Below are 57,671 nucleotides of genomic sequence, written 5' to 3'. Positions count from 1 at the left end.
CCCTTGCCAGGCACCGCGGCGCCTGATTCGCGGGCACGCCCGCTCCCACAGGGGATCTGCGTCTCTCTATTTACCGAGCAAACCCATGAGACTGTCCCGCTTCTTCATCGACGCCCCCCTGAGCCTTGGCGAGCACGACCTGCCCGAGGCCCAGGCCCATTACATTGGCCGCGTGCTGCGCATGGCCCCCGGCGACGCCGTGCAGCTGTTCGATGGCAGCGGCCAGGAATACCGTGGTCAGTTGCTCGAGGTGGGCAAGAAAACTGTCCGCGTCAGCCTTGACCAGGCCTTTGCCGGCCAGGCCGATTCACCGCTGCATGTGCACCTGGGCCAGGGCCTCTCCCGTGGCGAGCGCATGGACTGGGCGATCCAGAAGGCAACCGAACTTGGCGCCAACGAAATCACCCCGATCGTCAGCGAACGCTGCGAAGTGCGCCTGAAAGACGAACGCGCCGACAAGCGCCTGGCCCACTGGCGCCAAGTGGCGATCAGCGCCTGTGAACAATGCGGGCGTTCTACCTTGCCAGTCATTCACCCACCCGTGCCCCTGGCGGAATGGTTGAGCAGCACCAAGGCTGACCTGAAGCTGGTCCTGCACCCGGTGGCCGAGCCGCTCACCAGCCATGAAAAGCCCGCAACACTGGCCTTCGTGATCGGCCCCGAAGGCGGCCTTAGCGAGGCCGAAGTCGAGCAGGCCAAAGCCGCCGGCTTCCACGCAGCACGCCTTGGCCCGCGCGTGCTGCGCACCGAGACCGCGCCGGTGGTGGCGCTGTCGGTGGCACAGCAGTTGTGGGGCGATTTTTAACTAGCGCACGTAGAACGACACCGCCACGAAGTGCATCAGGCTGCCAGCGATCACGAACAGGTGCCAGATGCCATGCCAATGGCGGAAACGGCTGTCGAAGGCGAAGAAAATGATGCCGACGGTGTAGAACACGCCGCCGGCAGCCAGCCAAGCGAAGCCGGCAGTGCCCAGCGAGTTCAGCAGTGGTTTGACTGCAACCAGCACGATCCAGCCCATCACTGCGTAGATGATGATCGACAGGATACGCGCCTCGGAGCGCGGCTTGATCTCTTGCAACATGCCGATGATCGCCAGCCCCCAGACCACGCCGAACAGGCTCCATCCCCAAGGGCCGCGCAGGCTGACCAGGCAAAACGGCGTGTAGCTGCCGGCAATCAGCAGATAGATCGACAGGTGGTCGAGCTTGCGCATGATCACTTTCGCCCGCCCACGGGTGCTGTGGTACAGGGTTGAGATGCTGTACAGCAACAGCAGCGTGCCGCCGTAGATGGAGAAGCTGACGATCTTCCACGGGTCGCCTTGCAGGCCCGCGACCACGATCAGCCAGATGGCACCAATAGCAGCGAGGACGGCACCGACCAGGTGGGTCCAGGCGTTGAAGCGTTCACCGTAATACATGCAAACACAGACCTCCTGAGGTGGGCTGGGTTCCTGTTGTGATGTTGATGACCCCTTCGCGGGTAAACCCGCTCCTACAACTGAGCGCGCAGCCATTGTAGGAGCGGGTTTACCCGCGAAGAGGCCCTGCGCCTCACATCCTAACCAAGGTCAGGTTGCAGATCCGCGTCACGCACCAGCCTTTCCAAGGCGACCAGGTCCGGTACCCGCGCCACCTGCTCACCCACCTGCACCGCCGCCAGCTCCAACCTGCCCAGCGCCACATCCACGTAGTTCAGCTGGCTGTCGAGCTTGCACGAGCGCGGAATGTCCTGCAGCAACAGCGCCAGGTACCGCAAGCCGGTATCGCCCAAAGCATTGAGCACCACCACGCGAGCCCGCTCCCCGCACGGCGTCTCACCACCGCACGCGGCCTCGAAACCGATCAACGGCAGGCGTTGCTGACGCCAGTCAATCCACCCCAGGTGCCAGGCGGGGTCGCCATGCTGGCACACCAGGTTACGCTGCCCGCTCAACTCGGCCACCGCCACGTTGGGCAACACCAGCGTGCGGTCACCCAACGGTAGCAACAGCCCGGTCAGGCTGCTGCGCTGGCCGGAAATCAGTTCAAGCATGGGCCTGGCTCCAATGGGCGATGCTCTGCAACAGCAGCGACTCCTGGTACGGCTTGCCCAGGTATTCGTTGACGCCGATGGCCATGGCGCGGTCCCGGTGCTTCTGCCCGGTACGCGAGGTGATCATGATGATCGGCAAGTCTTTCAACCGTGCGTCACGGCGGATGCGTGTGGCCACCTCGAAGCCGTCCATGCGCGGCATTTCGATGTCCAGCAACAACACGTCGGGCCGGTGCTCTTCCAGCAGGGCCATGGCATCGACGCCATCCTTGGCCGTGAGCACGCTCATGCCGTGGCGCTCCAGCAGGCGGCTGGTAACCTTGCGTACGGTTACCGAATCGTCCACCACCATCACCAGCAAGGCACGGCGCGGTGCCGGGCCAAGCAACTGGCGTTGGCTACCGCCTCCGGGCAGGCGGGCCAGCCGTCGCTGCTGGCCGCGCAGCTGGCCCAGCAGGTCAAGAATCAGTACCACCCGGCCATCGCCCAGCAGTGTCGCCCCCGATAACCCGGCAACCGCGGCAAACTGCGGCCCCAGGCTTTTCACCACGATCTCACGGCTGGGCGACAGGTTGTCGGCCTGGATGGCGAACGACTGCTCCTTGGAATGCACCAGCAGCACCGGCAACGGCACACTTTGCCCCAGCAGCGCCGGGCGCGGCAGGCCTTGCAGCAACTCGCCCAGGTAGCGCAGCTCGTATTCGTGGCCGGCATAGACATAGCGCGGCGAGTCCAGCTGGTAGCACGCCGCAAGCTCGGCAGGTGGGACGCGGACGATGCCCTCGATGGTATTGAGCGGAATGGCGTATTGCTCTTCGCCCAGGTGCACCATCAGCGCACGGTTGATCGACACGGTGAACGGCAGGCGGATCAGGAAACGCGCCCCCTTGCCCGGCGCCGACTCGATACTCATCGAGCCACCCAGTTGCTTGACCTCCTCGTGCACCACATCCATGCCCAGCCCGCGCCCGGAAATCTGGGTAATCTTTTCGGCGGTGGAAAAGCCTGGCCGCAGGATGAACTGCAGGATTTCGTGGTCACTCAACTGCGCCTGCGGGTCCAATAGGCCGCGCTTGATGGCCTTGCGCCGCACCGCTTCCAGTGGCACGCCAGCACCATCATCCGTCATTTCGATGACGATATCGGCGCCCTCATGCAGCAAATTCAGGTGAATGGTGCCCTGCTCCGGCTTGCCGGCGGCCAGGCGCATTGCGCGGCTTTCCAGGCCGTGGTCAACGGCGTTGCGCAGCATATGCTCCAGCGGCGCCACCATACGTTCCAGCACGCTGCGGTCCAGTTCGCCCTCGGCATTGCCAACCACCAGTTCCACCTGCTTGCCCAGCTCGCTGGCCACCTGCCGCACCACGCGCTGCAAGCGCGGCACCAGGCGCTCGAACGGCACCATCAGGGTGGCAGTCAGGCCCTCCTGCAACTGGCTGTTCACCCGCGCCTGCTGTTGCAGCAGGCTGTAGGCCTCCTGAGCACGCTGAGCCAGGGTTTCCTTCAGGTCCAGCAGGTCCGAGGCAGACTCGAAGAGGGCCCGTGACAGCTGCTGCAGCTGGGAGTGGCGGTCCATTTCCAGCGGGTCAAAGTCGTCATAGGCATCGCCTTCGAACTGCTGCCGGCTGGAGATTCGCCCCTGGGTCTCGACATCCAGACGCAGCAACTGATCACGCATGCGCTCGAGTGTGGTTTCCATCTCGTTGAGGGCGAACTGCGCGTCGTTGACCTGCTGCTCGATGCGCCCCCGGATGATCGAGTGCTCGCCGGCCAGGTTACCCAGGTCGTCGAGCAGCTCGGCGTCGACCTTGACCATGTCACCCGGTGCCCGCTCTGGTGCTGCTGCCGGAACTTCGGCGGTTGCAGCTTCTGGCGGCCCCTGGCCTGCGGCAGTGTCTGTCAGTGCGGCGCTGCTGAAGTTGCGAATGTAGTCGATCAGCGCCGTGGCGGCATGCAGCGGCTGCCCCAGGCGCACAGCGTCAAGCATATGCGCCAGCCGGTCGTGGCAGTTCTGCAGCAGTGCGAACAGTGGCGCGCTTGGCGGCAATCTACCCGCAGCCAACAGCTCGTAGAGGAACTCCAGTTCGTGGGCCAGATCGCCGATCGGGGTGATTTCGACCATGCGCGCCACGCCTTTGAGGGTGTGCAGGTCGCGCATCAGGTTGTCCACCTCGACGCTGCTGCGCGGGTCGGCCTGCCAGCGCGCCAGCGCCGCCGCGGCGCTCTCGACGATGTCCGAGCTTTCTTCCAGGAACACTTCCAGCAGCTCTTCGCCGGGGCTTTCCGGCGCCTCGGCAAGCGGCTCTGCCACCTGCGGCTGCAACGGCGGGTGCGGCAGCCCCAAGGTATCGGCCAGGTCCATGTCCGGGTGCAGCGGTGTGACCGTATCGATGCCCACCAGGCCGGTGGCATCCGGCGCCAGGGCCTGGTCCAGCAGGTTGCGCAGGCTGTCGACCAGCTCCGGGCGCGGTGGAATATCCTGCCCGGCCGCCACTTCGTCCAGCATGTCCAGCAAGGCCTCATGGGCCCGCTGCGCCTGGCTGAAGAAGCGGGAATCGGCAGGCAGGCTGCCCTCCTCCACCGCGCCATACAGGTCCAGCAACGCCTCGCACACCTCATCCATCTGCCACAGGTCGGCCAGGTGCGCGGCGTGCCCCAAGGTGGTCATCTGGTCGAGCAGGTTATCCAGTGCGTCACGCTGGGCGGGCTGTTGCTGCCAGCGCGACAACAACGTCTCTGCATCGAGCAGAATGTCCATGGCCTGCGCCAGGAAGCTGGCGACCAACTGCGGATCACGCTTGCTGCGGCCGGCAGGGTGCGAGTCTTCATGCAGACTGGCCAGGCGGCCGTCCACGGCCTGGCCCACCTGCTCGATCAGTTCCGCGGCGCCGGGAATGGCGGCCAGCGGTGTGCTATCGAGTTGCGCCAAGCCCAGATGGAACAACGACCGCGCAGCTTCCAGCCACTCCATCTCGGCCATTTGCAGTGGCAGTTGATGACCCTTGTATTCACGGGCCAGGCGGTCGAAGGCGGTGGCCAGTTCGGCGACAGGCATCACACCGGCCATGGCGGCACTGCCTTTGAGCGTGTGCAAGGCACGCTGCAAGTCATCACTGACCGGCGTGTCGTGGCCGCCGGCGCTTTGCAGATAAACCTCAAGGCTGGCCAGATGGCCCTGCGCCTCGGTACGAAAAATGCCCAGCAACTGCGGATCGAGGCCATCGACACCGGCAGCCGCCGGGGCATCGTTTTCGGCCAGGCTGTGCAGGTGCCCGGCCAATTGCTCGATTTCAGTCAGTTGCGGCAACTGGCCGGCGGCAAAGTCGGCCAGCAAGTCAGGCAGGTGAACGAACACCTGCTGCAGCGCTACAACCCCTTCCGGGGTGAGCACGCTGCGGCCCTCGAGCACCCGGTTCAGCAGGTGTTCGGCGCCCCAGGCCAGTTCAGCCACCGCCTCGGCATGCACCATGCGGCCACTGCCTTTGAGTGTATGCAGCGCGCGACGCACTTCGCCCAGCGCCTCGCGCTGCTGGTTGTCGACACGCCAGCGTAGCCAGTGGCGCTCGATTTCCGGCAGCAGCTCGCCCGCTTCATCAAGGAACACCTCGCGAAGCTCGTCATCGATGCCGTCGCCACTGCCGTCCAGGTCTGCGCTGGCCCCAACTACCGCGCACTGCACACCCAGCGCCGCCAAGCTGGCCCGCGCCATCTCGATAAAGGGTTGGCCATCGGCCAGCGGGTCGGCCGCCCGCCATTGCAGGTAGCATTCGGCAGCGCTCAGCGCCTCAGCCAAGTGCGTCAGCTCATCAACCGGCGGCTCTTCCTCCAGGTGCTGCAACCAACGCTGCACATAGCTTGCGCAGCCGACAAACAGCTCGGCCACGGCGGGCAGCATCAACATGGCCAGTGCCCCGCGGATCTGCTGCAACAGCCCCGGCAAGGGTTGCAGGCGTTGCCGGGGCCAGTCGGACTCCAGGTAATCGCCGATCAGATCCTTGGCCTGCTGCAACACGTTCAGCGCTTCATGCAGCACCAGCTGGCGTATCTCCGCCAGGTCCGAGCCTGGCAGGCTGCCTTGGCCGCTTTCCTCCAAAGGGCCGACCATGCCGTTCAGGGAGGCCTCCACGTACAGCAGGGCCCCCGCCACGTCCATCAACACCGCGTCGTCCACCGCCCGCTCGCCCTGAGCCAATGCCTGCAACGCCAACACCTGGTCGATGATCACCCGCCGCGGTTGCTGAAAGCCCAGTACCGCCAGGGTATCAGCCACGTGGCGCAACGGTGCCAGCAGCGCATCGAGCTGCTCGCTGTGCTGACGGTCGCCGCGGCCGTACTGGTCCAGGCGCTCCTTGATGCGCATCAAGTCGTCGCACAGTGCAGTCACCACCGAACGCAGCGCATCGCGCCCTGACCCGGCCTGCAGCTGGTCACGCCAGTTGCCCAGCGACAGGTCGAGGTTGGCAAGGTCATCGTCACCCGCAAAGCGTTGGGCGGCACCGGTCATCAGGCTGGCCTGGGCCAGCGGTTCCTCCCCACGGCAGGCACGCAGCTGGTTGAGCAACGGCAGCATGACCAGTGGCAGGTCGTGGCGGGCACCGCGCAACCGCTCCAGGTACGAGGGCAACTGCTCCAGGCCGCGGAACAATGCGCCCAGGCAATCACCCCGGGGGCTGACCTGGCCGTCGGCCAATGCCTTGGCGAACAGCTCCAGCTCCTCGGCCAGGCGCGTGGCGCCGCGCAGTTCGAGCATGCGCAGGCAGCCGTGCACCTGGTGCAGGTTATCGACCACAAAAGCCATCATCGACAGGTCACCCGTCTCGCCGGCAAAGCGCTCCAGCGCCTGCCGTGCCTGGCCCAGGCAATCGAGGATGGCGGCCTTGGTCCAGGCCAGCGCCACTGTTTCGTGACGCTCGGGGCTTACTGCAGAAGCCATGGTCACTATTCCTTAACGCGGCTCGGTCGGTGGTGGCAGGGTGAAACCGGACACCGAACGGCGCATCTCGCTGGCCATGCGGGCCAAGTGGCGGATGCTGTCGGCGGTGGCACCGGAGCCGGCAGAGGTTTGCGCGGTAATCTGCTGGATCACCGCCATGGTGTGGGAGATCTGCCCGGCCGACGAGGTCTGCAACTGGGCAGCGTCGGAGATGCTGTGGATAAGGTCGGCGAGGTTCTGCGATACCCCTTCGATCTCAGCCAGCGCCACCCCGGCATCCTGGGCCAGGCGTGCACCACGCACCACTTCGGCGGTGGTCTGCTCCATGGAGATCACCGCTTCGTTGGTATCGGCCTGGATGGTACGCACCAGCGCCTCGATCTGGCGGGTGGCAGACGATGAGCGCTCAGCCAGGCGCTGCACCTCGTCGGCAACCACGGCAAATCCGCGGCCGGCCTCACCGGCCAGCGAGGCCTGGATAGCGGCGTTCAGGGCAAGAATGTTGGTCTGGTCGGCAATGTCGTCGATCAGGCTGACGATGTCGCCGATTTCCTGGGAGGACTCGCCCAGACGCTTGATCCGCTTGGCGGTGTCCTGGATCTGCTCGCGAATGTTGTCCATGCCGTTGATGGTGTTGTGCACCACCTCGTTGCCCTTGTTGGCGATAGCCACCGAACGCTCGGCCACCTTGGCCGATTCGTAAGCATGCGCCGAAACCCGATCGATCGACTCGACCATGTCGCCCACCGCCTCGGACGCCTCGCTGATCTGTGCAGCCTGGTGCTCGGAGGCCTTGGCCAGCTGCCGCGCAGTGTTCTGCGTGTCCTGCACGGCGGCAGCGACCTGCATTGCACTGTGGTTGATGGTGGCGACCAGGTCGCGCAACTGGTCCACGGAATAGTTGATCGAGTCGGCAATGGCGCCGGTAAAATCTTCAGTCACCGATACGGTCACCGTCAGGTCGCCATCTGCCAGCTCTTCGATTTCGTCGAGCAGGCGCATGATGGCCTGCTGGTTGCGTTCGTTCTTTTCTGCGGTCTCGCGCAGTTGGCGGTTGGTGGTGCGCACCATGACCAGGCCGATGAGGATGATCGAGGCCAGCGCCAGCAGCCCCAGGGCATAGCCGCCAACGGTGTCGAGGGTGCGCCCGCCAGCCAGGTTCTCGAAACCGTTCGCCAGGTGCGACGCTTCGTCGAGCAGGGTTTGCGAAAGGCTGAAGATGTTGCCCGCAGCCTCCCGCACACGGAACAGTTCGGGCGAGGTTTCGAGGATTTCATCCACCGAACCGGCAACGAACTGGAACAACTCGGCGATTTCGGCCAGCCGCGCACGCGCGTCGGCGTCCTCGACGCGGGTTATCTGGATTGTCGCATTGCCATTGAGCATGCCCTCCAGCACCTGGCCAAAGCGCCCGGCGTCACGGCCGAAGGCATCGGCCGCCTGGGCGGCGCTGTCGTCACCGGCCAGCACGGTGTTGACCGAGCCAAGGATACGTTCGGCCAGCAACAGCTGGCGCTGGGCCACCGCAACCTGATTGGCCGGGGCACCGCTCTGCAGCAGTATCTCGACCACTTTTTCGTATTCCACCTGCAACTGCGGCACGGTCTCGGCCAGGGTCGCTGCCACCTGGTGCAGCGACAGCACGGTCTGCTCGCTGGCCAGGATGATGTCGGTGTTCTTGCGCAGGTTTTCCCAGTCGCGGCGTACCGATTCCATCTCGTCACGCACCGAAGGTGGCGCAGGCGGCAGGCCAGTGGACTTGTCACCCTGGCGCAGGTAGCCCCAGCGTCGTTCGAAATCATTGCGTGCATCCGACAGCAGCTTGAAAGCCAGGGCCTTGCCGGTGGCCGCCTCGGTGGCGTTCTTGGCGATACGCTGCGACAGCACGCGCAGCTCGCCGGCATGGCCGATGTACTGCTTGTCGTAGTTGGATTGGGTATTCAGGTAAGCAAAGTTGGCGAACAGCAAGATGATCGAAAGGATCAGGATCAGGAACAGCACGGTGATCTGCGCGATGCTGCGGGTACGTGGGCTCACGGTGGTGGCAGTGACGGGGGTGGCAGGCTTGTTCACGTTCGCAGGTCCTATAACGCCACATCGAGAAAGCCTGGCGCCTGGGCCAAGGCAAAGGGGCTGAAGATCGCCCAGTTACGTTCACGCGGAAAATACCCCTGCACAAAGCGCGCAGCGGCAAGGATCAGAGGCTGCGGCGGCGACAGCTGCAGGCTGTCGAGGGCAAAGTGCTGAAGGCCCAGCACCTCGTCGACCAGCAAGCCGACGAACAGGTCGTCGTGATCCAGCACCAGCACTCGCCGCTGCTTGCCCGGTGCCGCGTGGCCCAGGCCGAAGAAGCAGCTCAGGTCCATCACCGGCAACAGCCGGCCACGCAGGTTGGCCACCCCGCACACCCACGGCTGCACGCCGGGGACGCGGCTACTGCGCGGTTCGCGCAGCACCTCGGCCACTTCGCCCATGGGCGCGACGAACCACTGCCCGGCAATGCGAAAGCCAATGCCGCTCCACTGCTGCACGCGGTTGTCCTGCGGCGGCTGGTCGGCGACCAGCAGGCGGCAGCGCCGGTCGATGTCCAGCAATAACTCAAAGGCGGTCAGCGACGCGCCTTGCGGGCGGGTGGTCAAGCCCCCAGCACTTCTTTGAGCTTGGCGATCAGCGCCTCCTCTTCCACCGGTTTGGTCAGGAAGTCACGGGCACCCTGGCGCGTGGCCCAGATACGGTCGGTTTCCTGGTCCTTGGTGGTTACCACGATCACTGGAATAGCGCTGGTGTCCGGGTCCTTGCTGAGCTGGCGGGTGGCCTGGAAGCCGTTCATGCCAGGCATGACAATGTCCATCAGCACCGCGTCGGGCTTGTCCTGCCGGGCCAGGGCCACGCCGTCGGCACCGTTGCTGGCCTTGAGCACCTGGTAGCCGTGCTTTTCCAGCCATTCGGTCAATCTGTACATCTCTGTCGGCGAGTCGTCGACAATCAGAACTCGGGCCATGCTGTTTCCCCATCAGGAAAGTAGGACCGCGCCATGGCGGGGCTCGGTCAGGGTGCGTGTTGTTGAGGTGTGGCGAACCCGGGCACATGGGCGCGGATCGCATCGAGCAGTTCTTCCTTGCTGAACGGTTTGGTCAGGAACTGATCGGAACCGACCACCCGGCCGCGGGCCTTGTCGAACAGCCCATCGCGGGACGACAGTAGGATAACCGGGGTGTCCTTGAAGGCACTGTTGTGCTTGATTACCGCGCAGGTCTGGTAGCCATCTAGGCGTGGCATCAGCACATCGACAAAAATGATGCTGGGCTGATGGTCGACGATCTTGGCCAGGGCATCGAAGCCATCGCTGGCGGTGATTACCTCGCAGCCCGCTTCACCGAGCAACATCTGCGCGGTGCGGCGGATCGTGCGGGAATCGTCGATCACCATCACCTTCAGGGGTTGTTCCATAGACGCCTACCAATAGGATTGAAGCCGCAAGTTGCAAGCGGCAAGCGGCAAGAAAGCAGCTCGGCGCATGGATGCTCTTTTCTTGAGGCTTGTAGCTCAAGGCTTGCAGCTGCATTTTTAGCACACTCCGGGTGGCCATTCCATCTGCCGCGCCCCTTGACCGGCGGCGCTCCCGGCGCCACCCTGAGCCACTTTTCTTTCGATCCACCGCGGCCACCTGCCGCCAAGAGGACCCCCCATGAGCGTTCGCCTCGGCATTGTAATGGACCCCATCGCGTCCATCTCCTACAAGAAGGACAGCTCGCTGGCCATGCTGCTGGCCGCCCAGGCACGCGGCTGGAGCTTGTTCTACATGGAACAGCAAGACCTGTACCAGGGCGAAGGCAAGGCCCGCGCCCGCATGCGCCCGCTGACGGTGTTTGCCGACCCTGCACGCTGGTTCGAACTGGGCGAGGAGCAGGACAGCCCGCTGGCCGAGCTGGACGTGATCCTGATGCGCAAGGACCCGCCCTTCGACATGGAGTTCGTCTATAGCACTTACCTGCTGGAACAAGCCGAGAACGACGGCGTACTGGTGGTAAACCGCCCGCAAAGCCTGCGCGACTGCAACGAGAAGATGTTCGCCACGCTGTTCCCGCAATGCACCACCCCGACCCTGGTCAGCCGCCGCCCGGACATCCTTCGCGAATTCACCGCCAAGCATGCCGACGTGATCCTCAAGCCACTGGATGGCATGGGTGGTACGTCGATCTTCCGTCACCGGGCGGGCGACCCCAACCTGTCGGTGATCCTGGAAACCCTGACCGCACTGGGCACCCAGCAGATCATGGCCCAAGCCTACCTGCCGGCAATCAAGGACGGCGACAAGCGCATCCTGATGATCGATGGCGAGCCAGTGGACTATTGCCTGGCACGCATTCCGGCCAGCGGCGAAACCCGTGGCAACCTGGCCGCGGGCGGGCGTGGCGAAGCCCGCCCACTGACCGAGCGCGACCGCTGGATCGCCGCCCAGGTCGGCCCGACGCTGCGCGAGAAGGGCCTGCTGTTCGTTGGCCTGGACGTGATCGGCGACTACCTCACCGAAATCAACGTCACCAGCCCCACCTGTATCCGCGAGATCGATGCCGCCTACAACACCGATATCGGTGGCAAGCTGATGGATGCCATTGATCGCAAGCTCAAAGCACGCTGACAGCCAACGCGAAGTAAAGCCGTAGAGTGGGGTATGATGCCGGTCCTATTCGACTGAGCTGCTGCCCCGCCCTGCGGTTGCTGGATACCTGATGACGCTGCCCGCTGACGTCCCTGCCGACCTGCTGCCTCCCCGTGTTCGCCCTGCGGACCGGCTTGGCTTCACCCTGTTCCTGGCTGCGCTGGTGCACCTGGCGCTGATCCTTGGCGTCGGCTTCACCGTGGTCAAGCCTGCCGAGATCCGCCACACCATGGACATCACCCTGGCCACCTTCAAGAGCGAGAAACCGCCCGAGAAGGCTGACTTCCAGGCCCAGGACAACCAGCAAGGCAGCGGCACCCTGGACAAGAAAGCGGTGCCCAAGACCACCGAGCTGGCGCCGTTCCAGGACAGCAAGATCAACAAAATCACCCCACCGCCTGCGGCCAGGCCCGAGGTGGTACCCCCCCCTACCCCGAAAAAGTCGGCGGTGGTGACTACTGCGCCCAAGCCGCACAAGGTCGAACCCAAACCCAAGGAAAGCAAAGCACAGCCCAAGCCAGCCACACCGACGCCGGACTTCGACAGCTCGCAGTTGTCCAGCCAGATCGCCAGCCTGGAAGCGGAGCTGTCCAACGAACAGCAGATGTACGCCAAGCGCCCGCGCATCCATCGCCTGAACGCCGCGTCGACCATGCGCGACAAGGGCGCCTGGTACAAGGAAGAGTGGCGCAAGAAGGTCGAGCGCGTGGGTAACCTGAACTACCCCGATGAAGCACGCCGACAGCAGATCTACGGCAATTTGCGCATGATGGTGTCGATCAACCGCGATGGCTCGCTGTACGAGGTGCTGGTGCTGGAATCGTCCGGGCAGCCCGTGCTGGATCAGGCGGCGCAGCGCATCGTGCGGCTGGCCGCGCCTTTTGCACCGTTTACCGGTGATCTGGCCGAGTTCGACCGGCTGGAGATCATCCGCACCTGGCGCTTTGCCCGTGGGGACCGTTTGTCCAGTAATTGAGTTCAGCCTTGGTGTAGGGCTTTCGGTGCGTGCTAGCGCGGATATCGAGCGCCGCGCGGGCGGCGCTCGATCTCAAAAGCGCCAAAAACCTCAAGCCAAGCGCCAACCTGACGACACAAATCCGCACCTTGTCAGTCTCGCCACCTGGCGCCACACTATCCCCCATGAAAACCCTCGCACCCAGCTACCTCAAGCACCAGTTCCTGATCGCCATGCCGCACATGGCCGATCCGAACTTCGCCCAGACCCTCACGTATATCGTCGAGCACAATGAGCATGGCGCCATGGGCCTGGTGGTCAACCGACCACAGGAACTGAGCCTGGCCGACATCCTCGAGCAGCTGCGCCCGGACGAAACGCCGCCGGCCAGCACCTTGCAGGTGCCGATCTACCAGGGTGGCCCGGTACAAACCGACCGCGGCTTCGTGCTGCACAGCAGCGAGTGCAGTTTCCAGGCCAGCGTTGCGCTGGAAGGGCTGTCGCTGACCACGTCACAGGACATATTGCTGGCTATCGCCGCCGGTGTGGGGCCGAAACAGAGCCTGATCACCTTGGGCTATGCCGGTTGGGAAGCGGGCCAACTGGAAGCGGAACTGGCCGACAACGCCTGGCTGAACTGCCCGTTCGACCCGGAAATCGTCTTCGGCATGGCCAGCGACCTGCGCCTTGAGGCTGCGGCCGCCAGCCTGGGGATCAACCTGCACCTGCTGACCAGCCAGGCGGGCCACGCCTGATGGCTGAACTACGCCTGCTGCTGGGCTTCGACTATGGCAGCAAACAGATCGGCGTGGCCGTCGGCCAGGTGATTACCGGCCAGGCCCGCGAACTGTGCACCCTGAAGGCGCAGAACGGCGTACCGGACTGGGCCCAGGTGGAAAAGCTGATTGCCGAATGGAAGCCAGATGCCATTGTCGTCGGCCTGCCGCTGAACATGGACGGTACGCCCAGCGAGATGAGCGCCCGCGCCGAAAAGTTCGCCCGCCGCCTGAACGGCCGCTTCAACCTGCCCGTGCACACGCACGACGAGCGCCTGACCACCTTCGAGGCCAAAGGCGAGCGCATGGCCCGTGGCGGCCAGCGTGGCAGCTACCGCGACAATCCGGTCGATGCCATTGCCGCTGCCTTGCTGCTGCAAGGCTGGCTGGAGGCCAATACCTGATCATCTTTGCCGCCGGGTCCACCCGGCGCACCCTTCCAAGGAGCCCGCAATGAGCCTACCCAATCCCGCCGAGCTGATCCGGCAGATGGCTGTCGACCTTCGTGCCCACCTGGCGCGCCGGGCAATCACCGAGCCCCGTTACATCGGTATCCGCACCGGCGGCGTCTGGGTTGCCCAGGCCCTGCAGGATGCCATGGGCGACACCAGCCCAATGGGCACCCTGGACGTGTCGTTCTACCGCGACGACTTCAGCCAGAACGGCCTGCACCCACAAGTGCGCCCGTCCGAGTTGCCGTTCGAAGTCGAAGGCCAGCACCTGGTGCTGGTGGATGACGTGCTGATGAGCGGTCGTACCATCCGCGCGGCGCTCAACGAACTGTTCGATTACGGCCGCCCGGCCAGCGTCACCCTGGTCTGCCTGCTGGACCTGGATGCCGGCGAACTGCCGATTCGCCCGAACGTGCTCGGCGCCACCCTGTCGCTGGGCGCCCATGAACGGGTAAAATTGACCGGACCCGCACCGCTCGCCCTCGAGCGCCAGGACCTCGCCTCCGCTTCCGCCCTTTAAGAGTCCCCCGCGATGACGCCAATCGACGCCAAGCGCCCGCTGCAGCTCAATGATCAGGGCCAGCTGCGCCACTTCCTCTCGCTTGACGGTTTGCCTCGCGAACTGCTCACCGAGATCCTCGACACCGCCGACTCCTTCCTGGAAGTCGGTGCCCGGGCTGTGAAAAAAGTCCCGTTGCTGCGCGGCAAGACTGTGTGCAACGTGTTCTTCGAGAACTCGACCCGTACCCGTACCACCTTCGAACTGGCAGCCCAGCGCCTGTCGGCCGACGTGATCAGCCTGAACGTGTCGACCTCCTCGACCAGCAAGGGCGAAACCCTGTTCGACACCCTGCGCAACCTCGAAGCCATGGCCGCCGACATGTTCGTCGTACGCCACTCCGACTCCGGCGCCGCGCACTTCATCGCCGAGCACGTGTGCCCGGAAGTGGCCGTGATCAACGGCGGTGACGGCCGCCACGCGCACCCGACCCAGGGCATGCTCGACATGCTCACCATCCGCCGTCACAAAGGCAGCTTCGAAAACCTGTCCGTGGCGATCGTCGGCGACATCCTGCACTCGCGTGTGGCCCGTTCCGACATGCTCGCGCTCAAAGCGCTGGGTTGCCCGGACATCCGCGTGATCGGGCCGAAAACCCTGATCCCGATCGGTATCGAGCAGTACGGCGTAAAGGTCTACACCGACCTCGCCGAAGGCCTGAAAGACGTCGACGTGGTGATCATGCTGCGCCTGCAGCGTGAGCGCATGGCCGGTGGCCTGCTGCCCAGTGAAGGCGAGTTCTACCGCCTGTTCGGCCTGACGACCGCGCGCCTGGCCGGGGCCAAGCCTGACGCCATCGTCATGCACCCGGGCCCGATCAACCGTGGCGTAGAAATCGAGTCGGCGGTTGCCGATGGCAAGCACTCGGTGATCCTCAACCAGGTCACCTACGGTATCGCCGTGCGCATGGCCGTGCTGTCCATGGCCATGAGCGGGCAGAACGCGCAACGTCAATTGGACCAGGAGAACGCCCAGTGACCATCAGTATTCTTGGCGCCCGGGTGATCGACCCCAACAGCGGCCTGGACCAGGTCACCGACCTGCACCTGGACGGCGGCCGCATTGTCGCCATCGGCGCCGCACCGGCCGGCTTCAACGCCAGCCGCACGATCCAGGCTGATGGCCTGGTCGCTGCGCCCGGCCTGGTCGACCTGGGCGTGTCCCTGCGCGAGCCGGGTTACAGCCGCAAAGGCAACATCGCCAGTGAAACCCGCGCTGCCGTTGCCGGCGGTGTCACCAGCCTGTGCTGCCCGCCACAGACCAAGCCGGTGCTGGACACCTCGGCGGTAGCCGAACTTATTCTTGACCGCGCCCGTGAAGCCGCCAACAGCAAGGTCTACCCGGTCGGCGCCCTGACCAAGGGCCTGGAGGGCGAGCAACTGGCCGAACTGGTGGCCCTGCGTGACACCGGTTGCGTAGCGTTTGGCAACGGCCTGAAGGAAATCCCCAACAACCGTACCCTGGCCCGTGCCCTGGAGTATGCCGCCACCTTCGACCTGACGGTGGTGTTCCACTCCCAGGACCGCGACCTGGCCCAGGGCGGCCTGGCCCACGAAGGTGCCATGGCCAGCTTCCTCGGCCTGCCGGGCATCCCGGAGAGCGCCGAAACCGTGGCCCTGGCGCGCAACCTGCTGCTGGTGGAACAGAGCGGCGTGCGTGCGCACTTCAGCCAGATCACCAGCGCCCGTGGCGCGCGGCTGATCGCCCAGGCCCAGGCCTTGGGCCTACCTGTGACCGCCGATGTAGCGCTGTACCAGCTGATCCTCACGGACGAGTCGCTGCGCGAGTTCTCCAGCCTGTACCACGTGCAGCCGCCGCTGCGCACCGCTGCCGACCGTGACGGATTGCGCGAGGCGGTGAAGTCGGGGGTGATCCAGGCCATCTCCAGCCACCACCAGCCGCACGAGCGCGACGCCAAGCTGGCCCCGTTCGGCGCCACCGAGCCGGGTATCAGCAGCGTCGAGTTGCTGCTGCCACTGGCCATGACCCTGGTGCAAGACGGCCTGCTCGACCTGCCGACCTTGCTGGCCCGCCTGAGCAGCGGCCCGGCTGCCGCCCTGCGCCTGCCGGCTGGGGAGCTGAAAGTGGGTGGCGCGGCCGACCTGGTGCTGTTCGACCCGCAAGCGTCCACCGTTGCTGGCGAACAATGGTTCTCCCGTGGCGAGAACTGCCCGTTCATCGGCCACTGCCTGCCAGGTGCGGTGCGTTATACCTTGGTCGATGGGCACATCTGCCACGAGGCCTGAGTAACGCCTGTGGGAGCGGCCTTGTGTCGCGATAGGGCCGCAAAGCGGCCCCAGCAATCTATGCATGATGCCGAGATCCTGGGGCCGCTGCGCGGCCCTTTCGCGACACAAGGCCGCTCCCACATTGACCGCGTACAACCTTGAGCCTGCACCTACCATTCATCCCCCCCGGTTGAAATCCTTCCCCCCACCCCCATATGAGTCTGCATCAGGCACTTTCGCCCCGCTGCGTGGAGACTCTCCCCTTGACCACAATCGTTTCTGTCCGCCGTAACGGCAAAGTCGTCATGGGCGGCGACGGCCAGGTATCCCTTGGCAACACCGTGATGAAAGGCAACGCCAAGAAGGTGCGCCGCCTGTACCACGGCCAGGTCATCGCGGGCTTCGCCGGCGCCACTGCCGACGCCTTCACCCTGTTCGAGCGCTTTGAAGGTCAGCTGGAAAAACACCAGGGTCACCTGGTACGCGCCGCCGTCGAGCTGGCCAAGGAATGGCGTACCGACCGCTCCCTGAGCCGCTTGGAAGCCATGCTGGCCGTGGCCAACAAGGATGCATCCCTGATCATCACCGGCAACGGTGACGTGGTCGAACCCGAAGATGGCCTGATCGCCATGGGTTCCGGCGGCGCCTATGCCCAGGCCGCAGCCCGTGCCCTGCTGAACAAGACCGACCTCTCGGCCCGCGAAATCGCCGAGACCGCCCTGAACATCGCCGGCGACATCTGCGTGTTCACCAACCACAACCTGACCATCGAGGAGCAGGACCTGGCCGACTGATTCAGCTGTTCTGGCGCCCCTTCCCGGTGAAGGGGCTTTTCCACGCTGACTCACCTGCCCAAGGACCGTATTGATCATGTCCATGACCCCCCGCGAGATCGTCCACGAACTCAACCGCCACATCATCGGCCAGGACGACGCCAAGCGCGCCGTGGCCATTGCCCTGCGCAACCGCTGGCGGCGCATGCAGCTCCCAGCCGAGCTGCGTGCCGAAGTCACCCCCAAGAACATCCTGATGATCGGCCCTACCGGAGTCGGCAAGACCGAAATCGCCCGCCGGCTGGCCAAACTGGCCAACGCGCCGTTCCTCAAGGTCGAAGCCACCAAGTTCACCGAAGTGGGCTACGTGGGCCGCGACGTCGAGTCGATCATCCGTGACCTGGCCGATGCCGCGTTGAAGATGCTGCGCGAGCAGGAAATCATCCGCGTGCGCCACCGCGCTGAAGACGCCGCCGAAGACCGCATCCTCGACGCCCTGCTGCCCCAGGCACGCGTCACCAGCTTCAGCGAAGAAGCCGCGCAGACCAGCAGCGACTCCAACACCCGCCAGCTGTTCCGCAAGCGCCTGCGCGAAGGCCAGCTGGACGACAAGGAAATCGAGATTGAAGTGGCCGATGCCGTCGGTGTCGAAATTGCTGCGCCGCCCGGCATGGAAGAAATGACCAACCAGCTGCAGAGCCTGTTTGCCAACATGGGCAAGGGCAAGCGCAAAGCGCGCAAGCTGAAGGTGAAAGAAGCGCTGAAGATGGTTCGCGATGAAGAAGCGAGCCGCCTGGTCAACGAGGAAGAACTCAAGGCCAAGGCCCTGGAAGCGGTCGAACAGCACGGCATCGTGTTCATCGACGAAATCGACAAGGTTGCCAAGCGCGGCAACGTTGGCGGCGCCGATGTGTCCCGTGAAGGCGTGCAGCGCGACCTGCTGCCGCTGATCGAAGGCTGCACCGTCAACACCAAGCTGGGCATGGTCAAGACCGATCACATTCTGTTCATTGCCTCGGGTGCATTCCACCTGAGCAAGCCGAGCGACCTGGTGCCCGAGCTGCAAGGCCGCCTGCCGATTCGTGTCGAGCTGAAGGCGCTGACCCCGGAAGACTTCGAGCGTATCCTGCAGGAGCCGCACGCGTCGCTGACCGAGCAGTACCAGGCATTGCTGAAGACCGAAGGCCTGAACATCGAGTTCCTCGCCGACGGCATCAAGCGCCTGGCCGAGATTGCCTACCAGGTCAACGAGAAGACCGAAAACATCGGTGCCCGCCGCCTGCACACCCTGCTCGAGCGTTTGCTCGAAGAAGTGTCGTTCAGTGCGGGCGACCTGGCCAGCACCCATGACGAAGCGCCGATCCAGATCGACGCGGCGTATGTGAACAGCCACCTGGGTGAGCTGGCACAGAACGAAGACCTGTCGCGTTACATCCTGTAAGACCGGTTTCGACAGTTTCGCGGGCAAGCCCGCTCCTGCACATGTCACCCCATCCCTTGGGCCTGTGGTGATCCGTGCAGGGGCGGGCTTGCCCGCGAAGAGGCCCTTGAATCCCTCCCCCATAAGCTGGAAGCTGTGCTTCATCAGCTCCCGAGAGATTCTGCCCATGGCCCGCCTGCCTACCGCCATCAACCTGCACAAAGCCTCCAAAACCCTCAGCCTCACCTACGCGCCCGGCGAGGTCTACCACCTGCCCGCCGAGTTCCTGCGCGTGCACTCTCCCTCCGCCGAGGTCCAGGGCCACGGCAACCCCATCCTGCAGTTCGGCAAGATCAACGTCGGCCTCAGTGGCCTGGAACCTGCCGGCCAATATGCACTGAAACTGACCTTCGACGACGGCCATGACAGCGGCTTGTTCACCTGGGAATACCTTGAGCAACTGTGCCTGCGCCAGGAACAACTGTGGGCGGAATACCTCGACGAGTTGCACAAGGCCGGCAAATCTCGCGACCCAGCCGAATCTGTGGTCAAGCTCATGCTCTAGCGCAAGGCCTGAGGGGTTTAGAGCGCATTTTCTAAATTCATCTGTTTGAATGACTTGCAGACAGCCCAGTGAAGGGCTGTCTTGCGCATTACACGAAAGTCGGGTAACCAATGGGTGTGGCAAGTTCCCTGCATCACTTTGCAGGTCGTCAGCACCCACGCAGCACCGCTGTTCCTTATCACTGGTCACCCGAGTAGCAGTACCGGGCTCAGGGCTGTGCACCCACCACAGCAACCGGTACTCGTCTCAGGACAACGGAGCGTCGTAGATGAGTAACAAGAACAACGATGAGCTGCAGCGGCAGGCCTCGGAAAACACCCTGGGGCTGAACCCGGTCATCGGCATCCGCCGCAAGGACCTGTTGAGCTCGGCACGTACCGTGCTGCGCCAGGCCGTGCGCCAACCGCTGCACAGCGCCAAGCATGTGGCTCACTTTGGCCTGGAGCTGAAGAACGTGTTGCTGGGCAAATCCAGCCTGGCCCCGGACAGCGACGACCGTCGCTTCAATGACCCGGCCTGGAGCAACAACCCGCTGTACCGCCGCTACCTGCAAACCTACCTGGCCTGGCGCAAGGAGCTGCAGGACTGGGTGAGCAGCAGCGACCTGTCCCCCCAGGACATCAGCCGCGGCCAGTTCGTCATCAACCTGATGACCGAGGCCATGGCGCCGACCAATACCCTGTCCAACCCGGCTGCGGTCAAACGCTTCTTCGAAACCGGCGGCAAGAGCCTGCTCGATGGCCTGTCCAACCTGGCCAAGGACATGGTCAATAACGGCGGCATGCCCAGCCAGGTGAACATGGATGCCTTCGAAGTGGGCAAGAACCTGGGCACCAGCGAAGGCGCGGTGGTGTACCGCAACGATGTGCTGGAACTGATCCAGTACAGCCCCATCACCGAACAGGTGCATGCCCGCCCGCTGCTGGTGGTGCCGCCGCAGATCAACAAGTTCTACGTGTTCGACCTCAGCCCGGAAAAGAGCCTGGCGCGCTTCTGCCTGCGCTCGCAGCAGCAGACCTTCATCATCAGCTGGCGCAACCCGACCAAGGCCCAGCGCGAGTGGGGCCTGTCCACCTACATCGATGCGCTGAAAGAAGCCGTCGACGCGGTGCTGGCGATTACCGGCAGCAAGGACTTGAACATGCTCGGCGCCTGCTCCGGCGGCATCACCTGTACCGCTCTGGTCGGCCACTATGCCGCCATTGGCGAGAACAAGGTCAACGCCCTGACCCTGCTGGTCAGCGTGCTGGACACCACCATGGACAACCAGGTTGCATTGTTTGTCGACGAGCAGACCTTGGAGGCCGCCAAGCGCCACTCTTATCAGGCGGGCGTGCTGGAAGGCAGCGAAATGGCCAAGGTGTTCGCCTGGATGCGCCCCAACGACCTGATCTGGAATTACTGGGTCAACAACTACCTGCTGGGCAATGAGCCCCCCGTGTTCGACATCCTGTTCTGGAACAACGACACCACGCGCCTGCCGGCCGCCTTCCACGGCGACCTGATCGAAATGTTCAAGAGCAACCCGCTGACCCGCCCCGATGCCCTGGAAGTGTGCGGCACCGCGATCGACCTGAAACAGGTCAAATGCGACATCTACAGCCTCGCCGGCACCAACGACCACATCACCCCATGGCCGTCATGCTACCGCTCGGCACATCTGTTCGGTGGCAAGATCGAATTCGTACTGTCCAACAGCGGGCATATCCAGAGCATCCTCAACCCGCCGGGCAACCCGAAGGCACGTTTCATGACCGGTGCCGACCGCCCGGGGGACCCGGTGGCCTGGCAGGAAAACGCCACCAAGCATGCAGACTCCTGGTGGTTGCACTGGCAAAGTTGGCTGGGCGAGCGTGCCGGCGCGCTGAAAAAGGCACCGACCCGCCTGGGCAACCGTGCCTACGCGGCCGGCGAAGCCTCCCCAGGCACCTACGTTCACGAGCGTTGAGTTACAGCGCCGTGGCGGCCTGCGGGGCGCCACGGTGTTTACTTCACCCAAGAGTCACGTGCATGCCGCAACCCTATATTTTCAGGACCGTCGAGCTGGACCACCAGTCCATCCGCACCGCTGTTCGCCCTGGCAAACCGCACCTGACGCCGTTGCTGATCTTCAACGGCATCGGCGCCAACCTCGAGCTGGTGTTCCCGTTCATCGATGCACTTGACCCGGACCTGGAAGTCATCGCCTTCGATGTGCCTGGAGTCGGCGGCTCGTCCACACCACGCCACCCGTATCGCTTCCCTGGGCTGGCCAAGCTGACCGCACGCATGCTCGACTACCTCGACTACGGCCAGGTCAACGTCATCGGCGTGTCCTGGGGCGGCGCCCTGGCCCAGCAGTTTGCTCACGATTACCCCGAGCGCTGCAAGAAACTGGTGCTGGCCGCCACCGCTGCCGGTGCGGTAATGGTGCCAGGCAAGCCCAAGGTGCTGTGGATGATGGCCAGCCCCCGGCGTTACGTGCAGCCGTCGCATGTCATCCGCATTGCACCGATGATCTATGGCGGCGGCTTCCGACGTGACCCCGACCTGGCCATGCACCATGCTGCCAAAGTGCGCTCCGGCGGCAAGCTGGGCTACTACTGGCAGCTGTTCGCCGGGCTGGGCTGGACCAGCATCCACTGGCTGCACAAGATCCAGCAGCCCACCCTGGTACTGGCCGGTGACGACGACCCGCTGATCCCGCTGATCAACATGCGCCTGCTGGCCTGGCGGATTCCCAATGCCCAGCTACACATTATCGACGACGGCCATCTGTTCCTGATCACCCGTGCCGAAGCCGTCGCCCCGATCATCATGAAGTTCCTGCAGGAAGAACGTCAGCGTGCGGTCATGCATCCCCGTCCGGCCTCGGGGGGGTGAAACAGCTGCGGCCTGACAGGGGAAATGGATCAGACGAGGGAGTGTTGCCATGAAAGACAAACCGGCCAAAGGATCGACAACGCTCCCCGCCACCCGCATGAACGTGCAGAACGCCATCCTCGGCCTGCGCGGCCGCGACCTGCTTTCCACGCTGCGCAACGTCGGCCGCCACGGTCTGCGCCACCCGCTGCATACCGCGCATCATCTGCTGGCGCTTGGCGGGCAGTTGGGGCGGGTGATGCTGGGGGACACGCCCTACCAGCCGAACCCGCGTGACGCACGCTTCAGTGACCCGACCTGGAGCCAGAACCCGTTCTACCGCCGCGGCCTGCAGGCCTACCTGGCCTGGCAGAAGCAGACACGCCAGTGGATCGATGAAAGCCACTTGAACGACGATGATCGAGCCCGCGCCCACTTCCTGTTCAACCTGATCAACGATGCGCTGGCACCCAGCAACTCGCTGCTCAATCCGCTGGCGGTCAAGGAGCTGTTCAACACCGGCGGCCAGAGCCTGGTGCGCGGCGTGGCCCACCTGCTCGACGACCTGCGTCACAACGATGGGCTGCCGCGTCAGGTGGACGAGCGCGCCTTCGAAGTAGGCGCCAACCTGGCTGCGACCCCTGGCGCAGTGGTATTTCGCAACGAGCTGCTGGAGCTGATCCAGTACTCGCCGATGAGCGAAAAGCAGCACGCACGCCCACTGCTGGTCGTGCCGCCTCAGATCAACAAGTTCTACATCTTCGACCTCAGCGCTACCAACAGCTTTGTCCAGTACATGCTCAAAAGCGGCTTGCAGGTGTTCATGGTCAGCTGGCGCAACCCCGACCCACGCCACCGTGAATGGGGCCTTTCCAGCTACGTGCAAGCCCTGGAGGAAGCGCTTAATGCCTGCCGCAGTATCAGCGGCAACCGCGACCCCAACCTGATAGGCGCCTGTGCCGGCGGCCTGACCATGGCTGCACTGCAAGGCCACCTGCAAGCCAAGCAGCAATTGCGCCGGGTACGCAGTGCCACCTACCTGGTCAGCTTGCTGGACAGCAAGTTCGAAAGCCCGGCCAGCCTGTTCGCCGATGAGCAGACCATCGAAGCGGCCAAGCGCCGCTCTTATCAGCGCGGCGTGCTGGACGGTGGCGAAGTGGCGCGGATCTTCGCCTGGATGCGGCCCAACGACCTGATCTGGAACTACTGGGTCAACAACTACCTGCTCGGCAAGACGCCGCCGGCGTTCGACATCCTGTACTGGAATGCCGACAGCACGCGCCTGCCCGCCGCGCTGCATGGCGACCTGCTGGAGTTTTTCAAGCTCAACCCGTTGACCTACGCGTCCGGGCTGGAGGTGTGCGGTACACCGATTGACCTGCAGCAGGTCAATATCGACAGCTTTACCGTGGCCGGCAGCAACGACCACATCACGCCATGGGACGCGGTGTACCGCTCGGCCTTGCTGCTGGGTGGCGAGCGGCGCTTCGTGCTGGCCAACAGCGGGCATATCCAGAGCATCATCAACCCGCCAGGCAACCCCAAGGCCTACTACCTGGCCAACCCCAAGCTGAGCAGCGACCCACGCGCCTGGTTCCACGACGCCAAGCGCAGTGAAGGCAGCTGGTGGCCGTTGTGGCTGGAGTGGATCACCGCACGCTCCGGCCTGCTCAAGGCGCCGCGCACTGAACTGGGCAACGCCACTTACCCACCGCTAGGCCCCGCGCCAGGCACCTACGTGCTGACCCGATGAGCTGCTGACTGGATGAAAACCCGCGACCGTATCCTTGAATGCGCCCTGCAGTTGTTCAACCAGCAGGGCGAACCCAACGTATCCACCCTGGAAATTGCCAACGAACTCGGCATCAGCCCAGGCAACCTGTACTACCACTTCCATGGCAAGGAGCCCTTGGTACTGAGCTTGTTCGAGCGTTTTGAAGAAGCGTTGATGCCGTTGCTGGACCCGCCGCTGGAGGTGCGCCTGGACGCAGAGGACTACTGGCTGTTTCTGCACTTGATCGTCGAGCGCATGGCTCAGTACCGCTTCCTGTTCCAGGACCTGTCCAACCTGACCGGGCGCCTGCCCAAGCTCGCCCGAGGCATGCGCAGCCTGATCACTGCAATCAAACGCACGCTGGCGGCGCTGTTGGCCAGCCTGAAGAGCCAGGGGCTGGTAGAGAGTGATACCCAGGCGCTGGGGCAACTGGTTGAGCAGATCACACTGACGCTGATGTTCTCGCTGGATTACCAGCGTGTGCTGGGGCGCGAGGGGGATGTGGGGATCGTGGTGTACCAGGTGATGATGCTGGTGGCGCCGCATTTGCAGGCCCAGGCCCGGGCGGCGGCGGAGCAGCTGGCAGTGAAGTACCTGGAGGGGTAGGCCTGCTGGAGATGTTGTGTTGCAGCCGACGCATTCGCGGGTAAACCCGCTCCTACAAGGTTTGGCGCATCTTGTGGGAGTGGGTTTACCCGCGAAGAAGGCGACGCGGTATCAGATCAGGGTACCGGTGCCGGTAGGTGCCGATGGCGTGCTGCTGGCCGGGGTAGCGGCAGGTGCCGGTGCAGTGGTCGCAGCAGGCGCAGCGCTGGCCGCTGGGGCCGCCGGCTTGGCGGCTGCCGGTTTGGCCGGCGCCTTCTTCACCGCAGGTTTCTTGGCCGCTGCCGGCTTCGCCGCAGACTTGGCTGCTGCAGGCTTGGCTGCAGGTTTTTCCGCTGCGGTTTTGGCTGCGGGTTTTGCCTCTGCGGTTTTGGCTGCGGGTTTTGCCTCTGCGGTTTTAGCAGCAGGTTTGGCCGCCGCCGTTTTCGCCGCAGGTTTGGCTGCCGCTGCCTTGGCCAGTGGCTTGGCCGCAGCCTTGCTCGCAGCCGGCTTGGTTGCTGCAGTGCGCGACGAAATCGGCGTAACCGAAGCACCGGTCAGCTTCTCGATCTGCTTGGTCAGGCTGTCCACCTGCTGGTGCAGTGCCTTGATCTCGTTGCGGCTCGGTACACCAAGGCGCGAGATGGCACTGTTAAGGCGCTTGTCGAAGGCTTCTTCAAGTTCGCTCCACTTGCCCAGCGCACGGTCCTTCACGCCCGACACCCGCGAAGTGGTCGAGGACTTGGCAGTCTCGGCAACATCTTCAGCCGTCTTTTTCGCCTGCTTCTCGGCCTTCTCGCCATCCTTCACCAGCGAGTCGAACAGCTTCGGGCCGTCCTGGTCGATCTTCGAATAGATACCCAGCCCCGCCAGCCAGATCTTGCGGGAGTATTTCTCGATCCCGCCGACCCAGGAGCTGCTTTCTTTTTCGGTGTTCTTCTTGCCAGCCATCCTGCTCTCCTTATGGTTTGTGCGCGACGCGCTCAAGCAGCTCATGCAACTGTTCAAGCTTGATCGACAACGCCTCAACGTCATGTTTAGACGGAATACCCAGGCGATTCAAGGCGCGACCGACCCGTGCGTCGAAAGCTTTTTCGATCTTGTCGAGTTGAATTTCTACCTTGCCGCGTACGCGGTTCACTTCTTCACCGACTTCGTCAAGCTGGTGGTTGGCGGCATCGAGCTCTTTGTCGATGCGCTTCTTGCCGCGCGTCTCGACACCTTCACCCGCCCTGACCAGCTCTTTGAAGTAGTCAGAGCCTTCCTGACCGACGCGGGCGTAGGCGCCGATACCGGCCAGCCAGATCTTGCGCGCATAGCCGCGCACCTCGCCAAGCGTGCCCAGGGCTTCGTCTTTTTTCTTCACAATCACTTTGGCCATGCTGTGTACCTCATGCTCATGAGTGGTGGAAAACCGCCCATGGAGGCTGGGCTTGAGCATAAGGTAGGGAAGAAAATTAGAAACCTCACCCTAAGGTCTTCGTTGTCACATCTATATACCGCAAGCCCCTTTGACCATAGCGCTAGCGTCGCAGGCTTCACCTCACGGACATCGACGCTATGACTGCTGCAGCAATCCCACCCAGGCTGACGTTCAAGCAACGCGTGGCAGCCTGTTTCTCCAAACGACCCAGCCTGCGGGACGTTTTATCAAAAGAAGCATTCCAGATTTTCAGCGACCGGTATCCATGGGTGCACCGTAACCACCCTCACATCACATCGCTCGATCCTTTCGTCATCCTGCATGCACCGGCCAGCACCGATGACCTCTCACGTCAGAGCGGGCTGGTGGACGAGCTTCTGAGGCATTTTCTGGCCAAGGAACGTGTGCAACTGGGCGCCGCAGACAGGCTGAGCATCAGCCCTCCCCATGTGTTTCAAATTCAGGAGCAAGGCCAGGACAACCTTCGCCAGCCCGAAATCATGCCGGACCTGACAAAGCTCAACGATGACTTCGATACAGTGCTTGGCGCGTTGATACCCGCCTTCCAGCAAGCCCAGATCGGCTTCTGGAACGGGCTCGACGAAGACAGCCAAGTCTCGCGCATGCTCTGGCTGGAGCACACCATCAAGGCTGCCTTGCTCGAGAACCTCCCTCGTCAAGGCCTTGAAGATGATGCAAAAGCTGCAATGTACGCCCTGCTCGACGGGGTACACGACAGCCTGACTGTCGAGGCGATACAAGTCACGCTCGGAACGGATGGCGGGGCACACACCGTTACCCTACCGGATCTGTTGCTCATCACCACAAGCGGCACCCGCAGCCTGGTTCTGCAATGCAAGCCCTGCGGTTCGGTGCGCCGCCATGTCGACCTGCCCAGCTTTGCCACGGCGCTGCAACGGCAGCTAGCGCAACGCTATCGCTTCGAAACGTTGTCCTGGGCACACACGCCAGTAATCGGACGCCCTTTCGCCTTCCAGGTCAGGCAACTGCTGAACGATATCCTGGACGACATCGGCCGCCTGCGTATTGGCGGCCTGACAACCGTCGACGAAATGGAGCGACAACTGCGCCAGGTGAGCGACCCGTCAGCTTACTTCTTCGACCTGCCTTCGCAGGAACGAACTGCACCCGCCGTCAGTCCGCCGCGATGGCTGCTCAATGCCAGCGCTGAGGACCGCTACGCCTATCACACTGCACTGCTCGATCTGGCGGCGAGCCAAGGTCGGTCGAAGGGCTGCACATCGCTGGGCGATGTCGAGGATATCCGTGATTACGCCGCTCGCCGCTTGCGTGAGACCCTGCAGACCAGCTACCCAGACAAGGCGGTGCACGACCCGAACAAGGTGCACATCCGCATTTCCCAGGCCATCATCGGCGCCGGCACACAAGGGCAGTCACTGTTCTTGCGCACGGAGCCCCTGACCGACCTGGCGATCTCACGCCTGCGGCTGGAGGCTGGTGAGGTGATGAGCGGGATGAATTTCGAGGACGGCTCGCCTGTGACCGACTGGCTAAGCATCGACCAGATCAGGGGCCTGATTCATCAGGTCGACATCGGCGGTCACTACCCCTCCTACCTGAAGGACCAAGTCAACACCCAACCGCGCAGGGCCGAGCGAATCCGGCAGCATGCCAGGGAATGGCGCGACGCCCTTCGGTTCAGCACCCTGAAGGCCAAGATCGAGCGACAACTTGGTGAAACGGCGAGCCAGGCAATGCTCAGCTTCTGCCAGGGCATGGACAATGGCGCGGACCTTCTGCGCATCGCCCCCCTGGCGTTCCTTTGCGCGCCTGGCGCTTCAGCAAGCGATGTGGCGCACGGGATGTTCATTATCGAAATACCGGCAAGCGGCACCTGGGTCTTGTACCGCCCCTTCTATGCCGACAGGGCGTTGCAGGAATTTCCGACCCTCGAGTTGCTGATGGACGCAATCCGCAGCAGGGGCGAACTGCAAGAGAGCGTATTGGCCTGGCTCGACGATGACGCGCGCCCGATTTACCAGAACGACGGGTTCAAGCACCCGCACTTGCACCCGAACATTAAAGCGCTGACGCACCTGCTCAATGTGCCGGTCGAGCTGCTGGACCGCCTTTTGCAACGCCTCAGACGCCCGGTCCAGGCCTCGTTCCAGGCCTGGACGGATGATCTGGACACCCACCTGTTCAACGCGCGTATCGAGACCATGTTATTGGCCTCAGCCAGCAACAGCGTCTCCAATGCCCAGGAAGTGCGGGCTTTGGTGAAGGAGGCTGCGTGGGCGATCTTCAATACCGTCACCCAACTTTGGCATGGCCCGATGACCACCCTGGTGTGGCTGGTGGTGGCGCTGTCGGCAGCCAAGGAAGACGTCGAGGCGCTGATCAAGCGCAGCGGTGACGACAAGATCGTCGCAGCCATAGACCTGGTCACCAACCTGGCCTTGCTCCTTGCCCACCGCCCCGCAACGCCACCTGCCAACAGCGAAGAGCCCGCCAGGCTACGTTTTTCAGGCCCTGCGCCGAAGGAAGAGACCCCGCCCCCAGCGCTCGAGCAGCCACAGGAGAAACCCTGGCAGCCCCCCGTCGAGGCGCCACGGCCCACGCTCGTGCGTGTAGATGGCTGGCATGACGGGCAGCGCCTGAGCAACCTGTCGGTACAGGAGCGCCAGTCACTGGCCCAACTGCAAGCCTCGCAGCCACTCGAAGGGCACACGCCACTGACAAGGGGCCGTTTGCGTGGGTTGTACAATATTGCCGGTCGTTACTACGCCAAGCTGGGCGATGGCACCTATGAGGTCATCGAGACGTGGAACGGCATGCAGATCATCGGCCCCGAGCCGAGCAGCAGCGAGTGGGTGTCCCAATGGAATGGCGCCCCGGACGGTTACCACATCGTTGGTCGTGAACGGCAAAAAGGACCATGGCTTACGCGCTGGCATGGCCAATGGTCTTTGAACCTGAACCTCTATGGCGGCATGCCAAGGAACAGGCAATCCATCAACGCCGAAAACCGCCAGCGGTTCGATACGTTGAGCGCAACCGCCACGGCGAATCAACACGCGCTGAATCAGGTGGGGCTACTCATGGAGCGCAGCAGAGTGCAACTGGAGGCTTATGACGAACTCGCGCTGCAGTACAGCCGGGCTATCGATGTATTGCCTGACCAGGAGCGCACGTCACTGCCGCCAGCATTGCAGCTTCAAAAGCAGGCACTGAAAGCCCAACGCTTACGCCAATTGCCTGAAATCAGGGCGTCCGCGCTCTACCTGGAGCGACAGAGCACGCTGTTGCATGGGAACATCGAAGTGTTCAAGGAAATGGCCGAACCACGGTTCAGCAAATGCGACAATCGCCCCCAGAGCCGACGTCAATATGGTAATTGGTACGGTGCTGCCATCGAAAACGACATGCTGCTGTGCCGCCGCTTGCTAGAGCAGGTCGACCACCAGGCATTGAGCGCACAGGCCGCAATGCTGCGCCGCTTTCCCGAAACTGCCGAAGATATTCAGCAGTACCTCGATTATCGCGAACGGATACACGATTCCTGCCAGGCCAGCCGCCGCCTGCTTGCCGCCAGCCAGCGACTGGACCGGACGCTGGCGGAGGCCCTCGATGACCCCAAGATCGACTTTGCCAATAAAGCCACGAAGCTCGCCCAGACCAATCGGAGCAGGACCTATTCGACACTGGTGATTCGGGCACAACTGCTCAGTGACCTGGCTTACCTCGTCGTCGACAAGACGCGGCTTTCTGCGGACATGGCCGAGCACCTGCTTGCAATGCGTGCGCCGCTCAGCAACCTCGAGTTGAGCCGCACGGTATGGAGCCACGACGGGCTGGCAGCTACCGAAGAGTCACCTCAGGTCAAGGCCGAACTGCTTGACGATATCCTTCAGAAATACCGTACCGTGCTGGACCGCGCCCAGTACATGAAGACACTGGACTCGCCTGCACTGGTCACTGACGTGCTGGACGAATACATACGCGAAGTGTCAACGATGACCCAGGTCACGGAGCAGCAACTGAGCGCGATCTTGGCCAACGTCGACAGCGGCATCAGCCCACCTCCGCCTTCCCCCGGTCATCGCCCCGCGACCATCAGGCGGCGCGTCATCCGTATTGACCGAGGTCGACCGCTGCTGGTGGAAATCGACCAGGTGGGCAACCGGGCAATTCAGCGTAATGCGTTCAACCATGAGCCGGCAGGCAGTTTCGCGCAACGCGACGGGGTGTGGCATGCCGTGGCTGAGCAAGCACGGCCCGCCCAACGTGACCGGGCCCAGGTGCGCCAACGAGCAAACCGCCTGCTGGCAGAGGTGGATGGGAAAATCGCGTTCGCCGCTCACTATGCCGATGAGCCCAACAGCCTGAGCGATTTTCTGGAATGGCCGGCCGGTGACATGCGCGAAGTGCAACAGCAGCTGAGCGAGCTGAACAACCCACTGGATAACGGCCTGATCGACCTCCTGCGTGCAGCGGTAGACCGCGTCCACCACGAAAGGCTTCGGCTACTCACCGACGCCTATCTGAACACCCGCCATCCCGACGGCAAGGCGCTGCGCTTCCTGGCCGAGCAGGATCGGATACGGATCAGGCAGACCGTGATTCGCCGCCAGCTACGTCACGCCCATGATTACCTCGATGTCTACGAGGTGCGCGATGTGCAAGCGCCTCGCAGGGTACTGTGGGAGGCGCACTTTCATTATCCCAGCCTGGACGCGAGCGCCCGCGACTTCGTCAAGGGCCACCTCAAGTTCTGGGATGCAGGTGTAAGAGGCCGCAAGGCCATGCTCGAGCAGGCCGCAGACGCACGCGAGCGCATCGCGATTTACCGCGGCGATCTGCGCCTGGAGCAGGTGATTGGCATCATTCCTTTCCCGGCGGACGCGCCGCAGTAGCCAGACAGCGGCGCCGGCTCAGGCCAGGGCCTTGTCCAGCGCCCGCTCGATCTCGCCTTTGATGGTGCCGCTCATCATCGACAGCATCATGCCCAGCTTCAATTCGACGCGGATGCTGTCGTCGCCAATGTGCACACTGCCATTGGCGCCACTGCGCGCAACGTCCACGCGGTCACCGTTCCAGGTGGCCTTGAGGTCGTACTCGCGGCTGAGCTTGTCGACCAGCGCTTCGGCCTTGGCGCGGGCGGCATCACGGCCGAGGGAGTGTTTGCGTTCGACGCTGATCTGGGTCATGCGGGCGTTCCTGAAAATGTAGACATAATGAGCATTATGCCCGCCCCTGCCCACTGGCACACCCCGCCAAGACAAATCCGCCCGTTCGCCCTAGAATGGCGGTAATTTTTTCCGGTGAAGCGATATGAACGACCAGCGCAAAGGCGACCACGCCGAACCCACCACCCATTTCGGCTACCAGGACGTGCCTGAAAGCCAGAAGGCGAAGAAAGTCGCCGAAGTGTTCCACTCGGTAGCAGCCAAGTACGACCTGATGAACGACGTGCTTTCCGGCGGCATGCACCGCCTGTGGAAGCGCTTTACCATCGAGCTGTCGGGCGTGCGCAGCGGTAACCGCGTGCTGGACATCGCCGGCGGTACCGGTGATCTGGCGGCCAAGTTCTCGCGTCTTGTCGGGCCGACCGGGCAAGTGGTGCTGGCCGACATCAACGATTCGATGCTCAAGGTTGGCCGTGACCGCCTGCTTGACCGTGGCGTGGCCGGCAACATCGAGTTCGTCCAGGCCGACGCTGAAAAGCTGCCGTTCCCGGACAACCACTTCGACTGCGTGACCATTGCTTTCGGCCTGCGCAACGTCACCCACAAGGACGCCGCCATCCGTTCGATGCTGCGCGTGCTCAAGCCCGGTGGCCGCCTGCTGATCCTGGAGTTCTCCAAGCCGACCAACAAGCTGATGTCCAGGGCCTACGACGCCTACTCGTTCGCCTTCATGCCGCTGGCTGGCAAGCTGATCACCAATGACGCCGAGAGCTACCGTTACCTCGCCGAGTCGATCCGCATGCACCCTGACCAGGAAACCCTGAAGAGCATGATGGTCGAGGCTGGTTTCGACCGCGTCACCTACCACAACATGACCAGCGGCATCGTTGCCGTGCACCGGGGAATCAAGCCCTGATGTTGCTGGCCGGGCTGCTCGCCAGCGTCGAACATGGCCTGAACCGCGTCCTGCGCCTGGACAGCACGGCCCTGCCGCGGCTGGCCGCGCTGGAAGGCAAAGTCATCGAGATCGACTGCCGCCAACCGGCCCTGCAGGTGTTCATCCTGCCCGATGAAGAAGGCCTGATGCTCGCCGCCCATTGGGAGGGCGAGGTCGATTGCCGCCTGCGCGCCCCCGCCGGTAGCCTGGCGCAACTGGCCTTGGTCAAGGACAAGACCGCTGTGCTGCACAGCCCGCAGGTCGAGCTGCACGGCGACAGCGCCGTACTGCTCGACCTGTTCGGTGTGCTGCAGGACCTGGAGCTGGACTGGGAGCACGAGCTGCAACGCTGGCTTGGCCCGGTCGCCACGGCAATGCTGGCCGGCCATATCCGCCTGCGCGCTCGCTGGACTCGCCAAGGCCTGGCACGGTTCAGCCAGAACCTGTCCGAATACCTGGCCGAAGAATCCCGTACCCTGGTCGGCAAGCGCGAAGCCGAAGCCGCCTTCAGCGAGCTCGATGCCTTGAAGCTTGATACAGAACGCCTCGAAGCGCGCCTCAAGCGCCTCTCCCGATCCCTTGATACCAGCGATAACGCATGAAGCTGCTCGCCGTCCGACGTCTTTTTCGCATCCAGCGTGTGGTGATCCGCTACCGCCTCGATGACCTGCTGTTCGACCAGCCCTTGCTGCCCTGGTGGCTGGCCAGCCTGCGCCTGTTGATGCCGTGGCGCTGGCTGCCACGCAAGCCCACCGAACTCAGCCGTGGCGCGCGCCTGCGCCTGGCACTGCAGGACCTGGGGCCGATCTTCATCAAGTTTGGCCAGCTGCTGTCCACCCGCCGCGACCTGCTGCCCCCCGACATCGCCGACGAGCTGATGCTGTTGCAGGACCGTGTGCCACCGTTCGACCCGAAAAAAGCCGTGGCCTTGATCGAGGAACAGCTCGGTGCAAAGGTCGGCGAGGTGTTCAGCCGTTTCGACGTCGAGCCTCTGGCCTCGGCCTCGGTGGCCCAGGTGCACGCCGCACGCCTGAAAACCGGCGAAGAGGTGGTGGTCAAGGTGGTGCGCCCAGGCCTGAAGCCGGTCATCGCCCAGGACCTGGCCTGGCTGTTCCTGATCGCCAAGGCCGCCGAACGCGCCTCGGCGGATGCCCGTCGCCTGCACCCGGTGGAAATCGTCGGCGACTACGAAAAAACCATCTACGACGAGCTCGACCTGCTGCGCGAGGCTGCCAACGCCAGCCAGCTGCGGCGCAACTTCGAAGACTCCGAGCTGATGTACGTGCCCCAGGTGTACTGGGACCTGTGCCGCCCCAAGGTGCTGGTGATGGAGCGCATCTACGGCGTACCGGTGACCGACATGGCCACCTTGGCCGACCAACGCACCGACATGAAGCTGCTGGCCGAGCGCGGCGTGGAAGTGTTCTTCACCCAGGTGTTCCGCGACAGCTTCTTCCATGCCGACATGCACCCTGGCAACATCTTCGTCAGCACGGTCAAACCGTGGAGCCCACAGTACATTGCCATCGACTGCGGCATCGTCGGCAGCCTCACCGCCGAGGACCAGGACTATCTGGCGCGCAACCTGTTTGCCTTCTTCAAGCGTGACTACCGCCGCGTCGCCCAGTTGCACATCGACTCGGGTTGGGTGCCGGCAAACACCAAGGTCAACGAGTTCGAAGCAGCGATTCGCACCGTGTGCGAGCCGATCTTTGAAAAACCGTTAAAAGATATTTCCTTTGGCCAGGTGCTGATGCGCCTGTTCCAGACCGCACGGCGCTTCAACATGGAAGTGCAGCCACAGTTGGTATTGCTGCAGAAAACCCTGCTCAACATCGAAGGCCTGGGCCGACAGCTGTACCCCGACCTGGACCTGTGGAGCACCGCCAAGCCGTACCTCGAACGCTGGATGCGCGACCGCTATAGCCCCAAGGCCGTGTTCGGCAACCTGCACAGCCAGGTAGAGCAACTGCCGCACCTGGCCGGCATGACCCGCGACCTGCTCGAGCGCCTGTCGCAGCCTCACCTGCACGATCCACAACTGCCGGAACGGCGCCGCCAGGGCGACCGCTGGGCGCTGCGCCTGCTGGGCGCCGGCCTGCTTGGCGGTGGCGCAGTTTTGGCTGCAGGCGCTGCCGAAACCGCCAGCCTGGCCGCCCCGGCCGCCTGGCCAGCCTGGTTGATGCTGGCTGCGGGCCTTTACCTGATCGTGCGCCAATAGCCAGCCGCGCCTGTGGCTGGCACACTAGCGCAAAGGGCCCGGCACAGGAGCGGGCCCGCTTTGGAGTCGACGATGAAAGACTGGCTGGACGAGATCAAGTGGAACAGCGATGGCCTGGTACCGGCGATCGCCCAGGACCACAAGACCGGACGCGTGCTGATGATGGCCTGGATGAACCGTGAATCGTTGGCCCTGACCGCCGCCGAGCAGCGTGCCATCTACTGGTCGCGTTCGCGTGGCAAGCTGTGGCGTAAAGGCGAGGAGTCCGGGCATGTGCAAAAACTGCATGAGTTGCGCCTGGACTGTGACGCCGACGTGATCATCCTGATGGTCGAGCAACTGGGCCATATCGCCTGCCATACCGGTCGTGAAAGCTGCTTCTACCGCGTCTATGAAGACGGCCAGTGGAAAATCGTCGACCCGGTCCTGAAGGACCCGGATGCCATCTACAGCGCAGGACATTGACATGAGCGACACCCTCAACCGCCTGGCCGAAGTGCTTGAAGAACGCAAGCAAGCGGCGCCTGACAGCTCCTACGTGGCCAGCCTGTACCACAAGGGCCTGAACAAGATCCTTGAAAAGCTCGGCGAAGAGTCGGTCGAAACGATCATTGCTGCCAAGGATGCCCAGATCAGCAAGGATTACAGCGATGTCATCTACGAAACCGCCGACCTGTGGTTTCATAGCCTGGTGATGCTCAGTGCGCTGGGCCAGCATCCGCAAGCCGTGCTGGATGAGCTGGAACGCCGCTTCGGGCTTTCCGGGCATGATGAAAAGGCCGCACGCCAGCCTTCGGCTTGAGCACAACGCATTCTAGGAGAGCACCATGGGTATTTTTGACTGGAAACACTGGATTGTCCTGCTGGTCGTCGTGGTCCTGGTGTTCGGCACCAAGAAACTGAAGAACTTCGGCAGCGACCTGGGCGAGTCGATCAAGGGCTTCCGCAAGGCCATGAACGAAGAAGAGAGCAAGCCGGCCGAGCAGACTCCGCCGCCTGCCCAACCTGTGCCACCGGTGCAAAACACCGCGCAGCCGCAGCAAGGCCACACCATCGAAGGCCAGGCCCACCCGGTCCAAGAGCCGCAGCGGAAAGACTGACCCATGTTCGGCATCAGTTTCAGCGAGCTCCTGCTCGTCGGCCTGGTCGCCCTGCTGGTGCTCGGTCCCGAGCGCCTGCCGGGTGCCGCGCGCACGGCAGGCCTGTGGATCGGCCGGCTCAAGCGCAGCTTCAACAGCATCAAGATGGAAGTGGAGCGCGAAATTGGCGCCGACGACATCCGCCGCCAGCTGCATAACGAGCACATCCTGCAGATGGAAGAGGAAGCCAAGCGCATCCTCAACCCAATGACGCCACCCGCGAAGCCGCCGGTCACCACGGCCAGCGTGCAGCCACCTGCCGGGCTCGAAGCCAGGCCGGTCGAAGCACCTGCTGCCCCGGCCGCACCGTCTGAACCGCCTCAACCGCCGCGAGCCCCATGAGCGAGAATCCGGAACACGACCAGCCGATGCCGCTGGTTTCGCACCTGACCGAACTGCGCACCCGCCTGCTGCGCTGTGTTGCCGTCATTTTCCTGATCTTTGCCGGGCTGTTCTCCTTCGCCCAGCAGATCTACACACTGGTTTCCGCGCCGCTGCGCGAGCACTTGCCGGCCAACGCAACGATGATCGCCACCGATGTGGCCTCGCCGTTCCTCACGCCGTTCAAGCTGACCATGATCGTGGCGCTGTTCCTGGCCATCCCGTTCATCCTTCAGCAGATCTGGAGTTTTATCGCGCCAGGGCTGTACCGCCATGAAAAGCGCATCGCCATTCCACTGTTGGTGTCGAGCATCTTCCTGTTCTATGCCGGCATGGCATTCGCCTACTTCCTTGTATTCCCGCTGATCTTCGGTTTCTTCGCCAGCGCCACGCCAGAAGGCGTTTCGATGATGACCGACATCGCAAGCTACCTCGACTTCGTGATGACGCTGTTCTTCGCCTTTGGCGTGGCCTTCGAAATCCCGGTGGCGGTCGTACTGCTGGTGTGGATCGGCGTGGTCGACGTGAAGTACCTGAAGAAAGTCCGCCCGTATGTGATCATCGGCTGCTTCGTGGTCGGCATGGTCCTCACCCCACCGGACATCTTCTCCCAGACCCTGCTGGCCGTGCCCATGTGGCTGCTGTTCGAGATCGGCGTGCTGTGCGGCAGCCTGATCCGCAAGCGCAGCGCCCACGACGAAACCGCCGACGACCATAACGACCAGCCACCAGCGACCCAACCGTGAACCTGCTGCTTCTTGAAGAGGCCGACTTCGTCTCGGCCAACCGCGTCGTTCTTGCTGATCGGCGCTTCACCCATATGCAGGAAATCCACCGCGTGGCAGTGGGCGACAACCTGCGCGTGGGCCGTATCAATGGCCTGATGGGCAAGGCCACGGTGCTGCGCCTGGAAAAGCACGAAGCCGAACTTGAAGTGGCCTTCGACCAGCAGCCACCGGCCAAGCTGCCGCTGACCCTGGTGCTGGCAGTGCCTCGACCAAAAATGCTGCGACGGCTGTTCCAGACCGTGGCCACATTGGGCGTGCCGCGGCTGATCCTGCTGAACAGCTACAAGGTCGAGAAAAGCTTCTGGCAAACACCTTTTCTACAGCCCGAGAGCATTCGCGAAAACCTGATCCTGGGCCTGGAACAGGCACGCGACACCGTGCTGCCCGAGGTGATCATTGAAAAACGCTTCAAGCCTTTTGTCGAAGACCGCCTGCCCACCATCGCCGCCGGCACCCTGGGCCTGGTCGGCCATCCCGGCCCCTACCCAGCCTGTCCGCGCGCCGTAGAACAAACCGTTACCCTGGCCATTGGCCCCGAGGGTGGCTGGATCCCCTACGAGATCGACCTGCTGGGCAAGGCAGGCCTGGCGCCGGTACAGCTGGGTGACCGCATCTTGCGGGTGGAGACCGCCGTTACCGCGCTGCTTTCGCGTATTTTCTGACACAAACACCACTTTTTCGCCCATCAAGTTTCCCTATCCCGGGCCGATGGCCTTGGCAACAATACAATTATTTGTGCTGCCAAGCCGCCGGGGAGTCGAACATGTATCAATGGTTAGCCCAATCGTTGGGCAATGTGAGCGTCAATCGCAAACTGGGGCTGGGTTTCGGCCTGGTGCTGCTGTTGACCTTGGCGATTACCCTGACCGGCTGGTACGGCATGGACAGCATCATCGACCGTGGCGACAAACTGGGAAACATCTCGGTCATCCAGCAATACACCCAGGAATTGCGCATCGCCCGCCAGCATTACGATCGCCGCCGCGACGACGCTTCGCTGGCAGAACTGGAAAAAGCCCTGAGCAACCTCGACCGCCAGGTGCAGCGGATGCTTGGCCAGATCGAACAACCCGCCGACCGCCAACACCTCGAACAGCAACGCGAGGCAGTGCGCACCTACCAGCAGGCATTCAACGAGCTTAAGCAAGCCGACCAACGCCGCGAAGCCAGCCGTGATGTACTGGGTAGCAGCGCCGATAAAGCCGTGGAGTTGATAGGCCGTGTACAGCGCAGCCTGCTGCAAGACGCAGACATCAACCAGTACCAGCACGCGGTGGACGTCAGCGCCCTGCTGCAACAAGCGCGCTTCCAGGTGCGTGGCTACACCTACAGCGGCAATGCCGAATACCAGCAAACGGCACTGAACGCCATCGACCAGGCTTTGGCCGAACTGCGTGCACTGCCGGCCAAGGTGTCTGCCGAACATGCTGCCAGCCTGGATGATGCCGCCACAGCCATGGGCGGCTACCGCGATGCGGTGACCCAGTTCGGCGATGCCCAGCTCGCCAGCGAGCAAGCGTTGCAACGCATGGCTGAATAAGGCACGGTACTGCTGCAGGCCAGCCAGATGATGACTACCTCGCAAACCGAGGTGCGCGATGCCGCTGCCGCGCAGGCCAAAACACTGCTCGCAGTTGCCACCGTGCTGGCACTGGCCTTTGGCCTGCTGGCCGCCTGGGCCATTACCCGGCAGATCATCATCCCTCTGCGCCAAACACTGCGCGCCGCAGAGCGTGTGGCCAGCGGAGACCTGACCCAGAGCCTGCAGGTGCAACGTCGCGACGAACTGGGCCAATTGCAAGCCAGCATGCATCGTATGACCCAAGGCTTGCGTGAACTGATCGGCGGTATTGGCGACGGCGTGACGCAGATCGCCAGCGCTGCCGAGCAGCTGTCGGCGGTGACAGAACAGACCAGTGCCGGGGTCAACAACCAGAAGGTCGAAACCGACCAGGTGGCGACCGCGATGAACCAGATGACTGCCACCGTGCACGAGGTGGCACGTAATGCCGAACAGGCTTCGGAAGCCGCCTTGATGGCCGACCAGCAGGCCCGCGAGGGCGATCGCGTGGTGGGCCAGGCGGTGGCACAGATCGAGCGCCTGGCAAGCGAAGTGGTCAACTCCAGCGAAGCGATGAACCTGCTCAAGACCGAAAGCGACAAGATCGGCAGCGTACTCGACGTAATTAAATCGGTGGCCCAGCAAACCAACCTGCTGGCCCTCAACGCGGCAATCGAAGCCGCCCGCGCCGGTGAGGCCGGGCGTGGCTTTGCCGTGGTTGCCGACGAAGTGCGCAGCTTGGCCCAACGCACACAGCAGTCGACCGAAGAGATCGAAGAGTTGATTGCCGGCCTGCAAAGCGGCACCCAACGGGTGGCCAGCGTGATGGACAACAGCCGCCAACTGACCGACAGCAGCGTCGAGCTGACCCGCCGCGCCGGCAGCTCGCTGGAAACCATCACCCGCACGGTGTCGTCGATCCAGGCAATGAACCAGCAGATTGCCACGGCGGCCGAGGAGCAGACGGCGGTGGCCGAAGAAATCAACCGCAGCGTGATGAATGTGCGTGATATTTCCGACCAGACCTCGGCGGCGAGTGAGGAGACGGCCAGCTCCAGCGTGGAACTGGCGCGGTTGGGTACCCATTTGCAAGGGCTGGTTGGGCGGTTCCGGCTGTGATCTGAACCAGCGGTCGCCCGGTCGGGCCTCTTCGCGGGTAAACCCGCGCCTACACACACGCACAGGCCGTCGTAGGAGCGGGTTTACCCGCGAAGAGGACGGCACAGGACGAAATATATCCTACTGTTCGCGGCGAACTTTCCTACCTGTTTATCAGGTCAAGTCCTACAGCTCCGCTGCCGATGGGCAGAGATGTGATGCCAGCCATGCGCCTGCATCCTTTCTCTCACTCGCTCGGAGATTCCCCATGCTTGGCTCCCTCAACCGCAAGCTCGGCAACATCAGTGTCGCCGCCAAGCTGGCCCTCGGCTTCGCCGTGGTCCTGCTGCTCACCCTGGCCACCACCATCAGCGGCTGGCGTGCCCTGGATGGTGCCATCGTGCGCTCACAGCAACTCAGCGAAATAGGCCTGATCAACGACCTGACAAAAGACCTGCGCGCGGAACGCATCACCTACCGCGTGCTCAACGACGATGCCAGCAGAGCACGCATCAGCAACATCCTCGACCAGCTCAACAGCATGCTGACCACCCTGCAACAACGCAGCAACGTCGATGAGTCACGGCAGTTGCTGACAGAAAAAATGGCATTGTTGCAGAACCTGCGCGACACCTTCAGCGAACTGCAGCGCAGCGTCGCCAGCCGTGTAGCCCTGCGCGAAGCCCTGCAGTCACAGGAGCATGCACTCAGCGAGGCGATTGACCAACTGCAGACCCAGGCCTTGCTGAAAATGCCTGACGACAGTCAGCAAAGTGGTGTGCTGGGCCTGATGGATACCCTCAGCCGGCATGTCGAAGGTGCCAACCAGCAAAGCCTGGTTCCAGCCTACACCTTCGCCCCGGTCGAGGATTTTGCCAAAGTCGGTGATAACGCCCTGGATGCCGCCGACAATAGCCTTGCGCAACTGCTTGAAGGCCTTGCGCCGCTGGGCTTGCCACGCGCCATCAGTGAGCAACCCGGTGTCGAGCTGAGTAAGTACCGCACCAGCCTGGATCAGTATCGCCGCGCCGCCGTACGTGTGGAGCAGTTGCAGAACAACATGGAAAACATGGGCAACGAGCTGCGAACGGTGAGCCTCGAACTGGGCAAACGCAAGGTCGAACAACGCGACAGAGAGGCCTTGGCCGCCCGGTCGCTGCTGACCAGTGTGGCGCTGCTGGCCATGGTGGTAGGGGCGCTGGCCGCCTGGCTGATCACCTTGCAGATCACCCAGCCGTTGCGCCAGACACTGGCCGTGGCTGCCCGCATCGCCAAGGGTGACCTGAGCCAGGTCGACACCGTGCAACGTCGCGACGAAATGGGCCAGTTGCAAACCAGCATGCGCGAGATGACCTTGAGCCTGCGCGAGCTGATCGGTGGCATTGATCAGGGTGTCGGCCAGCTGTCACAGGCCGCCACACAGTTGGCGGCCAGTAGCGAAGACACCAAGCTGCGCATCAATCAGCAGCGCGAGGAAACTGACCAGGTGGCGACTGCCATGAACCAGATGAGCGCCACCGTGCAGGAAGTGGCACAGAACGCCGAGCAAGCCTCGCTGGCCGCGACCAGCGCTGACCAGCAGGCCCAGGTGGGTGACCAGGTCGTCGCCGAAGCCATCGGCCGTATCGAACAGCTGGCCGGGCAGATGGACCATTGCCTGGCGGCCATGCAGCACCTGGCAGGCGAGAGCCAGCGGATTGGCAGCATTCTCGATGTGATCAAGTCGGTGTCCGAACAGACCAACCTGCTGGCGCTGAACGCAGCGATCGAAGCGGCACGGGCCGGTGAAGCCGGGCGCGGCTTTGCCGTGGTGGCCGATGAGGTGCGTGGCCTGGCACAGCGCACGTCGACGGCGACCGAAGAGATCGGCCAACTGATCGACAGTCTGCACAACGGTACCGACGAAGTGACCCGCTTGCTGGACAGCAGCAAGAGCCTGACCGAACAGAGTGTGGAGCTGAGCCGCAGGGCCGGGCACGCACTGAGCCAGATCACCGATACGGTGTCGAGCATTCAGGGCATGAACCAGCAGATCGCCACCGCCAGTGAAGAGCAGAGCGTGGTGGCCGAGCAGATCAACCGAAGTGTGATCAATGTGCGGGATGTTTCGGATCAGACCAGCGCCGCCAGTGAGCAGACGGCAGCCTCGAGTGGAGAACTGGAGCATCTGGGGCAGCAATTGCGGGGGATGGTGGGGCGGTTCAGCCTCTGATTTCGCCTCGCCCTCTTCGCGGGCAAGCCCGCTCACACAGGTACATCACCCCTATCAAGGCAGTGGTGGACATGCAGGAGCGAGCTTGCCCGCGAAGAAGCCAGCGCGGTTACAGCACCTGGCGCAGGAATGCCTGCGCACGCGGGTCTTTCGGTGCAGCGAAGAACGCGGCCGGGGCCGAATCTTCCAGCAGTTTGCCGTGGTCGAAGAACAGCACGCGGTCAGCCACTTCGCGGGCGAAGCCCATTTCGTGGGTGACACAAACCATGGTCATGCCTTCCTGGGCCAGGGTCTTCATCACGTCCAGCACCTCACCGACCATTTCCGGGTCGAGCGCCGAGGTAGGCTCGTCGAACAGCATCACTTTCGGGTCCATCGCCAGGGCCCGGGCAATCGCGACCCGCTGCTGCTGGCCGCCAGAAAGCCGGGACGGGAATTCGTTGGCCTTCTGCGCGATACCGACCTTTTCCAGCAGCGCCCGGGCCTTGGCCTCGCGGTCAGCCTTGTTGCGCTTGCGCACCACCTTCTGCGCCAGGCACAGGTTTTCCAGCACAGTCATGTGCGGGAACAGGTTGAAGTGCTGGAACACCATGCCGACTTCGCGGCGGTAGGCATTGATGTCGGTCTTGGGGTCGGCCAGTTGCAGGCCATCGATGGCCACATGGCCTTGGTCGAAATGCTCCAGGCCGTTGAGGCAGCGCAGGAACGTCGACTTGCCAGACCCCGACGGGCCGAGCACGACCACCACTTCGCCCTTGGCGACCTGAGTGGTGACGTTATCCACAGCCCTTACTACCTGGCCACGGGTGTCGAAGACTTTCAGCAGGTCACGGACTTCAATCACTTTGCGCAAGCCTCCGCTCGAGCCGGCTGGCGATGTGCGACAGCGGCAGGTTGATCAGCAGGTACAGGCCTGCCACGCAGAACCAGATCTCGAAGGTAGAGAACGAGGTGGTGATGGCCTCACGGCCACTCTTGGTCAGCTCGGTGATGGCGATCACCGACACCAGCGAGGTGTCCTTGACCAGGCTGATGAACTGGCCGGCCAGGGGCGGAAGCACGCGCTTGAACGCCTGCGGCAAGATCACATGGCGCATCGACTGGCCAGCGTTCAGGCCCAGCGACCGGGCAGCCTCGTTCTGGCCCTTGGCGATCGACTGCACGCCTGCACGGACGATTTCGGCCACGTAAGCACCAGTAAACAATGCCAGCGCCGCTACCCCGGCAAACTCGCGGGACAGGTTGAGCACGGTGCCGATGAAGAAGTAGAAGATGAAGATCTGCACCAGCAGCGGCGTGCCGCGCACCAGCTCGACATAGACGGTCGACAGGTCGCGCAGGGTCGGGTTGTTCGACAACCGGCACAATCCGGCGAACAGGCCGATCACCAGGCCCAGCGCCCCGGACACCACCGAGATCCACAAGGTGGTCCACAGGCCCCATGCCAGCGGGCCAGCGGCCCAGTGGCGGGTTACCCCAATCTGGTCGCCTTCGGCAACATCGTCGCCGCGGCTCAGTTGCAGGCTGTCCTTGGCCACATCGAGCACTTGCTCGGCACCACTTTCGTCCTTCAGCGTGACGCGGGCGTTGTCACCGGAGATGACGATTTCCTGCACAGTGCCGTAGCCGGCAGCGCGTTGTGTTTCCTCGGCCTTGTAGGCGAAGTACTGCGGTACGCGGTTCCAGCGCCACTCGTAGGAAATCATCGAGGTGGCCATGTAAAGGCTGAGCGCCAGGCCTACCAGGACCAGGGCAGTCAACCCATGCCAAGGCCACTGGGCTTTCTTGTGTTTGATCACGTGGGGTACTTCCGTAAATGCGAACGCGCAGGGTTTGCCTGCGCGTCGGGGTCATAAAGCCGGGCTTGTGGCCTGAGCCTTATTCCATTTCCTTCAGCCAGTCCTTGTTCTTGAACCACTTATCGTGAATACGATCGTAGGTCCCGTCGTGCTTGATCTGGTGCAGGAAGTTGTTGATGAAGTTGATGCTGTCGTAGTCGCCTTTCTTCAGGCCGAAGGCCAGCGGCTCGTAGGTGAAGGGTTCTTCGAGGAACAGCAGCTTGCCGGCGCCGGCTTTCTCTACCGCCACCACGTTGTAAGGCGCGTCATAGACAAAGGCGTCGGCCTTGCCATTGACCACGTCCATCACCGCTTCCTGCTCGTTGTCGTAACCGTGGTACTTGGCTTTGCTGATCAGCTTCTTGGACACCATTTCGCCGGTGGTGCCAAGCTTGGAGGTCAGGCGGTACTTCTCGTTGTTCAGGTCCTTGTACGACTTGATCTCGCCAGCCAGCTCCTTGCGGATCAGCAGGGTCTGGCCAACCACGATGAAGGGTTCGCTGAAGTTCAGGCGCAGGTTGCGCTCCTGGGTCAGGGTCATGCCGCTGCCGATCATGTCGAACTTGTCGGTCAGCAAGGCCGGGATGATGCCGTCATAGGCGGTGGACACTGCCTCGAACTTCACGCCCATGGACTTGGCCATGGCTTTGAGGATATCGACTTCGAAGCCGATGATCTCGCCACGTTTGTTGGTCATCTGGAACGGCATGTAGGTTGGGTCCATGCCCACCCGCAAGGTGCCGCGCTTGACCGCGTCATCGATGGCGCCCGCCTGGGCCGCGGTCACGGCGACCAGGGCGGTCACACCGACCAGCAGTCGCGAAAGGTATTTCTTGATCATCACCAAGTCCCCTAGCAAGAAAAGTAGCGAATCTTATTGTGTTGGCACGGCCGTACTGGCCGAAGCGTCGTATCGGAGAAGGATGCTAACGCATGGCGGCCCGAGGACCTAGAGCCGCGGGGGGACTTTGTTGGCCAAAATGAGGGGGCTAGGCCAAAAAGCTTCGCGGGTGAACCCGCTCCTACAAGGGAATGTGTATCCCTGGCAGGAGCGGGTTCACCCGCGAACAGGCCCTATCAGGCGCCGACGAGTGCCGGTTGGCCTGCGTTTTCCGGGTGCAACGGCAACAGCGGCGAATGCGGGTCATTGTTGATCGACGCACGCCACACATCGATCCAGGCCGCATTGTGCTCGGCCCACACCTGCTCGTGCAGGCGGCTCAGTGCCACCGGGTCGCTGAGCAGTGCCAGGCGAGTATTGAGGTCCAGGCCTTTTGGCCCGACTTCAATTGCCTTGGCAACGCGCTCGGCACGCAACGCTTCGATCGGTGCCGCCTGGCCATGGCGGGCAGTGGCCATGGCGCAGGCCAGGGCGTTCTGCCGCGGGTCGACCACGGCCCGCACGAAACCATCATGCAAGGCATGCCAGCGGTTTTCGTGGGTGTACTGGTCGGTAGCCAACAGCTCTTGTGGGGTGGCGTATTCCTCTGGGATGAGGAACAGCTTCTCGTCCTTGGCCGCCAGGCCCAGGCGGGTGCGGCTGGAAATCACCGATACCGGGATCGACAGCACCAGCGAACCGACGATAGGCGCCAGCCACCACAGGAAGCTCGGGTTCAACCACGCCACCAGTGCGGCCCAGGCAACGCCCAGCAGCGTCTGCGGGCCATGCCGGCGCACGGCTTCGCCCCACGGCGTGGAGTCGTCGTCACGCTGCGGCGAGTTCCAGGTCGCAGCCCAGCCGAGGAACGCGGCCAGCACGAAGCGGGTGTGGAAGATCATGCGTACCGGTGCCAGCAACATGGAGAACAGCATCTCCATCAGCATCGACAAGGTGACCTTGACGCGTCCACCGTACTCGACGGCGCCCTTGGCCCAGATCAGGATGACGCTAAGCAGCTTGGGCAGGAACAGCAGCACAATGGTGGTGGAGAACAGCGCCACAGCCTTCTCCGGGTGCCACTGCGGCCACAGCGGGTAAAGCTGGTACGGCTCGATGAAATACTGCGGCTCCATCAGCGTGTTGGTCGCCAGCAGCGCGGTCGACAGCACCAGGAACAGGAACCACAGCGGCGCCGACAGGTAAGACATCACCCCGGTGAGAAACACCGCACGGTGAACCGGGTGCATGCCCTTGACCAGGAACAGGCGGAAGTTCATCAGGTTGCCGTGGCACCAGCGGCGGTCGCGCTTGAGCTCGTCGAGCAGGTTTGGCGGCAGTTCTTCGTAGCTGCCCGGCAAGTCGTAGGCAATCCACACACCCCAGCCGGCACGGCGCATCAGCGCGGCTTCGACGAAGTCGTGGGAAAGGATGGCACCGGCGAACGCGCCCTTGCCCGGCAACGGCGCCAGGGCGCAGTGCTCGATGAACGGCTTCATGCGGATGATCGCGTTGTGGCCCCAGTAGTGCGACTCACCCAACTGCCAGAAGTGCAGACCGGCAGTGAACAGTGGGCCGTACACGCGGGTAGCGAACTGTTGCATGCGTGCATACAGGGTATCCATGCCCGAGGCTTTCGGCCCGGTCTGGATGATGCCGGCGTCCGGGTTGGCCTCCATCAGGCGCACCAGGCTGCTCAGGCACTCGCCACTCATGACGCTGTCGGCATCGAGCACAACCATGTACTTGTACTCGCCACCCCAGCGACGGCAGAAGTCGTCGAGGTTGCCGCTCTTGCGCTTCACACGGCGCCGACGGCGGCGGTAGAAGATGCGGCCAAAGCCTTTGGTTTCGCGGCACACATCCAGCCAGGCCTGTTGCTCGGCCACGGCAATGTCGGTGTCGTTGGTGTCGCTGAGCACAAAGAAGTCGAACCGGTCGAGGTTGCCGCTGGCAGCCACCGACTCGAACGTTGCGCGCAGGCCGGCGAACACCCGCGGCACGTCTTCGTTGCAAATTGGCATCACCAGCGCGGTACGCGCCTCGGGCGCGATCGGCTCGTTGCCTGCGCTGCTACCGGAAATCTTGTATTTGTCACGCCCGGTGAGCAGCTCGAGGAAGCCCATCAGCGCGGTCCAGAAGCCCGCCGACACCCAGCAGAACAGGATGCCGAAGAGGATCAGGATGGAAGTTTGCAGGGCATACGGCCACACCTGCACCACCGTGTCCCACAGCGGCTGGTTGACGATTTCGTCAAAGTCCACGAACGACCAGCCCTGGTACGGCAGGATGCCTTTCATGTACCAGCCAGCGACGATGGTCTGGCCGATCATGAGCGTCAGCAGGATGTAACGGCGGATCGAGCCAACCGTGCGCCAGCGGGCCGGCGGCAGCTCGCGCTTGGGCGGCTGCGGGGCGTTGGGGCGGCCGGTCATGCGTCGCCACATGCGGATCAGCACATTGGTGCGCCATGGCTCGGGCACGACCTTGGTGCGCTTGATCGGTGGGGCGATCTTCAGGCACAGGCGACCGCTGCCGTCGACGCCGAGCATTTCGGCGTCTTCCAGCTCGGCGGCGCTGCCCACGGTCAGGCGCGGGCCCACCGAGGCCTGCACGGCCTCGGCAGAGCTGGCGGCCGGGTTGGCCGCCAAGCGTTGGTGTAGCTCACTGAACGAGGTGCAGCTGGCAAGTTCAGCCCGCTGCTCGTCGCTCAGGGGTAGGTGGGCCAGGTACTCGCCAAGCGATTCCGGCCTTGCGCTTGAGTTACTCATCGGCAGGCAACTGATAGCTCCAGGTCTCGGTCAGCACCTTCTCGGTGGTGGCCGGGGCCCCGTTGGTGGGCGCCGCATCGGCGGCAGGTTGTTCGGCCTTGGCAGATTGCTCAGCCTTGACAGCTTTCTCGGCCTTGGCATGCTTGGCTGCGGCTTTGTCCTGCTTGGCGTCCTGGGCAGGCTTGGCGGGCTCGACCGGTACATCACGCACCAGTGCGGCGCGCATTTCGGTCGACTTGTTGGCTTCCTTGACCTTCAGGCGCAGGGTCAGGCGCCAGCCCTTGGTCTCAGGGTTATAGCGCAGATTGTTCTCGACCACCTCGGCGTTGTCGCCCACGCTGATCTGGCTGCGCACGGCGGTGTCTTCCGGCAGGGCCGCAAGCGCCGGGCCGGCGAAGTCGACCAGGAATGCCACGCTGCCATCTGGCTGGCGGATCAGGTTGGACTGCTTGACGTCACCCGTGGAACGCAGGGTCTGCTTGACCGAGCCCAGGTCAGGGGCCTGGAACTTCGGCTCGTCGATGGTCCAGTGCAGGCGGTAGGCGTACTCGAACGGCTTACCTGGCTCAGGCAGTTTCTCCGGGCTCCAGAAGGCCACGATATTGTCGTTGGTCTCGTCGGCGGTCGGGATTTCGACCAGGTCGACGCTACCCTTGCCCCAGTCACTCTTCGGCTCGATCCAGGCGCTTGGGCGCTTCTGGTAGTTGTCGTCGAGGTCTTCGTAGTCGCTGAAAGCACGCTGACGCTGCATCAGGCCGAAACCACGCGGGTTCTCGACGCTGAAGTTACTTACAGCCAGGTGTTTCGGGTTGTTCAGCGGGCGCCACAGCCACTCGCCGTTGCCGGCATGGATCGACAGGCCTTCGGAGTCGTGCAGGGCCGGGCGGTAGTTGAGCACCTTGGACGGCTGGTTGGGGCCGAACAGGTACATGCTGGTCAGCGGCGCAATGCCCAGGCGGCTGACATGGTCACGCAGGAACACGCGGGACTGCACGTCGACCACGGTGTCGTTGCCTGGACGCAGGGTCAGCTTGTAGGCGCCGGTAGAGCGCGGCGAATCCAGCAGCGCGTAGATCACCAGGTGCTTGTCGGCTGGCTTGGGCTTTTCAACCCAGAACTCGGTGAAGCGCGGGAATTCTTCGCCCGACGGCAGGGCGGTGTCGATGGCCAGGCCACGGGCAGACAGGCCGTACACGTGGCCCTTGCCGACTACGCGGAAATAGCTGGCGCCAAGCAGGGTCATGATCTCGTCCTGCTTGTCGGCCTTGTTGATCGGGTACAGCACGCGGAAACCGGCATAACCGAGGTTTTTGGTGGTTTCCGGGTCGTGCGGCACGTCACCGAACTCGAAGCGGTCCGGGTCGTACTTGATTTCCTCGACCTTGGTGGCGGTGACCTCGTTGATTTTCACCGGGGTGTCGAAGTGCATGCCCTGATGATAGAACGACAGTTTGAACGGGGTCTTGTCCTTGGCCCACTCGGCCTTTTCCTGCAGGAAACGGATTTTCTGGTAGTCCGCGAACTTCATGTCGCGGAACACGGCCGGCAGGTTGCTTTTGGGCGCGTCGTACTTCTGGCCGGCCAGATCCTTTGCCTTGGCAGCAACATCGTCAAGATTGAATGCCCACAGCTGGCCCGCGCTCATCAGGCCGACCAGAGCCACACTGGCCATCAGCGCCTTGCGTAGCCCGACGCTGGGGATTCTTGATGCTTTTTGGGGACTAACAATCACGAGCAACCCTCGCCGAAAACAGATCATGAAACCAACGGCCAGCGACAAATGCCGGGTTGGCGAGCACTGTTCGGACCCCGCGAGGGCGTAATGATTCCCCAAACGGATCCAGACAATGCTCGAGTCAGAGTGAAACGGACCTACGAACGCAGGTCCATGCAGCGCGCGATTATCCAGCAGGTTGCGTGACAACGCATCAGGCTGGAGCAACTATTTATCGTACAAAACCCCTTGTTTTCCTGTGAACAAAGGGTTTTTTGACCTCATATTTGTAACATAAATGTTACCGGGCCATCATTGACCAGGTGCACCTGCATATCTGCACCAAAACGGCCGCTGGCTACGTCGGCGTACTGTGCTTTTGCCTGTTGCAAAAGATAGTCGAACAACTCGGCGCCGAGGGCCGGTGGCGCTGCGGTCGAGAAGCTTGGGCGCATGCCGTTGCGGGTGTCGGCCGCCAAGGTGAACTGTGACACCAGTAGCAGGCCACCCCCGACATCCTTGAGCGACAGGTTCATCTTGCCCTGCTCGTCACTGAACACACGGTAGTTCAGCAGCTTGTGCAACAGCTTATCGGCCTGTTCACGGGAATCTTCAGGCTCGACCGCGACCAGCACCAGCAACCCTTGGTCGATGGCGCCGACCACCTCCCCCGCCACTTCAACCCGCGCACCGCGCACGCGCTGCAGCAGGCCCCTCATGCTTCTTCCAGGGGCAGGTCGAGCAGGCGCCGGGCCATCTGGTCGGCGGCACGCACCAAGGCATCGGTGATGCCAGGCTCGGAAGCCGCGTGACCGGCGTCACGGATCACTTTCAACTCACTGTTCGGCCAGGCCTGGTGCAACGCCCAGGCGTTGTCCAAGGGGCAGATCACATCGTAGCGCCCATGCACGATCACCGCCGGCAGGTGGGCGATTTTGGGCAGATCGCGGATCAGCTGGTCCGGTTCGAGGAAGGCGTTGTTCATGAAGTAGTGGCATTCGATGCGGGCGATCGACAGCGCCCGCTGCGGTTCGGAAAAGCGGTCGACCACCAGCGGGTTGGGGCGCAGGGTGGCGGTACGGCCTTCCCAGGTGGACCACGCCTTGGCGGCGTGCATCTGGGCGATCTGGTCGTTACCGGTCAGGCGTTTGTGGAAGGCCCTGACCAGATCGCCGCGTTCCTCCGGTGGAATCGGTGCGATGTAGTCCTGCCAGTAGTCGGGGAACAGGCGGCTGGCGCCTTCCTGATAGAACCACTCGATTTCCTGCGGCCGGCACAGGAAGATGCCGCGCAGGATAAGGCCGTGCACGCGTTCTGGGTGAGCCTGAGCGTAGGCCAGGGCCAGGGTCGAGCCCCAAGAGCCACCAAACAGCACCCACTTGTCTATGCCAAGGTGTTCGCGAATGCGCTCCAGGTCTTCGACCAGGTGCCAGGTGGTGTTGTTCTCCAGGCTCGCATGGGGCGTGGAGCGGCCACAGCCGCGCTGGTCGAAGGTGATGATGCGGTACAGGTTGGGATCAAAGTAGCAGCGGCTCTGGGCGTCGCAGCCAGCGCCAGGGCCTCCGTGGATGAACACCACGGGCAGACCTTCCGGCGAGCCGCTTTCGTCGACATAAAGCACATGCGGCGCTTCCACGGCCAGATCGTGCCTGGCGTAGGGTTTGATCTGCGGGTAGAGGGTCTGCATTGCGCACTCCGTGTGAGGATTATTCGGCCGTGGGCCATCATAAACCTGAATTGCGCTTTCAGCACCGTCCTTGCTGACGCGTTCGAACGGCGCGAATTGACCCTTGCGCAGATTTCCGGCAACTGCCTCCCACGGTGCCTGGCGACGCCGATAGCGTCGCCGCCTCCACTCAACGCTTGTAACGCGCGTCGCCCCAGGCCAGCAGCGCTTGCAGAAGCTGCCTCAATACCGCTTGCGTCGGTTGCGCCAAGTCTTCCCGGTAGGCAAACGGCTCGACTTCCTCCATATAGGTGCTTTGCGCCAGCTCCAGTTGCACAGCATGGATATGGTTGGCCGGGTCGCCATAATGCCGGGTGATGTGACCGCCTTTGAACCGACCATTAAGCACATGGCTGTAACCTTGCACCTCGGCGCACACACCCTGCAGCCGCTCAGCCAGTGCCGGATCGCAACTGGCGCCGTTGAAAGTACCCAGGTTGAAGTCCGGTAGCTTGCCGTCGAACAGGTGCGGGATCAGCGAACGGATCGAATGGGCATCCCACAGCAGCGCATAGCCAAACTGCTCACGCAAGCGGTCCAGTTCACGACGAATGGTCGCGTGATAAGGGCGCCAGATTTGCTCCAGATAGCGTTTGCGCTCTTCGCCAGACGGCGCCAGCCCGTCTTTGAAGAGAGGTTCGCCGCCGAACAACGTCGCCGGGTACAAGCCCGTGGTGGCGCCGGCGTACAGCGGCTTGTCGTCGTCCGGACGGTTCAGGTCGATGACGAAGCGTGAGTACTCTGCGGCCACCACGCTGGCACCCAAGTCACGGGCAAAGTCGTACAACTGCGGGATGTGCCAGTCGGTGTCCGGCAAGCTTTGCGCCTGGTCGACCAGGCCGTCGCGCACGGCGTCGGTCAGACGCAAGCCAGCGTGCGGCATGCTGATCAGCAGCGGCAGGCGACCTTGGTGAAAACTCAATACCTTGTCCATCGTGCCTCGCTCAGTTGGAGATTTCGTGGCCCATGCGCACTACGCGCTTGGGCAGGTCGCCACCCAGCCAGTAGGCCAGGTCGGCGGGGCGTTCGATTTGCCAGGCAACGAAGTCGGCCACCTTGCCCACTTGCAGCGAGCCGTGACTGTCACCCAGGCCCAGCGCCGTGGCGGCGTGCACCGTAACGCCTGCCAGGGCCTCTTCCGGTGTCATGCGGAAGCAGGTGCAGCCCATGTTCAGCATCAACCGCAGCGACAAGCCTGGCGAGGTGCCGGGGTTGAGGTCGCTGGCCAGGGCAATCTTTACCCCGTGGCGGCGCAATGCATCCATTGGCGGCAGCTGGGTTTCACGCAGGAAGTAGAAAGCACCCGGTAACAGCACGGCAACCGTGCCGGCGTTTGCCATGGCCACGGCGTCTTCCTCTGTCATGAACTCCAGGTGGTCAGCCGACAGTGCCTGGTAACGCGCGGCAAGGCTTGAGCCGTGCAACGATGACAGCTGTTCGGCATGCAGCTTGACCGGCAGGCCCAGTTCGCGCGCCTTGATGAACAGCCGCTCGACCTGGGCCGGCGAGAACGCGAGGTGTTCGCAGAAGGCATCCACCGCATCCACCAGGCCTTCGCCGGCCAGGGCCGGCAACATCTCGTCACTGATGTGCGCGATGTAGTCGTCGGCCCGACCCGCGTACTCCGGGGGCAAAGCGTGCGCTGCCAGGCACGTGGCACGCACCGTCAGCGGCAGCTCGTCGGCCAGGCGCCGGGCCACTCGCAGCATCTTGCGCTCATTGGCCAAGTCCAGGCCGTAGCCGGACTTGACCTCGAGGGTGGTCACGCCATCGCGCATCAGTGCCTGAACGCGCTGGCGAGCACTGGCGAACAGCTCGTCTTCGCTGGCCGCCCGGGTAGCCCGCACGGTACTCGCGATACCCCCGCCCTGCGCGGCGATTTCGGCATAGCTCACGCCCTGCAGGCGCTGCTCGAACTCGCCGCTGCGGTTGCCACCGAACACCGCATGGGTGTGGCAGTCGATCAGGCCGGGGGTGACCCAGGCACCCCCCAGGTCAACCGTGCGGTCAGCTTCGACCGGTGCCAGCTCGGCGCATGGGCCTATCCACTCGATCAGCCCGGCGCTGGTGACGATCGCCGCGTCCTCGATGGCCGAGTAACGGCCATCGGCCATGGTTGCAACATGGCAATGCTGCCAGAGGGTTCTCATGCACAATCTCCTTTGCTAGCGGTGCAGCTCGGCCGGCTCCGCTACCGGCTGGCCCTGCCCTGCGCGCGGCTTGCACCACAGCAGGTAGGACGCCACCAGGAACACCACCCAGATCACGCCGACGATCAATGCCGCCTGGGTGTCCGGGAAGTAACCGAGCACGCCAAAGATGAACACCATGAACGCAATGGCCATGGCCGGGCCGTATGGCCAGAACGGTACCGGGAACTTGAGCTGGGCCACTTGCTCGCGGCTCATGCTGCGGCGCATGGCTACCTGGGTGAGCAGGATCATCAGCCACACCCACACCGTGGCGAAGGTGGCGATCGAGGCAATCAGCAGGAACACATTTTCCGGGATCAGGTAGTTGAGCAATACGCCGATCAGCAGCGCAGCCCCCATCACCACGACGGTCATCCACGGTACGCCATGTTTCGACAACTTGCTGAAGCCGCGCGGGGCGTGGCCTTGCTGGGCCAGGCCATACATCATGCGGCCAGCGCCAAAGATGTCGCTGTTGATGGCAGAGATGGCAGCGGAAATCACCACGACGTTCAGCACGGCAGCGGCAGAACCAATGCCCAGGTTGCTGAAGATCTGCACGAACGGGCTGCCCTGGCTACCGATCTGCGGCCATGGGTACAGGCACATCAGCACGAACAGGGTGAGCACGTAGAACAGCAGGATACGCAGTGGCACCGCGTTGATCGCTTTGGGAATGACGCGCTGCGGGTCTTTTGCCTCACCGGCGGTGACGCCGATGATCTCGATACCGCCGAAGGCGAACATCACCACGGCAAACGACGCAATCAAGCCCCCCACGCCGTTAGGCATGAAGCCGCCGTGGTCGAACAGGTTGCTCATGCCTACGGCATGCCCGGTACCCACCTGGCTGAAACCGAAGGCCATGATGCCGAGGCCGGCCAGGATCATCGCCACGATGGCGCCGACCTTGAGCAGCGACAGCCAGAATTCCATTTCGCCGAATACCTTGACGTTGCACAGGTTGAGGCCGCCGATCAGGAAAACGATGCCCAGCACCCAGATCCAGCGGGCTACCTCCGGGAACCAGAAGCCCATGTAGATACCGAACGCGGTGACGTCGGCGATGGCGACGATGACCATCTCGAAAGCGTAGGTCCAGCCAAGGATGAAACCGGCCATTGGGCCGAGGTAGGTCGTGGCGTAGTGGCCGAAGGAGCCGGCCACCGGGTTGTGCACGGCCATTTCGCCAAGGGCGCGCATGACCATGAATACGGCGGCGCCGCCGATCAGGTAGGCCAGCAGCACGGCCGGGCCTGCCATCTGGATGGCCGAGGCAGAACCGTAGAACAGGCCGGTGCCGATGGCGGAGCCGAGGGCCATGAAACGGATGTGGCGGGCACTTAGCCCGCGCTTGAGACCTTGAGCTTGTTGCATGTCACGTCCTTGAATTGTTTTTGTGGTCGTGAGATTGAGCGGCTGCTGCGCAGCCCCTTCGCGGGCAAGCCCGCTCCTACATGGATAGCGTTTGCAGATCGCAATCTGTGTAGGAGCGGGCTTGACCGCGAAGGGCCGCCAAGCGGCCCCAAGGGGCATTACAGGCTTGGCAGCACACCCGCCGGCAGCAAGCCGGTCAGACTACCCTTGGCCAACAGGTCCACGGCCTTTTCGATATCCGGCGCGAAGAAACGGTCACGGTCGTAATGCGGCACCTCGCTGCGCAGCGCCTGGCGCGCCTGCTCCAGCTTGGCCGAAGTCTTCAGGCCTTTGCGCAGGTCCAGGCCCTGGCACGCGCCCAGCCATTCGATGGCCAGCACGCCACGGGTGTTTTCGGCCATTTCCCACAGGCGCTTGCCGGCAGCCGGGGCCATCGACACGTGGTCTTCCTGGTTGGCCGAAGTTGGCAGGCTGTCGACACTGTGCGGGTGCGACAAAGCCTTGTTCTCGCTGGCAAGGGCGGCAGCGGTGACCTGGGCGATCATGAAGCCAGAGTTGACCCCGCCGTTTTCCACCAGGAACGGCGGCAATTGGGACATGTGCTTGTCCATCATCAGCGAGATGCGGCGCTCGCTGAGCGAACCGATTTCGGCGATGGCCAGGGCCAGGTTGTCGGCGGCCATGGCCACCGGTTCGGCGTGGAAGTTGCCGCCGGAGATCACATCACCTTCGGCAGCGAACACCAGCGGGTTGTCCGACACGGCGTTGGCTTCGATGCCCAGTACCTCGGCGGCCTGGCGCAGCTGGGTCAGGCAGGCACCCATGACCTGCGGCTGGCAGCGCAGCGAGTACGGGTCCTGGACCTTGTCGCAGTTCTTGTGCGACAGCGACACTTCGCTGGAGTCGCCCAGCAGGTCGCGGAAGCAGGCGGCGGTGTCGATCTGGCCGCGCTGGCCACGCACTTCGTGGATACGCGCATCGAACGGCGAACGCGAGCCCAGCGCAGCTTCGACGCTCAGGCCACCGCAGGCGATGGCAGCGGCATACAGGTCTTCGCCCTGGAACAGGCCACGCAAGGCATAGGCGGTGGAGGCCTGGGTACCGTTGAGCAGGGCCAGGCCCTCTTTGGCGGCCAGGGTCAGCGGCTCGAGGCCGGCAATCGCCAAGGCCTCGGTGGCCGGCAGCCACTGGCCCTTGTAGCGTGCCTTGCCTTCACCCAGCAGCACCAGCGACATATGCGCAAGCGGCGCAAGGTCACCGGATGCGCCGACCGAGCCTTTCAGCGGGATGTGCGGGTAGACTTCGGCGTTGACCAGGGCAATCAGCGCGTCGATGACTTTGCGGCGGATGCCGGAGAAGCCACGGCTGAGGCTGTTGATCTTCAGCACCATGATCAACCGCACCAAGTCGTCATCCAGCGGCGCGCCGATACCGGCAGCGTGGGACAGCACCAGCGAACGCTGCAGGTTCTCCAGGTCATGGCTGGCGATGCGGGTCGAGGCCAGCAGGCCGAAACCGGTGTTGATGCCGTAGGCAGTACGGTCTTCGGCAATGATCTGCTCGACACAGGCGACGCTGGCGTCGATGGCCGGTGCGGCGCTGGCATCCAGTTGCAGGCGCACAGGCGCGGCATGGATCGCGCGCAGCTGGGCCAGGGTCAGGGTGCCAGGCTTGAGGGTGAGTTCGGTCACGTTACTACTCCAAATCGCGTGGAGCCGCAGGCCCGCTTGTGGGTGCCTGCGCGCTCCTTCTTGTTGTTCAGTATCACCCCTTGCAGGGTGCGATCCAAAGCGTGGTGATCAGCCGGTGATCATCGGCAGGTCCAGGCCCTGCTCCTTGGCGCAGTCGATGGCGATGTCATAACCGGCATCGGCGTGACGCATGACGCCAGTCCCTGGGTCGTTGGTCAGTACCCGGGCGATGCGCTCGGCGGCCTCATCGGTACCGTCGCAGACGATGACCATGCCCGAGTGCTGCGAGAAGCCCATGCCCACGCCACCGCCATGGTGCAGCGATACCCAGGTGGCGCCGCCTGCGGTGTTCAGCAGGGCGTTGAGCAGCGGCCAGTCGGAAACAGCGTCCGAACCATCACGCATGGCCTCGGTTTCGCGGTTCGGGCTGGATACCGAGCCGGAGTCGAGGTGGTCACGGCCGATCACCACCGGTGCCGACAGCTCGCCGCTGCGGACCATTTCGTTGAAAGCCAGGCCCAGCTTGGCGCGAAGGCCCAGCCCTACCCAGCAGATACGTGCCGGCAGGCCCTGGAAGCTGATGCGCTCGCGGGCCATGTCCAGCCAGCGGTGCAGGTGGGCGTCGTCGGGGATCAGTTCCTTGACCTTGGCGTCGGTCTTGTAGATGTCCTCGGCTTCACCGGACAGCGCCGCCCAGCGGAACGGGCCGACCCCGCGGCAGAACAGTGGGCGGATGTAGGCCGGGACGAAGCCTGGGAAGTCGAAGGCATTGGCCACGCCCTCTTCCTTGGCCATCTGGCGGATGTTGTTGCCGTAGTCGAAGGTCGGGATGCCCTGCTTCTGGAAGTCCAGCATGGCCTGCACGTGCACGGCCATCGACTGCTTGGCAGCCTTGACCACTGCAGCCGGTTCGGTCTGCGCACGGTCGCGGTACTGTTCCCAGGTCCAGCCGGCAGGCAGGTAGCCGTTCAGTGGGTCGTGGGCGCTGGTCTGGTCGGTGACCATGTCCGGGCGCACGCCACGTTTGACCAGCTCTGGGAGGATTTCGGCGGCGTTGCCATGCAGGGCGATGGAGATGGCCTTGCCTTCGGCGGTGTACTTGGCGATGCGTGCCAGAGCGTCGTCGAGGTCAGTGGCCTGCTCGTCGACGTAGCGGGTTTCCAGGCGGAAGTCGATACGGCTCTGCTGGCATTCGATGTTCAGCGAGCAAGCACCGGCCAGGGTCGCGGCCAGTGGCTGGGCGCCGCCCATGCCGCCCAGGCCAGCGGTGAGTACCCACTTGCCTTTCAGGCTGCCGCCGTAGTGCTGGCGACCGGCTTCGACGAAGGTTTCATAGGTGCCCTGGACGATGCCCTGGCTGCCGATGTAGATCCAGCTGCCGGCGGTCATCTGGCCGTACATGGCCAGGCCTTTGGCGTCCAGTTCGTTGAAGTGTTCCCAATTGGCCCAGTGTGGCACCAGGTTGGAGTTGGCGATCAGCACGCGCGGTGCGTTGCTGTGGGTCTTGAACACACCGACCGGCTTGCCCGACTGCACCAGCAGGGTTTCGTCGTCTTCCAGGCGGGTCAGGGTTTCGACGATCTTGTCGTAGCAGGCCCAGTTGCGCGCGGCGCGGCCGATACCGCCGTATACCACCAGCTCTTTCGGGTTTTCCGCGACCTGTGGATCGAGGTTGTTCATCAGCATGCGCAGTGGCGCTTCGGTCAGCCAGCTTTTGGCGGTCAGCTTGTTGCCACGTGGGGCACGGATTTCAACGTCACGGTATTTGTTGTTGTCGGTCACGGGAAAGGTCCTCTGCGGTCGTCCGCGGGCGGGTATGTCGTGGTCAATATACAAACACACCTTTACTTGTATGTACAAGCATGGACAACCAAAATAATTGGACCTTGCCGTTCCTGGCTTGACTTCTTGGGGGGGGGGTGAAGCGAGCGCCGGTCCGGCTTGAGTTCTGCGGCGGTGCGTAGATCGAGCGCCGGTCCGGCTTAAGTTCTGC

Annotated in this window: 50 protein-coding genes and 1 pseudogene; 29 read left to right on the top strand and 22 right to left on the bottom strand. The window is 63.4% G+C overall.

Annotated features, from left to right (window positions below; all coding sequences use genetic code 11):
* The first annotated feature begins 85 nt into the window (after nt 1-85).
* Complete coding sequence (locus BJQ17_RS01240) at nt 86-805, top strand: 16S rRNA (uracil(1498)-N(3))-methyltransferase (RefSeq protein ID WP_012053909.1); 720 nt, start codon at nt 86-88, stop codon at nt 803-805.
* On the opposite strand, the gene BJQ17_RS01235 is transcribed toward BJQ17_RS01240, so the two are convergent.
* The 7 genes from BJQ17_RS01235 to BJQ17_RS01205 form a co-directional block, all read right to left on the bottom strand.
* Nucleotides 806-1,423, bottom strand: a complete 618-nt coding sequence (locus BJQ17_RS01235) for a hemolysin III family protein (RefSeq protein ID WP_003249338.1) — start codon at nt 1,421-1,423, stop codon at nt 806-808. It abuts the gene before it with no gap.
* Between the two features lie 140 nt (nt 1,424-1,563).
* Nucleotides 1,564-2,037: a chemotaxis protein CheW gene (locus tag BJQ17_RS01230; protein WP_003249336.1), complete on the bottom strand. Its 474-nt coding sequence runs from the start codon at nt 2,035-2,037 to the stop codon at nt 1,564-1,566.
* The gene (locus BJQ17_RS01225) at nt 2,030-6,970 is read right to left on the bottom strand and encodes an Hpt domain-containing protein (RefSeq protein ID WP_070095390.1); all 4,941 of its coding nucleotides are present in this window, start codon (nt 6,968-6,970) and stop codon (nt 2,030-2,032) included. The genes BJQ17_RS01230 and BJQ17_RS01225 overlap by 8 nt, the downstream gene beginning before the upstream one ends.
* 12 nt (nt 6,971-6,982) lie before the next feature.
* Nucleotides 6,983-9,007, bottom strand: coding sequence for a methyl-accepting chemotaxis protein (locus BJQ17_RS01220; RefSeq protein ID WP_223817433.1), 2,025 nt, complete (start codon nt 9,005-9,007; stop codon nt 6,983-6,985).
* Between the two features lie 47 nt (nt 9,008-9,054).
* Nucleotides 9,055-9,609, bottom strand: a complete 555-nt coding sequence (locus tag BJQ17_RS01215) for a chemotaxis protein CheW (protein ID WP_003249330.1) — start codon at nt 9,607-9,609, stop codon at nt 9,055-9,057.
* Nucleotides 9,606-9,971 carry a twitching motility response regulator PilH gene (gene pilH, locus BJQ17_RS01210; RefSeq protein ID WP_003249327.1) on the bottom strand — a complete coding sequence of 122 codons (366 nt, stop codon included), beginning with the start codon at nt 9,969-9,971 and terminating at the stop codon, nt 9,606-9,608. Before pilH ends, BJQ17_RS01215 begins: the two co-directional genes overlap by 4 nt.
* A 47-nt stretch (nt 9,972-10,018) precedes the next feature.
* Nucleotides 10,019-10,420, bottom strand: a complete 402-nt coding sequence (locus BJQ17_RS01205) for a PleD family two-component system response regulator (protein WP_003249324.1) — start codon at nt 10,418-10,420, stop codon at nt 10,019-10,021.
* Between the two features lie 238 nt (nt 10,421-10,658).
* Here BJQ17_RS01205 and gshB point away from each other — a divergent pair, with 238 nt between their 5' ends.
* The 14 genes from gshB to BJQ17_RS01135 all read left to right on the top strand — a co-directional run bounded on the left by gshB (nt 10,659) and on the right by BJQ17_RS01135 (nt 24,582).
* Entirely contained in the window at nt 10,659-11,612 is a 954-nt protein-coding gene (gene gshB / locus BJQ17_RS01200) for a glutathione synthase (RefSeq protein WP_003249322.1), read from the top strand.
* Between the two features lie 91 nt (nt 11,613-11,703).
* A complete protein-coding gene (locus BJQ17_RS01195) occupies nt 11,704-12,609 on the top strand; it encodes an energy transducer TonB (protein WP_003249319.1) in 906 nt (301 codons plus the stop codon).
* A gap of 164 nt (nt 12,610-12,773) precedes the next feature.
* Nucleotides 12,774-13,343, top strand: coding sequence for a YqgE/AlgH family protein (locus tag BJQ17_RS01190; protein WP_003249318.1), 570 nt, complete (start codon nt 12,774-12,776; stop codon nt 13,341-13,343).
* Nucleotides 13,343-13,768 (top strand): Holliday junction resolvase RuvX, encoded by a 426-nt coding sequence (ruvX, locus tag BJQ17_RS01185; protein ID WP_003249316.1) that lies wholly within the window; start codon nt 13,343-13,345, stop codon nt 13,766-13,768. The genes BJQ17_RS01190 and ruvX overlap by 1 nt, the downstream gene beginning before the upstream one ends.
* 49 nt (nt 13,769-13,817) lie before the next feature.
* A complete protein-coding gene (gene pyrR, locus BJQ17_RS01180) occupies nt 13,818-14,336 on the top strand; it encodes a bifunctional pyr operon transcriptional regulator/uracil phosphoribosyltransferase PyrR (RefSeq protein ID WP_003249313.1) in 519 nt (172 codons plus the stop codon).
* A 12-nt stretch (nt 14,337-14,348) separates the two neighbouring features.
* Nucleotides 14,349-15,353 (top strand): aspartate carbamoyltransferase catalytic subunit, encoded by a 1,005-nt coding sequence (locus BJQ17_RS01175; RefSeq protein ID WP_003249311.1) that lies wholly within the window; start codon nt 14,349-14,351, stop codon nt 15,351-15,353.
* A complete protein-coding gene (locus BJQ17_RS01170) occupies nt 15,350-16,621 on the top strand; it encodes a dihydroorotase (protein ID WP_003249310.1) in 1,272 nt (423 codons plus the stop codon). The genes BJQ17_RS01175 and BJQ17_RS01170 overlap by 4 nt, the downstream gene beginning before the upstream one ends.
* Nucleotides 16,622-16,866: 245 nt before the next feature.
* Entirely contained in the window at nt 16,867-17,397 is a 531-nt protein-coding gene (gene hslV, locus BJQ17_RS01165) for an ATP-dependent protease subunit HslV (protein WP_003249309.1), read from the top strand.
* Between the two features lie 76 nt (nt 17,398-17,473).
* Nucleotides 17,474-18,817, top strand: a complete 1,344-nt coding sequence (hslU, locus tag BJQ17_RS01160; protein ID WP_003249308.1) for an ATP-dependent protease ATPase subunit HslU — start codon at nt 17,474-17,476, stop codon at nt 18,815-18,817.
* 166 nt (nt 18,818-18,983) lie between these two features.
* The gene (locus tag BJQ17_RS01155; RefSeq protein WP_003249306.1) at nt 18,984-19,361 is read left to right on the top strand and encodes a gamma-butyrobetaine hydroxylase-like domain-containing protein; all 378 of its coding nucleotides are present in this window, start codon (nt 18,984-18,986) and stop codon (nt 19,359-19,361) included.
* 268 nt (nt 19,362-19,629) lie between these two features.
* Nucleotides 19,630-21,309, top strand: a complete 1,680-nt coding sequence (gene phaC / locus BJQ17_RS01150) for a class II poly(R)-hydroxyalkanoic acid synthase (protein ID WP_004576724.1) — start codon at nt 19,630-19,632, stop codon at nt 21,307-21,309.
* Nucleotides 21,310-21,371: 62 nt separating this feature from the next.
* Nucleotides 21,372-22,223, top strand: coding sequence for a poly(3-hydroxyalkanoate) depolymerase (gene phaZ / locus BJQ17_RS01145; protein ID WP_003249302.1), 852 nt, complete (start codon nt 21,372-21,374; stop codon nt 22,221-22,223).
* A gap of 49 nt (nt 22,224-22,272) precedes the next feature.
* Nucleotides 22,273-23,955, top strand: coding sequence for a class II poly(R)-hydroxyalkanoic acid synthase (phaC, locus tag BJQ17_RS01140; RefSeq protein ID WP_070095389.1), 1,683 nt, complete (start codon nt 22,273-22,275; stop codon nt 23,953-23,955).
* 12 nt (nt 23,956-23,967) lie between these two features.
* Entirely contained in the window at nt 23,968-24,582 is a 615-nt protein-coding gene (locus BJQ17_RS01135) for a TetR/AcrR family transcriptional regulator (protein ID WP_070095388.1), read from the top strand.
* 111 nt (nt 24,583-24,693) lie between these two features.
* Here BJQ17_RS01135 and BJQ17_RS01130 read toward each other — a convergent pair whose 3' ends face one another.
* Nucleotides 24,694-25,509, bottom strand: a complete 816-nt coding sequence (locus BJQ17_RS01130; RefSeq protein WP_070095387.1) for a phasin family protein — start codon at nt 25,507-25,509, stop codon at nt 24,694-24,696.
* Nucleotides 25,510-25,519: 10 nt separating this feature from the next.
* Nucleotides 25,520-25,939: a phasin family protein gene (locus BJQ17_RS01125; protein WP_003249293.1), complete on the bottom strand. Its 420-nt coding sequence runs from the start codon at nt 25,937-25,939 to the stop codon at nt 25,520-25,522.
* Between the two features lie 179 nt (nt 25,940-26,118).
* Here BJQ17_RS01125 and BJQ17_RS01120 point away from each other — a divergent pair, with 179 nt between their 5' ends.
* On the top strand, nt 26,119-30,879 hold the full coding sequence (locus tag BJQ17_RS01120) for a DUF6543 domain-containing protein (protein WP_256559322.1): 4,761 nt from the start codon (nt 26,119-26,121) through the stop codon (nt 30,877-30,879).
* Between the two features lie 18 nt (nt 30,880-30,897).
* On the opposite strand, the gene BJQ17_RS01115 is transcribed toward BJQ17_RS01120, so the two are convergent.
* On the bottom strand, nt 30,898-31,173 hold the full coding sequence (locus BJQ17_RS01115) for a polyhydroxyalkanoic acid system family protein (RefSeq protein ID WP_003249289.1): 276 nt from the start codon (nt 31,171-31,173) through the stop codon (nt 30,898-30,900).
* Between the two features lie 124 nt (nt 31,174-31,297).
* On the opposite strand from BJQ17_RS01115, the gene ubiE reads away from it, so the two are divergent.
* The 13 genes and pseudogenes from ubiE (at nt 31,298) to BJQ17_RS32425 (ending at nt 41,489) form a co-directional block, all read left to right on the top strand.
* The gene (ubiE, locus tag BJQ17_RS01110) at nt 31,298-32,068 is read left to right on the top strand and encodes a bifunctional demethylmenaquinone methyltransferase/2-methoxy-6-polyprenyl-1,4-benzoquinol methylase UbiE (RefSeq protein ID WP_003249287.1); all 771 of its coding nucleotides are present in this window, start codon (nt 31,298-31,300) and stop codon (nt 32,066-32,068) included.
* Nucleotides 32,068-32,691, top strand: coding sequence for an SCP2 domain-containing protein (locus BJQ17_RS01105; RefSeq protein ID WP_003249286.1), 624 nt, complete (start codon nt 32,068-32,070; stop codon nt 32,689-32,691). Before ubiE ends, BJQ17_RS01105 begins: the two co-directional genes overlap by 1 nt.
* Nucleotides 32,688-34,310 carry a ubiquinone biosynthesis regulatory protein kinase UbiB gene (ubiB, locus tag BJQ17_RS01100; protein WP_004576731.1) on the top strand — a complete coding sequence of 541 codons (1,623 nt, stop codon included), beginning with the start codon at nt 32,688-32,690 and terminating at the stop codon, nt 34,308-34,310. Before BJQ17_RS01105 ends, ubiB begins: the two co-directional genes overlap by 4 nt.
* Nucleotides 34,311-34,382: 72 nt before the next feature.
* Nucleotides 34,383-34,775 carry a phosphoribosyl-AMP cyclohydrolase gene (gene hisI, locus BJQ17_RS01095; protein ID WP_003249284.1) on the top strand — a complete coding sequence of 131 codons (393 nt, stop codon included), beginning with the start codon at nt 34,383-34,385 and terminating at the stop codon, nt 34,773-34,775.
* 1 nt (nt 34,776) lies between these two features.
* Nucleotides 34,777-35,112: a phosphoribosyl-ATP diphosphatase gene (locus BJQ17_RS01090; protein ID WP_003249283.1), complete on the top strand. Its 336-nt coding sequence runs from the start codon at nt 34,777-34,779 to the stop codon at nt 35,110-35,112.
* A 25-nt stretch (nt 35,113-35,137) separates the two neighbouring features.
* Complete coding sequence (locus BJQ17_RS01085; protein WP_003249282.1) at nt 35,138-35,410, top strand: twin-arginine translocase TatA/TatE family subunit; 273 nt, start codon at nt 35,138-35,140, stop codon at nt 35,408-35,410.
* Nucleotides 35,411-35,413: 3 nt separating this feature from the next.
* Complete coding sequence (gene tatB / locus BJQ17_RS01080; RefSeq protein WP_003249280.1) at nt 35,414-35,791, top strand: Sec-independent protein translocase protein TatB; 378 nt, start codon at nt 35,414-35,416, stop codon at nt 35,789-35,791.
* Nucleotides 35,788-36,576 carry a twin-arginine translocase subunit TatC gene (tatC, locus tag BJQ17_RS01075; RefSeq protein ID WP_070095385.1) on the top strand — a complete coding sequence of 263 codons (789 nt, stop codon included), beginning with the start codon at nt 35,788-35,790 and terminating at the stop codon, nt 36,574-36,576. Before tatB ends, tatC begins: the two co-directional genes overlap by 4 nt.
* Nucleotides 36,573-37,280 carry a 16S rRNA (uracil(1498)-N(3))-methyltransferase gene (locus BJQ17_RS01070; RefSeq protein ID WP_012053922.1) on the top strand — a complete coding sequence of 236 codons (708 nt, stop codon included), beginning with the start codon at nt 36,573-36,575 and terminating at the stop codon, nt 37,278-37,280. The genes tatC and BJQ17_RS01070 overlap by 4 nt, the downstream gene beginning before the upstream one ends.
* 101 nt (nt 37,281-37,381) lie before the next feature.
* Complete coding sequence (locus BJQ17_RS32440; protein ID WP_375731028.1) at nt 37,382-38,158, top strand: methyl-accepting chemotaxis protein; 777 nt, start codon at nt 37,382-37,384, stop codon at nt 38,156-38,158.
* Nucleotides 38,159-38,185: 27 nt separating this feature from the next.
* Nucleotides 38,186-39,298, top strand: a complete 1,113-nt coding sequence (locus tag BJQ17_RS32435) for a methyl-accepting chemotaxis protein (protein ID WP_375731027.1) — start codon at nt 38,186-38,188, stop codon at nt 39,296-39,298.
* Nucleotides 39,180-40,634: pseudogene (locus tag BJQ17_RS32430) on the top strand (methyl-accepting chemotaxis protein); the annotation flags it as partial. The gene BJQ17_RS32435 and the pseudogene BJQ17_RS32430, both read left to right, overlap by 119 nt.
* On the top strand, nt 40,617-41,489 hold the full coding sequence (locus BJQ17_RS32425; protein WP_370626949.1) for a methyl-accepting chemotaxis protein: 873 nt from the start codon (nt 40,617-40,619) through the stop codon (nt 41,487-41,489). The pseudogene BJQ17_RS32430 and the gene BJQ17_RS32425, both read left to right, overlap by 18 nt.
* Nucleotides 41,490-41,598: 109 nt before the next feature.
* Here BJQ17_RS32425 and BJQ17_RS01055 read toward each other — a convergent pair whose 3' ends face one another.
* The 12 genes from BJQ17_RS01055 to hutU form a co-directional block, all read right to left on the bottom strand.
* Nucleotides 41,599-42,333 carry an amino acid ABC transporter ATP-binding protein gene (locus BJQ17_RS01055; protein ID WP_003249271.1) on the bottom strand — a complete coding sequence of 245 codons (735 nt, stop codon included), beginning with the start codon at nt 42,331-42,333 and terminating at the stop codon, nt 41,599-41,601.
* Nucleotides 42,326-43,288: an amino acid ABC transporter permease gene (locus BJQ17_RS01050; RefSeq protein ID WP_003249268.1), complete on the bottom strand. Its 963-nt coding sequence runs from the start codon at nt 43,286-43,288 to the stop codon at nt 42,326-42,328. Before BJQ17_RS01050 ends, BJQ17_RS01055 begins: the two co-directional genes overlap by 8 nt.
* Before the next feature lie 79 nt (nt 43,289-43,367).
* Nucleotides 43,368-44,165 carry a transporter substrate-binding domain-containing protein gene (locus BJQ17_RS01045; protein WP_029380729.1) on the bottom strand — a complete coding sequence of 266 codons (798 nt, stop codon included), beginning with the start codon at nt 44,163-44,165 and terminating at the stop codon, nt 43,368-43,370.
* A 239-nt stretch (nt 44,166-44,404) separates the two neighbouring features.
* A complete protein-coding gene (gene mdoH / locus BJQ17_RS01040) occupies nt 44,405-46,978 on the bottom strand; it encodes a glucans biosynthesis glucosyltransferase MdoH (protein ID WP_003249265.1) in 2,574 nt (857 codons plus the stop codon).
* Nucleotides 46,971-48,710, bottom strand: coding sequence for a glucan biosynthesis protein G (locus BJQ17_RS01035; protein ID WP_218188948.1), 1,740 nt, complete (start codon nt 48,708-48,710; stop codon nt 46,971-46,973). Before BJQ17_RS01035 ends, mdoH begins: the two co-directional genes overlap by 8 nt.
* A 263-nt stretch (nt 48,711-48,973) precedes the next feature.
* A complete protein-coding gene (gene dtd / locus BJQ17_RS01030) occupies nt 48,974-49,411 on the bottom strand; it encodes a D-aminoacyl-tRNA deacylase (RefSeq protein ID WP_003249262.1) in 438 nt (145 codons plus the stop codon).
* Complete coding sequence (gene pip, locus BJQ17_RS01025) at nt 49,408-50,379, bottom strand: prolyl aminopeptidase (protein ID WP_003249260.1); 972 nt, start codon at nt 50,377-50,379, stop codon at nt 49,408-49,410. The genes dtd and pip overlap by 4 nt, the downstream gene beginning before the upstream one ends.
* A gap of 169 nt (nt 50,380-50,548) precedes the next feature.
* On the bottom strand, nt 50,549-51,352 hold the full coding sequence (gene hutG, locus BJQ17_RS01020; RefSeq protein ID WP_003249258.1) for an N-formylglutamate deformylase: 804 nt from the start codon (nt 51,350-51,352) through the stop codon (nt 50,549-50,551).
* 10 nt (nt 51,353-51,362) lie between these two features.
* Nucleotides 51,363-52,568, bottom strand: a complete 1,206-nt coding sequence (gene hutI / locus BJQ17_RS01015; protein WP_070095383.1) for an imidazolonepropionase — start codon at nt 52,566-52,568, stop codon at nt 51,363-51,365.
* 15 nt (nt 52,569-52,583) lie between these two features.
* A complete protein-coding gene (locus BJQ17_RS01010) occupies nt 52,584-53,987 on the bottom strand; it encodes an amino acid permease (RefSeq protein ID WP_010955588.1) in 1,404 nt (467 codons plus the stop codon).
* A gap of 158 nt (nt 53,988-54,145) precedes the next feature.
* Entirely contained in the window at nt 54,146-55,678 is a 1,533-nt protein-coding gene (gene hutH / locus BJQ17_RS01005) for a histidine ammonia-lyase (RefSeq protein WP_003249248.1), read from the bottom strand.
* A 108-nt stretch (nt 55,679-55,786) separates the two neighbouring features.
* Nucleotides 55,787-57,460 (bottom strand): urocanate hydratase, encoded by a 1,674-nt coding sequence (hutU, locus tag BJQ17_RS01000; protein ID WP_004577162.1) that lies wholly within the window; start codon nt 57,458-57,460, stop codon nt 55,787-55,789.
* Between the last annotated feature and the right edge of the window lie 211 nt (nt 57,461-57,671).

The organism is Pseudomonas sp. NBRC 111139, from assembly GCF_001753955.1.
GTDB classification, from domain to species: domain Bacteria; phylum Pseudomonadota; class Gammaproteobacteria; order Pseudomonadales; family Pseudomonadaceae; genus Aquipseudomonas; species Aquipseudomonas alloputida.
This window is presented reverse-complemented; position numbering and strand designations above follow the sequence as displayed.

What these genes read in the sequence shown, in the direction of transcription:
- BJQ17_RS01010 (WP_010955588.1), bottom strand. Translation starts at nt 53,987, where the DNA reads ATGCAACAAGCTCAAGGTCTCAAGCGCGGGCTAAGTGCCCGCCACATC.
- ubiB (WP_004576731.1), top strand. Translation starts at nt 32,688, where the DNA reads ATGAAGCTGCTCGCCGTCCGACGTCTTTTTCGCATCCAGCGTGTGGTG.
- BJQ17_RS01175 (WP_003249311.1), top strand. Translation starts at nt 14,349, where the DNA reads ATGACGCCAATCGACGCCAAGCGCCCGCTGCAGCTCAATGATCAGGGC.
- phaZ (WP_003249302.1), top strand. Translation starts at nt 21,372, where the DNA reads ATGCCGCAACCCTATATTTTCAGGACCGTCGAGCTGGACCACCAGTCC.
- pyrR (WP_003249313.1), top strand. Translation starts at nt 13,818, where the DNA reads ATGAGCCTACCCAATCCCGCCGAGCTGATCCGGCAGATGGCTGTCGAC.
- BJQ17_RS01085 (WP_003249282.1), top strand. Translation starts at nt 35,138, where the DNA reads ATGGGTATTTTTGACTGGAAACACTGGATTGTCCTGCTGGTCGTCGTG.
- BJQ17_RS01155 (WP_003249306.1), top strand. Translation starts at nt 18,984, where the DNA reads ATGGCCCGCCTGCCTACCGCCATCAACCTGCACAAAGCCTCCAAAACC.
- BJQ17_RS01235 (WP_003249338.1), bottom strand. Translation starts at nt 1,423, where the DNA reads ATGTATTACGGTGAACGCTTCAACGCCTGGACCCACCTGGTCGGTGCC.
- BJQ17_RS01230 (WP_003249336.1), bottom strand. Translation starts at nt 2,037, where the DNA reads ATGCTTGAACTGATTTCCGGCCAGCGCAGCAGCCTGACCGGGCTGTTG.
- BJQ17_RS32425 (WP_370626949.1), top strand. Translation starts at nt 40,617, where the DNA reads ATGCGCGAGATGACCTTGAGCCTGCGCGAGCTGATCGGTGGCATTGAT.
- tatC (WP_070095385.1), top strand. Translation starts at nt 35,788, where the DNA reads ATGAGCGAGAATCCGGAACACGACCAGCCGATGCCGCTGGTTTCGCAC.
- BJQ17_RS01190 (WP_003249318.1), top strand. Translation starts at nt 12,774, where the DNA reads ATGAAAACCCTCGCACCCAGCTACCTCAAGCACCAGTTCCTGATCGCC.
- pip (WP_003249260.1), bottom strand. Translation starts at nt 50,379, where the DNA reads ATGCAGACCCTCTACCCGCAGATCAAACCCTACGCCAGGCACGATCTG.
- BJQ17_RS01090 (WP_003249283.1), top strand. Translation starts at nt 34,777, where the DNA reads ATGAGCGACACCCTCAACCGCCTGGCCGAAGTGCTTGAAGAACGCAAG.
- ruvX (WP_003249316.1), top strand. Translation starts at nt 13,343, where the DNA reads ATGGCTGAACTACGCCTGCTGCTGGGCTTCGACTATGGCAGCAAACAG.
- hslU (WP_003249308.1), top strand. Translation starts at nt 17,474, where the DNA reads ATGTCCATGACCCCCCGCGAGATCGTCCACGAACTCAACCGCCACATC.
- tatB (WP_003249280.1), top strand. Translation starts at nt 35,414, where the DNA reads ATGTTCGGCATCAGTTTCAGCGAGCTCCTGCTCGTCGGCCTGGTCGCC.
- phaC (WP_004576724.1), top strand. Translation starts at nt 19,630, where the DNA reads ATGAGTAACAAGAACAACGATGAGCTGCAGCGGCAGGCCTCGGAAAAC.
- hutI (WP_070095383.1), bottom strand. Translation starts at nt 52,568, where the DNA reads ATGAGAACCCTCTGGCAGCATTGCCATGTTGCAACCATGGCCGATGGC.
- BJQ17_RS32440 (WP_375731028.1), top strand. Translation starts at nt 37,382, where the DNA reads ATGTATCAATGGTTAGCCCAATCGTTGGGCAATGTGAGCGTCAATCGC.
- dtd (WP_003249262.1), bottom strand. Translation starts at nt 49,411, where the DNA reads ATGAGGGGCCTGCTGCAGCGCGTGCGCGGTGCGCGGGTTGAAGTGGCG.
- BJQ17_RS01205 (WP_003249324.1), bottom strand. Translation starts at nt 10,420, where the DNA reads ATGGAACAACCCCTGAAGGTGATGGTGATCGACGATTCCCGCACGATC.
- BJQ17_RS01125 (WP_003249293.1), bottom strand. Translation starts at nt 25,939, where the DNA reads ATGGCCAAAGTGATTGTGAAGAAAAAAGACGAAGCCCTGGGCACGCTT.
- hutG (WP_003249258.1), bottom strand. Translation starts at nt 51,352, where the DNA reads ATGGACAAGGTATTGAGTTTTCACCAAGGTCGCCTGCCGCTGCTGATC.
- BJQ17_RS01195 (WP_003249319.1), top strand. Translation starts at nt 11,704, where the DNA reads ATGACGCTGCCCGCTGACGTCCCTGCCGACCTGCTGCCTCCCCGTGTT.
- phaC (WP_070095389.1), top strand. Translation starts at nt 22,273, where the DNA reads ATGAAAGACAAACCGGCCAAAGGATCGACAACGCTCCCCGCCACCCGC.
- mdoH (WP_003249265.1), bottom strand. Translation starts at nt 46,978, where the DNA reads ATGAGTAACTCAAGCGCAAGGCCGGAATCGCTTGGCGAGTACCTGGCC.
- BJQ17_RS01115 (WP_003249289.1), bottom strand. Translation starts at nt 31,173, where the DNA reads ATGACCCAGATCAGCGTCGAACGCAAACACTCCCTCGGCCGTGATGCC.
- BJQ17_RS01225 (WP_070095390.1), bottom strand. Translation starts at nt 6,970, where the DNA reads ATGGCTTCTGCAGTAAGCCCCGAGCGTCACGAAACAGTGGCGCTGGCC.
- gshB (WP_003249322.1), top strand. Translation starts at nt 10,659, where the DNA reads ATGAGCGTTCGCCTCGGCATTGTAATGGACCCCATCGCGTCCATCTCC.
- BJQ17_RS01240 (WP_012053909.1), top strand. Translation starts at nt 86, where the DNA reads ATGAGACTGTCCCGCTTCTTCATCGACGCCCCCCTGAGCCTTGGCGAG.
- pilH (WP_003249327.1), bottom strand. Translation starts at nt 9,971, where the DNA reads ATGGCCCGAGTTCTGATTGTCGACGACTCGCCGACAGAGATGTACAGA.
- BJQ17_RS01105 (WP_003249286.1), top strand. Translation starts at nt 32,068, where the DNA reads ATGTTGCTGGCCGGGCTGCTCGCCAGCGTCGAACATGGCCTGAACCGC.
- BJQ17_RS01135 (WP_070095388.1), top strand. Translation starts at nt 23,968, where the DNA reads ATGAAAACCCGCGACCGTATCCTTGAATGCGCCCTGCAGTTGTTCAAC.
- ubiE (WP_003249287.1), top strand. Translation starts at nt 31,298, where the DNA reads ATGAACGACCAGCGCAAAGGCGACCACGCCGAACCCACCACCCATTTC.
- hisI (WP_003249284.1), top strand. Translation starts at nt 34,383, where the DNA reads ATGAAAGACTGGCTGGACGAGATCAAGTGGAACAGCGATGGCCTGGTA.
- BJQ17_RS32435 (WP_375731027.1), top strand. Translation starts at nt 38,186, where the DNA reads ATGATGACTACCTCGCAAACCGAGGTGCGCGATGCCGCTGCCGCGCAG.
- BJQ17_RS01120 (WP_256559322.1), top strand. Translation starts at nt 26,119, where the DNA reads ATGACTGCTGCAGCAATCCCACCCAGGCTGACGTTCAAGCAACGCGTG.
- BJQ17_RS01130 (WP_070095387.1), bottom strand. Translation starts at nt 25,509, where the DNA reads ATGGCTGGCAAGAAGAACACCGAAAAAGAAAGCAGCTCCTGGGTCGGC.